At 47.2% G+C, this 57,671-nt stretch carries 56 protein-coding genes (2 of these 56 only partly in view); 53 read left to right on the top strand and 3 right to left on the bottom strand.

The window, feature by feature from the left end:
- From carB to EEX84_RS04310, 7 genes are all read left to right on the top strand, one after another.
- Positions 1-3,133 carry the 3' portion of a carbamoyl-phosphate synthase large subunit gene (gene carB / locus EEX84_RS04340; RefSeq protein ID WP_123164359.1) on the top strand. The gene continues 56 nt to the left of window position 1, outside the view, so only the last 3,133 of its 3,189 coding nucleotides appear in the window; its start codon lies off the left edge, out of view; the stop codon is at positions 3,131-3,133.
- Entirely contained in the window at positions 3,130-3,915 is a 786-nt protein-coding gene (locus EEX84_RS04335) for a dihydroorotate dehydrogenase electron transfer subunit (RefSeq protein ID WP_123164358.1), read from the top strand. The genes carB and EEX84_RS04335 overlap by 4 nt, the downstream gene beginning before the upstream one ends.
- Complete coding sequence (locus tag EEX84_RS04330) at positions 3,912-4,835, top strand: dihydroorotate dehydrogenase (protein ID WP_123164357.1); 924 nt, start codon at positions 3,912-3,914, stop codon at positions 4,833-4,835. The genes EEX84_RS04335 and EEX84_RS04330 overlap by 4 nt, the downstream gene beginning before the upstream one ends.
- A complete protein-coding gene (gene pyrF, locus EEX84_RS04325; protein WP_123164356.1) occupies positions 4,820-5,512 on the top strand; it encodes an orotidine-5'-phosphate decarboxylase in 693 nt (230 codons plus the stop codon). The genes EEX84_RS04330 and pyrF overlap by 16 nt, the downstream gene beginning before the upstream one ends.
- The gene (gene pyrE / locus EEX84_RS04320; RefSeq protein WP_123164355.1) at positions 5,509-6,138 is read left to right on the top strand and encodes an orotate phosphoribosyltransferase; all 630 of its coding nucleotides are present in this window, start codon (positions 5,509-5,511) and stop codon (positions 6,136-6,138) included. Before pyrF ends, pyrE begins: the two co-directional genes overlap by 4 nt.
- A 267-nt stretch (positions 6,139-6,405) precedes the next feature.
- The gene (locus EEX84_RS04315) at positions 6,406-7,743 is read left to right on the top strand and encodes a D-serine ammonia-lyase (RefSeq protein ID WP_123164354.1); all 1,338 of its coding nucleotides are present in this window, start codon (positions 6,406-6,408) and stop codon (positions 7,741-7,743) included.
- Between the two features lie 30 nt (positions 7,744-7,773).
- On the top strand, positions 7,774-8,052 hold the full coding sequence (locus EEX84_RS04310) for a hypothetical protein (protein ID WP_240033915.1): 279 nt from the start codon (positions 7,774-7,776) through the stop codon (positions 8,050-8,052).
- 72 nt (positions 8,053-8,124) lie between these two features.
- On the opposite strand, the gene EEX84_RS04305 is transcribed toward EEX84_RS04310, so the two are convergent.
- Positions 8,125-8,802 (bottom strand): amino acid ABC transporter permease, encoded by a 678-nt coding sequence (locus EEX84_RS04305; protein WP_123164352.1) that lies wholly within the window; start codon positions 8,800-8,802, stop codon positions 8,125-8,127.
- Positions 8,803-9,187: 385 nt separating this feature from the next.
- Entirely contained in the window at positions 9,188-10,852 is a 1,665-nt protein-coding gene (locus tag EEX84_RS04300; RefSeq protein WP_123164473.1) for an Rqc2 family fibronectin-binding protein, read from the bottom strand.
- A gap of 269 nt (positions 10,853-11,121) precedes the next feature.
- Between EEX84_RS04300 and gmk the strand changes: the two genes are divergently transcribed.
- The 12 genes from gmk to EEX84_RS04240 all read left to right on the top strand — a co-directional run bounded on the left by gmk (position 11,122) and on the right by EEX84_RS04240 (position 23,407).
- Positions 11,122-11,742 (top strand): guanylate kinase, encoded by a 621-nt coding sequence (gmk, locus tag EEX84_RS04295; protein WP_123164351.1) that lies wholly within the window; start codon positions 11,122-11,124, stop codon positions 11,740-11,742.
- Positions 11,742-11,966 carry a DNA-directed RNA polymerase subunit omega gene (gene rpoZ, locus EEX84_RS04290; RefSeq protein ID WP_123164350.1) on the top strand — a complete coding sequence of 75 codons (225 nt, stop codon included), beginning with the start codon at positions 11,742-11,744 and terminating at the stop codon, positions 11,964-11,966. The genes gmk and rpoZ overlap by 1 nt, the downstream gene beginning before the upstream one ends.
- 76 nt (positions 11,967-12,042) lie before the next feature.
- Positions 12,043-13,248 carry a bifunctional phosphopantothenoylcysteine decarboxylase/phosphopantothenate--cysteine ligase CoaBC gene (gene coaBC, locus EEX84_RS04285; RefSeq protein WP_123164349.1) on the top strand — a complete coding sequence of 402 codons (1,206 nt, stop codon included), beginning with the start codon at positions 12,043-12,045 and terminating at the stop codon, positions 13,246-13,248.
- The gene (priA, locus tag EEX84_RS04280; protein ID WP_123164348.1) at positions 13,238-15,634 is read left to right on the top strand and encodes a primosomal protein N'; all 2,397 of its coding nucleotides are present in this window, start codon (positions 13,238-13,240) and stop codon (positions 15,632-15,634) included. Before coaBC ends, priA begins: the two co-directional genes overlap by 11 nt.
- Before the next feature lie 20 nt (positions 15,635-15,654).
- On the top strand, positions 15,655-16,161 hold the full coding sequence (def, locus tag EEX84_RS04275; protein ID WP_123164347.1) for a peptide deformylase: 507 nt from the start codon (positions 15,655-15,657) through the stop codon (positions 16,159-16,161).
- Positions 16,158-17,090, top strand: coding sequence for a methionyl-tRNA formyltransferase (gene fmt / locus EEX84_RS04270; RefSeq protein WP_123164346.1), 933 nt, complete (start codon positions 16,158-16,160; stop codon positions 17,088-17,090). The genes def and fmt overlap by 4 nt, the downstream gene beginning before the upstream one ends.
- The gene (gene rsmB / locus EEX84_RS04265; protein WP_123164345.1) at positions 17,087-18,451 is read left to right on the top strand and encodes a 16S rRNA (cytosine(967)-C(5))-methyltransferase RsmB; all 1,365 of its coding nucleotides are present in this window, start codon (positions 17,087-17,089) and stop codon (positions 18,449-18,451) included. Before fmt ends, rsmB begins: the two co-directional genes overlap by 4 nt.
- A 19-nt stretch (positions 18,452-18,470) precedes the next feature.
- Positions 18,471-19,220, top strand: a complete 750-nt coding sequence (locus EEX84_RS04260; protein ID WP_123164344.1) for a Stp1/IreP family PP2C-type Ser/Thr phosphatase — start codon at positions 18,471-18,473, stop codon at positions 19,218-19,220.
- A gap of 2 nt (positions 19,221-19,222) precedes the next feature.
- The gene (pknB, locus tag EEX84_RS04255) at positions 19,223-21,202 is read left to right on the top strand and encodes a Stk1 family PASTA domain-containing Ser/Thr kinase (RefSeq protein WP_123164343.1); all 1,980 of its coding nucleotides are present in this window, start codon (positions 19,223-19,225) and stop codon (positions 21,200-21,202) included.
- Between the two features lie 15 nt (positions 21,203-21,217).
- Positions 21,218-22,114: a ribosome small subunit-dependent GTPase A gene (gene rsgA / locus EEX84_RS04250; protein WP_123164342.1), complete on the top strand. Its 897-nt coding sequence runs from the start codon at positions 21,218-21,220 to the stop codon at positions 22,112-22,114.
- Positions 22,107-22,772: a ribulose-phosphate 3-epimerase gene (gene rpe, locus EEX84_RS04245; RefSeq protein ID WP_123164341.1), complete on the top strand. Its 666-nt coding sequence runs from the start codon at positions 22,107-22,109 to the stop codon at positions 22,770-22,772. Before rsgA ends, rpe begins: the two co-directional genes overlap by 8 nt.
- Positions 22,769-23,407 carry a thiamine diphosphokinase gene (locus EEX84_RS04240; protein WP_123164340.1) on the top strand — a complete coding sequence of 213 codons (639 nt, stop codon included), beginning with the start codon at positions 22,769-22,771 and terminating at the stop codon, positions 23,405-23,407. The genes rpe and EEX84_RS04240 overlap by 4 nt, the downstream gene beginning before the upstream one ends.
- A gap of 56 nt (positions 23,408-23,463) precedes the next feature.
- Here the strand turns inward: EEX84_RS04240 and rpmB are convergent, their stop codons facing one another.
- Positions 23,464-23,652, bottom strand: a complete 189-nt coding sequence (gene rpmB / locus EEX84_RS04235; protein ID WP_123164339.1) for a 50S ribosomal protein L28 — start codon at positions 23,650-23,652, stop codon at positions 23,464-23,466.
- 222 nt (positions 23,653-23,874) lie between these two features.
- On the opposite strand from rpmB, the gene EEX84_RS04230 reads away from it, so the two are divergent.
- From EEX84_RS04230 to rpsB, 34 genes are all read left to right on the top strand, one after another.
- Complete coding sequence (locus tag EEX84_RS04230) at positions 23,875-24,237, top strand: Asp23/Gls24 family envelope stress response protein (protein ID WP_123164338.1); 363 nt, start codon at positions 23,875-23,877, stop codon at positions 24,235-24,237.
- Between the two features lie 18 nt (positions 24,238-24,255).
- Complete coding sequence (locus EEX84_RS04225) at positions 24,256-25,908, top strand: DAK2 domain-containing protein (RefSeq protein ID WP_123164337.1); 1,653 nt, start codon at positions 24,256-24,258, stop codon at positions 25,906-25,908.
- Between the two features lie 205 nt (positions 25,909-26,113).
- Positions 26,114-27,226 (top strand): RNA-guided endonuclease TnpB family protein, encoded by a 1,113-nt coding sequence (locus EEX84_RS04220; RefSeq protein ID WP_123164336.1) that lies wholly within the window; start codon positions 26,114-26,116, stop codon positions 27,224-27,226.
- A gap of 182 nt (positions 27,227-27,408) precedes the next feature.
- Positions 27,409-28,071 (top strand): L-serine ammonia-lyase, iron-sulfur-dependent subunit beta, encoded by a 663-nt coding sequence (sdaAB, locus tag EEX84_RS04215; RefSeq protein ID WP_123164335.1) that lies wholly within the window; start codon positions 27,409-27,411, stop codon positions 28,069-28,071.
- 15 nt (positions 28,072-28,086) lie between these two features.
- Positions 28,087-28,986 carry an L-serine ammonia-lyase, iron-sulfur-dependent, subunit alpha gene (gene sdaAA / locus EEX84_RS04210; protein ID WP_123164334.1) on the top strand — a complete coding sequence of 300 codons (900 nt, stop codon included), beginning with the start codon at positions 28,087-28,089 and terminating at the stop codon, positions 28,984-28,986.
- A complete protein-coding gene (gene recG / locus EEX84_RS04205; RefSeq protein WP_123164333.1) occupies positions 28,976-31,018 on the top strand; it encodes an ATP-dependent DNA helicase RecG in 2,043 nt (680 codons plus the stop codon). Before sdaAA ends, recG begins: the two co-directional genes overlap by 11 nt.
- Positions 31,019-31,106: 88 nt before the next feature.
- Complete coding sequence (gene fapR, locus EEX84_RS04200) at positions 31,107-31,691, top strand: transcription factor FapR (RefSeq protein WP_123164332.1); 585 nt, start codon at positions 31,107-31,109, stop codon at positions 31,689-31,691.
- Positions 31,688-32,680 (top strand): phosphate acyltransferase PlsX, encoded by a 993-nt coding sequence (gene plsX / locus EEX84_RS04195; protein ID WP_123164331.1) that lies wholly within the window; start codon positions 31,688-31,690, stop codon positions 32,678-32,680. Before fapR ends, plsX begins: the two co-directional genes overlap by 4 nt.
- Complete coding sequence (gene fabD / locus EEX84_RS04190; protein ID WP_123164330.1) at positions 32,677-33,612, top strand: ACP S-malonyltransferase; 936 nt, start codon at positions 32,677-32,679, stop codon at positions 33,610-33,612. Before plsX ends, fabD begins: the two co-directional genes overlap by 4 nt.
- Complete coding sequence (gene fabG / locus EEX84_RS04185) at positions 33,609-34,355, top strand: 3-oxoacyl-[acyl-carrier-protein] reductase (RefSeq protein WP_123164329.1); 747 nt, start codon at positions 33,609-33,611, stop codon at positions 34,353-34,355. The genes fabD and fabG overlap by 4 nt, the downstream gene beginning before the upstream one ends.
- 39 nt (positions 34,356-34,394) lie before the next feature.
- Entirely contained in the window at positions 34,395-34,634 is a 240-nt protein-coding gene (locus EEX84_RS04180) for an acyl carrier protein (RefSeq protein WP_123164328.1), read from the top strand.
- A gap of 125 nt (positions 34,635-34,759) precedes the next feature.
- Positions 34,760-35,515: a ribonuclease III gene (rnc, locus tag EEX84_RS04175; RefSeq protein WP_123164327.1), complete on the top strand. Its 756-nt coding sequence runs from the start codon at positions 34,760-34,762 to the stop codon at positions 35,513-35,515.
- 2 nt (positions 35,516-35,517) lie between these two features.
- Positions 35,518-39,066, top strand: a complete 3,549-nt coding sequence (gene smc, locus EEX84_RS04170; RefSeq protein WP_123164326.1) for a chromosome segregation protein SMC — start codon at positions 35,518-35,520, stop codon at positions 39,064-39,066.
- Between the two features lie 15 nt (positions 39,067-39,081).
- A complete protein-coding gene (gene ftsY, locus EEX84_RS04165) occupies positions 39,082-40,098 on the top strand; it encodes a signal recognition particle-docking protein FtsY (RefSeq protein WP_123164325.1) in 1,017 nt (338 codons plus the stop codon).
- 67 nt (positions 40,099-40,165) lie between these two features.
- Complete coding sequence (locus EEX84_RS04160) at positions 40,166-40,489, top strand: putative DNA-binding protein (RefSeq protein WP_123164472.1); 324 nt, start codon at positions 40,166-40,168, stop codon at positions 40,487-40,489.
- A gap of 12 nt (positions 40,490-40,501) precedes the next feature.
- Entirely contained in the window at positions 40,502-41,860 is a 1,359-nt protein-coding gene (ffh, locus tag EEX84_RS04155; RefSeq protein WP_123164324.1) for a signal recognition particle protein, read from the top strand.
- Positions 41,861-41,952: 92 nt separating this feature from the next.
- On the top strand, positions 41,953-42,225 hold the full coding sequence (rpsP, locus tag EEX84_RS04150) for a 30S ribosomal protein S16 (RefSeq protein WP_052651220.1): 273 nt from the start codon (positions 41,953-41,955) through the stop codon (positions 42,223-42,225).
- 12 nt (positions 42,226-42,237) lie between these two features.
- Positions 42,238-42,471 carry a KH domain-containing protein gene (locus tag EEX84_RS04145; RefSeq protein ID WP_123164323.1) on the top strand — a complete coding sequence of 78 codons (234 nt, stop codon included), beginning with the start codon at positions 42,238-42,240 and terminating at the stop codon, positions 42,469-42,471.
- A 151-nt stretch (positions 42,472-42,622) separates the two neighbouring features.
- Positions 42,623-43,141: a ribosome maturation factor RimM gene (gene rimM, locus EEX84_RS04140; RefSeq protein WP_123164322.1), complete on the top strand. Its 519-nt coding sequence runs from the start codon at positions 42,623-42,625 to the stop codon at positions 43,139-43,141.
- Positions 43,138-43,866 (top strand): tRNA (guanosine(37)-N1)-methyltransferase TrmD, encoded by a 729-nt coding sequence (trmD, locus tag EEX84_RS04135; protein WP_123164321.1) that lies wholly within the window; start codon positions 43,138-43,140, stop codon positions 43,864-43,866. The genes rimM and trmD overlap by 4 nt, the downstream gene beginning before the upstream one ends.
- A gap of 132 nt (positions 43,867-43,998) precedes the next feature.
- Positions 43,999-44,343, top strand: a complete 345-nt coding sequence (gene rplS, locus EEX84_RS04130) for a 50S ribosomal protein L19 (protein WP_123164320.1) — start codon at positions 43,999-44,001, stop codon at positions 44,341-44,343.
- A gap of 100 nt (positions 44,344-44,443) precedes the next feature.
- On the top strand, positions 44,444-45,001 hold the full coding sequence (lepB, locus tag EEX84_RS04125; RefSeq protein ID WP_123164319.1) for a signal peptidase I: 558 nt from the start codon (positions 44,444-44,446) through the stop codon (positions 44,999-45,001).
- 11 nt (positions 45,002-45,012) lie between these two features.
- Positions 45,013-45,876: a ribosome biogenesis GTPase YlqF gene (gene ylqF, locus EEX84_RS04120; RefSeq protein WP_123164318.1), complete on the top strand. Its 864-nt coding sequence runs from the start codon at positions 45,013-45,015 to the stop codon at positions 45,874-45,876.
- A gap of 95 nt (positions 45,877-45,971) precedes the next feature.
- Positions 45,972-46,763, top strand: a complete 792-nt coding sequence (locus EEX84_RS04115) for a ribonuclease HII (RefSeq protein WP_123164317.1) — start codon at positions 45,972-45,974, stop codon at positions 46,761-46,763.
- A 116-nt stretch (positions 46,764-46,879) separates the two neighbouring features.
- Positions 46,880-48,040, top strand: a complete 1,161-nt coding sequence (sucC, locus tag EEX84_RS04110) for an ADP-forming succinate--CoA ligase subunit beta (RefSeq protein WP_123164316.1) — start codon at positions 46,880-46,882, stop codon at positions 48,038-48,040.
- 18 nt (positions 48,041-48,058) lie between these two features.
- Complete coding sequence (sucD, locus tag EEX84_RS04105; protein WP_123164315.1) at positions 48,059-48,961, top strand: succinate--CoA ligase subunit alpha; 903 nt, start codon at positions 48,059-48,061, stop codon at positions 48,959-48,961.
- Between the two features lie 67 nt (positions 48,962-49,028).
- Positions 49,029-49,907, top strand: coding sequence for a DNA-processing protein DprA (gene dprA, locus EEX84_RS04100; RefSeq protein WP_123164314.1), 879 nt, complete (start codon positions 49,029-49,031; stop codon positions 49,905-49,907).
- A gap of 130 nt (positions 49,908-50,037) precedes the next feature.
- Positions 50,038-52,107 (top strand): type I DNA topoisomerase, encoded by a 2,070-nt coding sequence (gene topA, locus EEX84_RS04095; RefSeq protein WP_123164313.1) that lies wholly within the window; start codon positions 50,038-50,040, stop codon positions 52,105-52,107.
- 18 nt (positions 52,108-52,125) lie between these two features.
- The gene (gene trmFO / locus EEX84_RS04090) at positions 52,126-53,436 is read left to right on the top strand and encodes an FADH(2)-oxidizing methylenetetrahydrofolate--tRNA-(uracil(54)-C(5))-methyltransferase TrmFO (RefSeq protein ID WP_123164312.1); all 1,311 of its coding nucleotides are present in this window, start codon (positions 52,126-52,128) and stop codon (positions 53,434-53,436) included.
- Positions 53,437-53,518: 82 nt separating this feature from the next.
- Entirely contained in the window at positions 53,519-54,397 is an 879-nt protein-coding gene (gene xerC / locus EEX84_RS04085) for a tyrosine recombinase XerC (RefSeq protein WP_192892918.1), read from the top strand.
- A 15-nt stretch (positions 54,398-54,412) separates the two neighbouring features.
- Positions 54,413-54,961 (top strand): ATP-dependent protease subunit HslV, encoded by a 549-nt coding sequence (gene hslV / locus EEX84_RS04080; protein WP_123164310.1) that lies wholly within the window; start codon positions 54,413-54,415, stop codon positions 54,959-54,961.
- Entirely contained in the window at positions 54,958-56,355 is a 1,398-nt protein-coding gene (gene hslU, locus EEX84_RS04075) for an HslU--HslV peptidase ATPase subunit (protein ID WP_123164309.1), read from the top strand. Before hslV ends, hslU begins: the two co-directional genes overlap by 4 nt.
- Before the next feature lie 85 nt (positions 56,356-56,440).
- Entirely contained in the window at positions 56,441-57,220 is a 780-nt protein-coding gene (gene codY / locus EEX84_RS04070) for a GTP-sensing pleiotropic transcriptional regulator CodY (protein ID WP_123164308.1), read from the top strand.
- Positions 57,221-57,454: 234 nt separating this feature from the next.
- On the top strand, positions 57,455-57,671 hold the start of the coding sequence (gene rpsB / locus EEX84_RS04065; RefSeq protein ID WP_123164307.1) for a 30S ribosomal protein S2. 500 nt of this gene lie beyond the right edge of the window; only the first 217 of its 717 coding nucleotides appear in the window; its start codon is at positions 57,455-57,457; its stop codon lies off the right edge, out of view.

Genomic DNA, 57,671 nt, shown 5'->3' with positions numbered 1-57,671 from the left:
TATTGGACAAGCAGCAGAATTCGACTATGCCGGCACACAAGCTTGTCTGGCTTTAAAAGAAGAAGGGTATCGCGTGGTGTTGATCAATTCGAATCCGGCGACTATTATGACGGATACGGAAATTGCCGACAAAATCTACATCGAACCGATTACGCTGGAATTTGTCAGCAGGATCTTACGAAAAGAACGGCCGGATGCGCTGCTTCCGACGTTAGGCGGTCAAACGGGATTGAACATGGCCATCGAGCTGGACGAATCCGGGATTCTGGATGAACTGGGAATCGAAATTCTCGGGACCAAGCTGGAAGCCATTCACAAAGCGGAAGACCGGGATCTGTTCCGGAATCTGATGAACGAACTGGGAGAGCCTGTCCCGGATTCCGATATTATTCACAATATGGAAGAAGCCAAATCATTTGTGGCGCGAGTCGGCTATCCCGTAATTGTCCGGCCGGCGTTTACGCTCGGAGGAACCGGTGGAGGGATTTGCCATAATGACAAAGAACTTCTGGAAATCGTAACGAGCGGTTTGAAATACAGTCCTGTCACGCAATGCCTGCTGGAGAAATCGATTGCCGGATTCAAGGAAGTTGAATACGAAGTAATGCGCGATGCCAACGATACAGCCATTGTTGTCTGTAATATGGAGAATATCGATCCGGTGGGTATCCATACAGGGGATTCGATTGTTGTAGCACCGAGCCAGACTTTATCGGACCGCGAATACCAAATGCTGCGCAATGTTTCATTGAAAATCATCCGAGCCCTGAAAATCGAAGGCGGCTGCAACGTACAGCTGGCACTTGATCCGCACAGCTTTGACTACTACATCATCGAAGTGAATCCACGTGTCAGCCGCTCATCAGCACTTGCTTCGAAGGCAACAGGTTACCCGATTGCCAAACTGGCTGCGAAGATAGCGGTCGGTTTAACTCTTGATGAAATGATGAATCCGGTCACGGGCCGCACATACTCAGCTTTTGAACCGGCACTCGACTATGTGGTATCAAAAATTCCACGCTGGCCGTTCGATAAGTTCGAAGCCGCAAAACGAAACCTGGGCACGCAAATGAAAGCCACGGGTGAAGTCATGGCGATGGGCCGGACATTTGAAGAATCAATGTTAAAAGCAGTCCGCTCGCTTGAAACCGGCCATTACCATCTCGATTTGAAAAACGCCGATGCCATGAGCGACGAATGGATTGAAAAGCGCATCCGCCGCGCGGGAGATGAACGGTTATTCTTCATCGGGGAAGCGCTGCGCCGTGGTGTAACGATTGAAACCATCCATGACTGGAGCCAAATCGATTTGTTTTTCCTGATGAAGTTCCAGAACATCGTAAGTTATGAAGAAACGTTGCGCCAGAATCCGTTTGATCGAAAAGTGGCGAAAAAAGCGAAGCGTTTGGGATTTGCGGATCGTACCATCGCGAAATTATGGGATGTGGCTGAACAAGAGGTCTATAACTGGCGCAAACAGCAGAACCTGATGCCGGTCTACAAAATGGTCGATACCTGCGCGGCTGAATTCGAATCGGAAACGCCTTATTTCTACGGAACCTACGAAGATGAAAATGAATCGGTCAAAACGGACAAAGAAAGCATCATTGTTCTCGGATCCGGACCGATCCGGATCGGCCAGGGCGTCGAATTTGACTATGCGACCGTCCATTCCGTATGGGCGATCAAAGAAGCCGGCTACGAAGCGATCATCGTCAATAACAACCCGGAAACGGTTTCGACGGATTTCTCAATCTCCGATAAACTGTATTTCGAACCGCTGACGGTCGAAGATGTCATGCATATTGTCGAAGTGGAACAGCCGAAAGGTGTGGTGGTGCAATTCGGCGGCCAGACAGCCATCAACCTGGCGGAAAAGCTGGAACAGAATGGCGTCAGGATTCTAGGAACTTCCCTGGAAGACCTGGACCGTGCGGAAAACCGCAATAAATTCGAAGCGGCACTCCATGAAATCGGTATTCCACAGCCACTGGGCAAAACAGCTGTATCAACTGAAGAAGCAGTGGTCATTGCGACTGACATCGGGTATCCGGTCCTTGTCCGCCCGTCCTACGTCCTCGGAGGCCGTGCCATGGAAATCGTCTACAATGAAACAGACTTGAAGCAGTACATGGAACACGCAGTGGAAGCGAGTCCGGAACACCCTGTCCTCATCGACCGTTATCTGACGGGCATTGAGATTGAAGTGGACGCCATTTCGGATGGTGAGCAAGTACTCATCCCCGGCATCATGGAACATATCGAACGTGCAGGCGTTCACTCAGGGGATTCGATCGCGGTATATCCGACGCAGAATATTTCGGAAGCTTTGCTGGAAATTTTGACGGACTATACAACAAGGCTGGCGAAAGGGTTGAACATTGTCGGATTGCTGAACATCCAATACGTCATTTCCCAAGGTGAAGTGTTCGTTATCGAAGTCAACCCAAGATCAAGCCGGACGGTACCATTCATGAGCAAGATCACCTCAATTCCGATGGCCAACATTGCCACCAAAGCGATTCTTGGGCAAAGCATTATCGAACAGGGTTACACACCGGGGCTTGCGCCAATTTCCAAAGGAGTTTTTGTTAAAGTGCCGGTATTCTCTTTTGCAAAACTGAGAAGAGTTGACATTACACTGGGACCGGAAATGAAATCGACGGGAGAAGTGATGGGCAAGGATTCCACGCTTGAGAAAGCTTTGTATAAAGGACTTGTCGCTGCAGGCATGGAAGTGAAAGACCACGGTTCGGTGCTGATGACGGTAGCGGATAAAGACAAAACAGAAGCAATTGAGTTGGCCAGACGTTTTACAGCAATCGGCTACCACATTTTGGCGACGGAAGGAACTGCCATTGCACTGGGACAAGCAGGAATTCCTGTCACGACCATCGGCAAAATCGGTTCAGACGGCAAAACCTTGATTGATGTCATTCAGAACGGTAATGCACAGCTTGTGATTAATACATTGACCAAAGGCAAGCAGCCGGAACGCGATGGCTTCCGGATTCGCCGCGAATCCGTAGAAAATGGCATCCCTTGTCTGACTTCGCTGGATACAGCAGAAGCGATGCTGCGGGTGATTGAATCAATGACATTTTCTGCAGAAGAAATGGGGGCAGGTGTATGATTACACAACAGCAAAAAATCAGGCAGGAATGCATGGTCATTGTGGAACAAAAAGAGATTGCCGACAGCATCTTTGAACTGACTGTAGAAGGAGCGCTGACTGAAGAAATGTCAGCGCCAGGCCAATTCGTCCACATCCGGGTGGCTGACAGTTATGAACCTCTGCTGCGGCGTCCGCTTTCGGTAGCGTCCATCGATTTTGAGCATTCCCGCTTTACGATGATTTACCGTGCTGAAGGAAGAGGCACCAACCTGCTTGCAGAAAAACGGGCAGGAGATGCACTTGATGTTTTGGGTCCTCTGGGCAATGGCTTTCCTGTAGATAAAGCAAAGTCGAAAGCATTTTTGATCGGTGGAGGGATTGGCGTTCCGCCGTTGTATGAACTGGCGAAAGCATTGAACAAAAAGGGGATTGAAACAGTTCATATATTAGGATTTGAAAATAAAAAAAGTGTCTTTTACGAAGAGCAATTCCGCGAACTGGGCGACACGTATATTGCCACGGTAGACGGTTCCCATGGCACGAAAGGTTTCGTCACGCATGTATTGGACCGTTTGCCGGCAGACTTTGATACGTATTTCAGCTGCGGACCGACGCCGATGCTCGAAGCGGTCCAGGCGGCATATCCGGAAAAACAAGGATTCCTGTCTTATGAGCAGCGGATGGCCTGCGGAATCGGCGCATGCTTTGCATGTGTCTGCCGCACAACAAAAAGTGAAACGGATTACGTCAAAGTTTGTTCTGACGGACCGGTATTCGCAGCGGGAGTGGTGATTTCATGATAGATACGACAGTAAGTTTACCAGGGCTTGAATTGAAAAATCCGATTATCCCATCATCGGGCTGTTTCGGTTTTGGAAAAGAATACGCCAGATTGTATGATTTGTCGCAGCTGGGCGCTATTATGGTTAAATCCACAACGGTGGAGCCGCGTCTTGGCAACCCGACACCGCGTGTAGCGGAAACGGCTTCCGGCATGCTGAATGCCATCGGCCTGCAAAATCCTGGCCTTCAAAAAGTCATGGAGGAAGAACTGCCCTGGCTGGAGCAGTACGATGTGCCGATCATCGCCAATGTGGCAGGAACCACTACAGAAGATTATGTGGAAGTGGCTAAAGCAATATCCCAGGCGCCAAACGTCCATGCACTGGAAATCAATATATCGTGCCCCAACGTCAAGGAAGGAGGCATCACTTTCGGGACCGATCCGGCTATTGCACAACAATTGACTCAAGCGGTCAAAGCCGTCTCCCGGGTTCCGGTTTACATCAAGCTGTCACCGAATGTCACGGATATCGTGTCAATTGCAAAAGCGGTGGAAGCAGGCGGAGCGGATGGCCTTACGATGATCAATACACTTCTCGGAATGCGTCTCGATCCAAAAACAGGGCGTCCTGTTATTGCGAATATGACGGGAGGTTTATCCGGACCTGCGGTCAAGCCGGTGGCGCTTCGCATGGTTTATGAAGTAAGCCAGCAGACAAGTTTGCCGATTATCGGAATGGGCGGGGTTTCGAATGTTGATGACGTTATTGACTTCCTGTCCGCCGGGGCCAGTGCGGTTGCTGTCGGAACAGCCAACTTCGTCAATCCGTTCATCTGTCCGGAAATCGTCAATCAATTGCCTGAAAAATTACAGGAACTTGGTTATGATAAAGTGGAAGAACTAGTCGGGAGGAGCCATCGATTGTGCGTAAGGTAATCATCGCTTTGGATTTTGCATCAAAGCAGGAAGTGGAAAATTTTTTATCAAACTTTTCAGAGCCGCTTTTTGTCAAAGTGGGAATGGAGTTGTATTATCAGGAAGGTCCCGAATTGCTGCGTTATCTCAAGTCATTGGGACATCAGATTTTTCTGGACTTGAAATTGCATGACATCCCGAATACAGTGGAAGCAGCCATGCGCGGCCTGGCAAAACTCGGCGTCGATCTGGTCAATGTCCATGCGGCAGGAGGCTATGCCATGATGGAAGCGGCAAAGCGTGGACTGGCGGGAAGCGATACCAAGCTGATTGCTGTCACCCAATTGACGTCAACGAGTGAAGAACAGATGCATCATGATCAATTGATCGAAGTCAGCCTGGAAGAGTCGGTGCTGCATTATGCAAAGCTTGCCAAACTGGCAGACCTTGATGGTGTGGTTTGTTCGGTCCATGAAGCGAAAGCGATCGGTGAAGTGTGCGGTGAAGACTTTTTACGTGTAACACCGGGCATTCGTCCAGCGGATGTTTCCAGTGATGATCAAATACGCGTAGCAACACCGCGCCAGGCAAGAGAACAGGGTTCGACACATATCGTCGTCGGGCGAGCCATTACAAAGTCGGAAAATCCGGTAACAAGCTATCAACAGATTTCACAAGAATGGAGCGGTGAGGCATGAAGCGACAAATTGCCAGACAATTATTGAATATAGGAGCGGTGGAACTGCGGCCCCAAAATCCATTTACATGGGCATCAGGAGTCAAATCACCGATCTATTGTGATAACCGTTTGACGATGTCCTATCCGGCTGTCCGGAAAGAAATCGCCAAAGGACTCGCGGCAATGATCCGGCAGCAGTATCCTGACTGCGAAGTGGTTGCAGGCACGGCGACTGCCGGTATCCCTCATGCGGCATGGGTCAGCGATCTGCTGGAATTGCCGATGATTTATGCACGGTCCAAACCCAAAGACCACGGTCAGGGAAATTTGATCGAAGGAAAAGTGGAAACGGGGAAAAAAGTGGTGGTAGTGGAAGATTTGATCTCCAAAGGCGGCTCGGTATTGAAAGCGGCACGCGCGCTGCAGGATGCAGGCTTTGAAGTGCTCGGCATTGCGGCCATCTTTACGTACGATTTGCCTCAATCGGTGGAAACGATTGAAGGAGCCGGTTTCTCGTTCCATACACTGACGGATTTTCCGGCACTGGTGGAAGAAGCGGCCAGTATGAACGCTATCAGCCAGGATGATTTGCCGATGCTCGCAGACTGGCACCGGAATTTAAAAGCAGGAACACTGACGAGCTGACCTAATGGGTCGGCTTTTTTTAATGAAAGCCTGCTGGAAAGTATTTTTGCTCTGTTGGAAAGTAAAAATAGGTTTTTGGAAAGTATTTGAACGGGGAAAGACAGTATTACAGGAGTAGAAGAAGGTAAATGAAAAAAGTGGAATATATTAAATAAATTATTACAAAATTTACTATAAAAAAGATGAAACAGATTCAAAACTGTTTTTTCCAGACTCTTCATGTATCATGAAAATAAAGAGCAATTTTCAGTAGAAGGGGTGGTATGCATGAGTTTTACCAAGCAGGAAATAGATCACTGGAAGCAACAATATCCCTTGTTAAAAGATATTACCAATTTAAATCCGGTCATATGGCTGAATCCGAAAAAGAAACGCATGGAAGAAATCGATTCATTGCCGATTTCCAAAAAAGATATGGAAGAGGCGGCTCAGCTGTGGGAGCGGTTCGCCCCTTATTTGGCCAAGGAGTTTCCCGATACGACAGAAACAAAAGGAATTGTTGAATCGGACCTTCGGAAAGTACAGTCTGCGAAAGAAGGATTGAACCAGCGATATGGCACTCAAATTGAGGGAAGCTTATACTTGAAATGTGATCACGACTTGCCGATTGCAGGTTCGATCAAAGCTCGTGGCGGGGTATACGAAGTGCTTCAGCATGCGGAGCAGCTGGCGCTTAACGCAGGTATGATTACCAAAGAAGACAATTATGAAAAATTTTCAAGTGATGCTTTCAAAGACTTCTTCCATAACTATTCAATAGGGGTGGGCTCTACAGGGAATTTGGCACTCAGTATCGGAATCATTGGAGCGAAGCTTGGTTTTCACGTATCAGTTTATATGTCAGCAGACGCGAAGCAATGGAAAAAAGACCTCCTTCGCAGCAAAGGGGCGACAGTCCATGAATTTGAAGGAGACTTCAGCGAAGCGATTACGGCAGGACGTGAACAGACAAAGCAGAATCCAGATGCATACTTTGTGGATGACGAAGATTCAAAGCATCTGTTTCTGGGTTACAGCGTAGCAGCTTTCCGTCTTCAGCAGCAGCTAAAGGAACAACAGATCCAAGTGGACGAAGAGCATCCGTTGTTTTTGTATTTACCATGTGGCGTCGGGGGCTCTCCAGGAGGCATTGCTTTCGGCGTGAAAATGTTATTTGGTGACCATGTTCATTGCTTTTTCGTTGAGCCGACCCATTCGCCTTCCGTATTGATCGGCTTGATGACAGGGCTGAAAGAAAAAGTCAGCGTCCAGGATTTCGGCATTGACAATCTGACAGAAGGCGACGGCTTGGCAGTTGGCCGGCCTTCCAGTTTTGCTTCATCCATCAGTGAAAAATTGATCAGCGGCATTTATACATTGGAAGATCCGGATTTGTTCAAATTACTGACGCTTCTGGCAGACACTGAAAAAGTGTTTGTGGAACCTTCTGCCACTGCCGGCCTGCTGGGCCCAGGCAACGTAATGAAATCCACATATTTGGAAGAAAATAATTTACAGGAAGAACAGGCGACCCATATCGTTTGGACAACAGGTGGAGCACTTGTTCCTCAGGAAGAAATGAAGGATTTTTACAATAAAGGCAAAAAGCTATGGAGCGAAGGATAAGCCCATACGGAAAGGGTGAAGCCATTGGACATGACATGGATAATGATTTTTGTAGGAGCCGCATTGGTGCTTGTTTATCTGATATACGGCTCAGTGAACGAACGCCTGAAAGCAATGGAAACACGAATGAATATCATGCAGGAAACAATCAGCCAATTGACAGCTGAAGGGCAAGTGACAGAGCCTGCAATCAATGAAGAATTGCGCCGATTGGTCAAAGACGGTAAGACAGTGGAAGCTGTCAAAAAAGCGAGAAAAGCATTCGGGCTGTCACTGCTCGAGGCAAAACGGTATGTTGATGATTTGTAGGTTTGCTGTCGATGAATTTTCTATTGGAAAACCAGAAAAGCATCCGGAAATTTCTTTTCCGGATGCTTTTTCTCATAGATAATCCGCATAGCGTTTCTCCAGGTAATTCTGCAGCACGGTCATGACAGAACAGATCGCCCAGTAAATGAGTGCCACGAGGATGAGCAAAGTCAACAAATCATATTCACGCGCCCCGACTACACGCGCTTTCTGGAAGATTTCCGGCACGGTGATCATGGCAGCAAGTGACGATGCTTTGATCAGATCCAAATAGACGTTCGAAAGCGGAGGAACGGCAATCCGCACCGACTGCGGCAAAATAATGCGGCGCATCGTTTGCCAATAGGTCATGCCGAGCGCCGTTGACGATTCCCATTGTCCTTTATCGACCGAAGCCAAAGACGAACGGAACACTTCTGCAATATAAGCGGCGCAATTGATGGTGAAGCCGATCAGTGCCGCCTGGACCGCAGAAAACTCAACGCCGACAATGGGCAGGGCAAAATACAACAGGAACAAAATGACCAGAATCGGTACTCCGCGCATGAACGAAATATACAGACGTGCAGGCCATTCCAATAGTTTGAACTTCGAAGTGCGTGCCAGAGATAAAAAGAACCCGATGACAAGACCCAGCCCCATGCTGACGAGGGAAATCAGCAGCGTATACCAGATGCCGCTCAGGACGTAGGGAAGTGATTCGACGGCCAGTACTGGATCGAAAAGAAGCCCCCATTCAATATCATTCATCTATAAATCCTCCTGTGATTCAAATAACTGAAATGTATTTTGCGGTAAGTCCTTAAACAAGATAGCATGCACAGTGAACGAGAGCAATGTCTCGCACTGAATCAGTTTGATGGATAAAAAATAAATATTATTATTATGTCTACTGTAAATAGAGATATAGAAATCAGGTCCCATAAGGGGATTATAACTCTTTGGCATCGAATTACGACTTTTCTGCTGTGAACTGCGACTTTAACTTATATATAAGGAATAAAACCTTAAATGGGTAAAGAAAAAATCTGCCGGCAAGCGCCCTTGCTTTTCGGCAGATTTTTTAATTTCATTAAAGACCAGTTGGCTCAACGAATAGTGGCAGGGGAGAAACTCTCATTCCATAAAGCTTTCATTATTTCTTTAATTGAATGACCAGGTCTTCGTCAGGCGTGACGAACACCGTTTTCTGTTCAAAATAAATGACAAATCCAGGTTTTGAGCCATTCGGTTTTTTCACCTGGCGGACTTCCGTATAGTCGACCGGAACCGAAGAAGATTCGCGGGCTTTGCTGAAATAAGCGGCGATGGTGGCTGCTTCGGCAATCGTGGTTTCATCAGGGTCATTGGAATGGATGATGACATGAGAGCCAGGAATGTCTTTCGTATGCAGCCACGTATCTGATTTGGAAGCGACTTTGAATGTCACGTAATCATTTTGCTTGTTGTTTTTGCCGACGGAAATCGGAATGCCGGTACTTGATACATAAGACTCGACGGTCGGTTTTACCGGTTTTTTCTTTTTCTTCGATTTCTGGGCTTTCATGTATCCCTGTTCCGCCAGTTCCTCCCGGATCTCCTCAATGTCAGAAAGTCCCGCTTGCTGCACTTGCTGCATCAGTGTTTCAAAATATGTGATGTCTTCTTCGGTCTTTTCAATTTGTTCCTGTGTTTTGACGACGGCGACTTTCGCTTTCTGATAACGGGAATAGTATTTCTGTGAATTCTCGATCGGCGTTTTTCTTGGATCCAGTGTGATTTTCACTTTCTCACCATTATAATAATTGTCCACTTCGATTTCGTTCAAGCCTTTATTGATGCGATGGAGGTTTGCCATGATCAGCTCACCGTTCAGCTGCAGCTGGTCCCGCTTTTCAGCCTGATTCTGCTCTTTTTTCAATTTTTTCAGTTTCAGTTTCAATTTGGAAATTTCATTTTGCAGCCAACGTTCCAGATCTCCGGCCTGCTGCTTGACCCGGTCACGTTCTGCTTTGGCGTAATACATGCGGTCGAGCAGCTCCCCAAGCGACGGGAATGTCATTTCGCTGCCGCCGATATGCGTGAGAGATGCAGCAGAAAAATAGGATTTTCCATTCTGTTCGACGTAATAGCCGCGAGGCGAATCTGTCAAAAAGTCATCCAAAAAATTTCTGACCGTTTCTTTTGGAGTGTCTGTGTTATCCAGCCGGTACCGAAGCTCGCGGGCGTTCAGCGGAGAAAACCCCGAAATAGTGCTGACCATCTCTTTGTCATCGAGTTCAGTTAATTGTTCGGGTGCTTCGAAAGGATCTTTCTTTTCCTGGGACGGCGGGAATACATAAGGCTGACCCGGCAATACGGTGCGGAATGAATTGACACTCGGCGGCAAATGTTTCAGGCTGTCAAGAATCATCGAACGTTCCGCATCGACCAGGATGAGGTTCGAGTGGCGTCCCATAATCTCCACATACAACTCCCGCTCGATGTCATCACCGATTTCATTCTTTGCCTTTACTTTGAGAATGATCAGCCGGTCCATGTCGTGTTGGATGACATCCGTAATGACGCCTCCTTCAATGTGTTTCCGCAGCAGCATGCAGAACATTGGCGGCTCCGACGGATTGGTGTTGGCCGTTGCCGTCAAGTGAATCCGTGAATAGGACGGGTGTATGGAAATCAATAATTTATGGTTCTTCCCTTGTGCGCGAATATGTAACAGCAGTTCCAGCTGGTTTGGCTGATGAACTTTGGAAATTCTTCCTGACACGAGCTGTCTGAGCTCTGTTGTCATCGCTTTTGTAAATAATCCATCAAATGCCATGAAAATTCCTTCTTTCAAATCGTTTTGTTCCATCTTATCATTTCCAGGGTGTATTATGATATAATAAGGCAGTTAGTTCGAAACCGAAGAATAAAACTCATCTGCAAAAAACAGCTGGACAGACGCTGTGTTTCGCAGAATGAATTGTTTCAATCGCTATGTCTGATTGTGTAGCTGCCTGCTGGACAATGCATTTGTGCAAAGTAACGGCGGCTGATCAGAAACCCGGCGCGGTAAAGAATAGGATGACGAAATGAATGAGGGATAAAATGAGAAAACAACGTGGACTGCTGATTGTTTTATCCGGGCCTTCAGGTGTTGGCAAAGGCACGGTAAGAAAAGAGCTGTTCTCACAGCCGGACACAAATTATGAGTATTCGATTTCCATGACGACGAGAGCCCCACGTGAAGGCGAAGTCGATGAAGTCGATTATTTCTTCAAGACCAGAAGTGAGTTCGAGTCGTTGATCGAGCAAGGACAGCTTCTGGAATACGCGGAGTACGTCGGGAATTACTACGGTACGCCGTTGGAGTATGTCAATAAAATGCGGGATGCAGGACGTGATGTGTTTTTGGAGATTGAAGTCCAGGGCGCTTCGCAAGTGCGGGAAAAAGTGCCCGATGGCCTGTTCATCTTTTTGGCGCCGCCAAGCTTATCGGAATTGGAAGATCGGCTGGTCGGGCGTGGGACAGAAACAGACGAAGTGATTGCTTCCCGTATTCACGCTGCCCGCCAAGAGCTGGAAATGATGAATCTGTATGATTATGTCGTGGAAAATGACAAAGTGGAACTTGCGTGTGACCGGATCAATGCCATCATCATTGCGGAACATTGCAAGCGTGAGCGAGTAGAAAAAAGATATTTTGACATGCTAAAGGAGAATGCCTGATGTTATACCCATCCGTTGATAAATTGAAAAGCCAGATCGATTCCAAATATTCGTTGGTTGCCCTCGCTTCAAAGCGCGCCCGTCAGCTGCACGAACACGGGGATGAAAAACTGGACCGTTATGTCTCCCGAAAAGCTGTAGGAAAAGCGCTGGAAGAAGTAGCTGCCGGAGTACTGAGAAAAGAAGAGCAGGATGAATTTGCAGTTTACGAAGATGAAATTTAACCATTAATCGCAACAGACACGACTCCCAGGGCAATTTTGTTCTTTGGGAGTTTGTTGTTTAGAAAGGGTGTTGGAGTTGTTGTCGAATCGTAAGATTTTATTATGTGTGAGTGGTGGCATTGCTGTATACAAGGCGGTCGCGCTTGTCAGCAAGCTGTCTCAGGCAGGCGCTTCCGTCAAAGTGATCATGACAGAATCCGCCCGCCAGTTTGTGCAGCCGCTGTCTTTTCAGGTAATGTCCCGAAACGATGTATTCTATGATACTTTCGACGAAAAGGACTCCTCCGTCATTGCACATATCGATTTGGCGGACTGGGCAGACTTGGTGATTGTCGCTCCGGCGACTGCCAATGTCATCGGGAAATTGGCAAACGGCATAGGGGATGACATGGTGACCACGACTTTGCTGGCCACGACTGCCCCGGTCTGGATAGCGCCGGCGATGAATGTCCATATGTATGACCATCCGGCTGTCAAACGGAATATCAGCCGGCTGCATGAAGACGGTGTCCGATTTATCGAACCGTCCGAAGGTTTTTTGGCATGCGGTTATGTAGGAAAAGGACGGCTGGAAGAGCCCGAGAAAGTGGCTGCGCTTGTAGCGGATTTTTTTCAGCAATCGCATAAATTGAAAGGCAAAAAGGTCGTAGTGACGGCTGGACCGACACGGGAACGGATTGACCCTGTGCGGTTTTTAACGAATTTCTCCAGCGGTAAGATGGGCTACGCGATGGCCCAGGCTGCTGCGGAACAGGGAGCGGAAACCATTCTGATCAGTGGTCCGGTCTCGTTGCCGGCACCTGAGGGAGTGACACGCATCATGGTGGAAAGTGCGGAGGATATGTTGAATGCAGTAATGGCACAGTATGACGACGCAGATTATGTCATTAAGACGGCAGCTGTTGCCGATTATCGGCCACAGACGATTCACAGCCAGAAGATGAAAAAGCAGGAAGGTGCATCAACCATCGAACTGGAACGGACAGTTGATATTCTGCAGCATCTGGGAAATGAAAAAAAAGGCCAGGTACTGATCGGTTTTGCAGCGGAAACAAATAATGTCGCTCAATATGCCAAGGACAAATTGGCGCGAAAAAACGCGGATTATATCATAGCAAATGATGTGACGGAATCAGAGGCGGGGTTCAACTCCGACAACAACCGCGTAACCATCTTTGGCAAAAATGGCTTGGAGCAAACATTCGAGCTGTTGCCGAAGCAGGAACTGGCACGCAGGTTGCTGCAGGTCATCATCGAACAGGAAGAGAACCATGATCGCTGAAGTAATCGTTGACGTTGCTGCACATCCGATCGACCGGCCTTTTGACTATGCTATACCAAACAAGCTCGAGCCGTTGACAGAACCCGGCATGCGTGTGAAGGTTCCTTTTGGCAACCGGAAAGTACTGGGGTTTATTACAAACATTAAACAGACGACAGAACTCGATTCTGCAAAAATAAAACCGATTCATGAATTGATGGATGTAGTGCCGGTCCTGACGCCGGAACTGCTGGAATTGGCGAAGTGGATGAAAGAGAAAACGGTATGCTTTGAAATCGATGCCTTGCAGGTGATGATTCCTGCCGCTTTGCGTGCCAAGTATGAAAAGCGCTTTGTGTTAAAAGCTTCTTTAGAGGAAATTGCGCCGCAGCTGCGGCCCTTTTTTGCGAAACGGCCTTTTGTGCGCGCTTCAGAAGCGGAAGAATTTTTCAGCCAGCTGAAAAAAGAAATGGACAAAGGAACCATTATGGCGGATACGGATATTTCCCAGCAGACAGCTGTCAAAAAAGTGAGAATGATTCATATTGCCGATTCACTGGAACAGTTGGAAGCCATTGAGATCCGTGCCAACGCCAAGCAACAACTGAAGTTAATGGAGTACATGAAAGCGAATGTCGGACGTGCCATCGAATCTGCACAACTGCAGAAAGAAGCCGGAACGACATTGCCGACCATCTACAGCCTGGTCGACAAAGGGGCCGCTTCCATCAGTAATATGGAAGCGTACCGTGATCCGCAGCTGCTTGCGCAAATTGAAAAGAAGGAATCACTGTCGCTGACACCGGCTCAGCAACAAGCGTTTGATGCGATCAGGCGTTCATTGGACACGTCCAGAACTTTCCTGCTGCACGGCATTACCGGAAGCGGAAAGACGGAAATTTATCTTCAATCCATCGATCAGGTATTGAAAGCCGGTAAAGAAGCGATTATGCTTGTGCCGGAAATCTCCCTGACTCCCCAAATGACGGTGCGTTTCAAAGAACGGTTCGGTGATATGGTGGCCGTTTTGCACAGTGGCTTATCGGCCGGTGAGAAATACGACGAATGGCGCAAAATCCAGCGGGGGGAAGTGAAAGTGGTGGTCGGAGCGCGATCGGCCATTTTTGCACCGTTCCAGAACCTCGGCTTGATCATTTTGGATGAAGAGCACGAATCCAGTTACAAACAGGATGATTCTCCGCGTTATCATGCACGGGATGTCGCCATTTGGCGCAGCGAATTCCATCAATGCCCGGTCATACTTGGAAGCGCCACCCCATCGCTTGAATCCTATGCCCGTGCCCAAAAAGGCGTCTATGAATTGCTGGTGCTTGAAAAACGCGCACAAAACCAGCCGTTGCCCAATGTTGAGATTATCGATATGCGGGAAGAGCTGAAAAAAGGCAATCGTTCGATGTTTTCAGTTCCTTTGGCGGATGCAATCCGTGAACGCCTTGAGAAAAAAGAGCAAGTGGTGCTGTTTTTGAACAAGCGCGGCTACTCTTCTTTTGTGTTATGCCGTGATTGCGGAACTGTGATGCAATGCCCGAATTGCGACATTTCACTGACTTACCACCGCTCAACCGAAATGATGAAATGCCATTATTGCGGCTATGACGAAAAAGTGCCGACAACTTGTCCGGAATGTGAAAGTCAACATATCCGCTTTTTTGGGACCGGTACGCAAAAGGTGGAAGAAGAACTGGCCAAAGTTGTCCCGGAAGCCCGTGTGTTGCGTATGGATGTCGATACGACAAGGAATAAAGGGGCACATGAAAAAATTCTTGCGGCATTTGGCGAAGGAAAAGCGGATATATTGCTGGGGACACAAATGATTGCCAAAGGTTTGGATTTTCCGAATATCACGCTGGTGGGCGTACTGTCGGCTGATACGACCTTGCATTTGCCGGATTTCCGCGCTGCGGAAAAAACCTATCAGTTATTGACGCAGGTCAGTGGCCGGGCAGGGAGAGACAAACTTCCAGGCACGGTTTATATTCAGTCCTATACGCCGGAGCATTACGCCATCACGTTGGCAAAGGACCAGTTGTTTGAACCATTTTACGATCAGGAGATGGCGATGCGCAGAGCCAGTGGGTATCCGCCGTATTTTTACGTTGTCAATATTCAGTTCACCCACGAAGACCTGATGACTGTTTCAGAATACGCGGAACAGACGGTCCGTTATTTAAATTCGCAGTTGTCACCGAGTACAATTATCATCGGGCCATCAGCCTCGCTGATCGCCCGTGTCAACAATAGATATCGCTATCAATGTTTGATAAAATACAAAAAAGAACCGAAATTATCAGAAGTCCTGCAGCAGCTCATTAAAATATACCGTACAGAGTGGCTGAGAAAAGGGGCGACATTGTCGATTGACATGAACCCCACTTCTGTGATGTAAAAAAGAAATGAGGAATTAGAATGGCAATCCGTACGATTGTAAAACACCCCGATGAACTATTGGAAAAATCATGTGCAAAAGTCACTGTCTTTGATAAAGAGCTGGCAGTATTACTGGATGATATGTATGAAACGATGATTGAAGCTGACGGCGTCGGAATTGCGGCGCCTCAAGTGGGCGTCTCGGCCCGTGTCGCAATCGTCGATTTTGGTGAAGGCCAGGATCCAATTGAAATGATCAATCCGGAACTGGTGCTGTTCGAAGGTGCCGATACCGATATTGAAGGATGCTTGAGTTTCCCCGGTATTTTCGGGGAAGTCGAACGACCTGATCATGTGAAGATCAAAGCACAGGAGCGTGACGGTTCATGGTACGAGTTGGAGGCGGAAGGCTACGAAGCACGAGCTATCCTCCACGAAATGGATCATTTGGATGGAGTGTTGTTTACGAGCAAGATTACCAAGTACATTTCGCAGGAAGAACTGGATGAAATTTTGAAAGCGCAGGAAGAGGAGGAACCGGTTTGACCAAAATTGTCTTTATGGGAACTCCTTCGTTTTCTGCGCCCATTCTGCGGATGCTGGTCGAAGAAGGCTATGATGTCATTTCAGTGGTGACACAACCGGATCGTCCGGTGGGCAGAAAGAAAGTCCTGACGCCCACTCCGGTGAAAGAAGAGGCACTGCGTCTGGGGCTTCCAATACTCCAGCCTGAGAAATTGAAAAATCCGGAAGCGATGGAGCAGGTTCTAAAGCTGAATCCCGATTTGATCATCACAGCTGCTTTCGGTCAGATCCTGCCTTCGGAAATTCTGGAAGCACCACGGCTGGGTGCCATCAACGTTCATGCATCACTGCTGCCGAAATACCGGGGCGGAGCGCCCATCCACCAGGCCATCATGGACGGCCGGCAGGAAACCGGCGTGACGATCATGTATATGGTGGACCGTTTGGACGCAGGAGACATCATTTCACAAAAAGCGGTACCGATCGGAAAAAGCGACCATACCGGAATCATGTTCGATAAACTCAGCGAAGCTGGCACTGAATTATTGAAAGAGACTTTGCCTGCTATTATTGAAGGAACGAATAAACGGATTCCGCAAAACGAGGACGAAGTGACGTTTGCACGCAACATCACCCGAGAGCAGGAGCGCATCAATTGGTCAAAGCCAGCCATCGACCTATACAACCAAATCAGAGGATTGCATCCTTGGCCTGTTGCCTATACGACGTTCAATGATGCCAATATGAAAATTTGGTGGGCAGAAGAAAGTACCGGAGGAAAAAGCGGGGAACCCGGAGAAGTCATCGGTTTGGCAGACGATGCAGTCATCGTCCAGACGGGCGACGGAGCACTGGCCATCAAGGAATTGCAGCCCGCTGGAAAAAAACGCATGACAGCGAAAGAATATTTGCGCGGACCTAAAATACAGGTAGGAGATCGGTTTCTATGAAAAACAAAAAATTGCCGGGCAACGTAAGAGATGCGGCGCTGTCCATTCTCTGGGCAGTGGAAAACAAACAGGCATACAGCAACCTGCTTTTGCACAAAACCCTCGAAGGCCACGGGATTTCGGCTAAAAACCGCGGGTTGCTGACCGAAATCACCTACGGAACCCTGCAGCATCAAATGACGCTTGATTACTATCTGGAGCCGTATCTGAAAGGCAAAGTCGAACCGTGGGTGAAAGTGCTTCTGCGCTTATCACTTTACCAGATGCTGTATTTGGACAGGGTTCCGGAACGGGCTGCAATCAATGAAGCAGTAGAAATTGCAAAAAAACGCGGTCACAGCGGAGTGGCTTCTGTTGTCAACGGTGTGCTGCGTTCCATTCAGCGGGGCGGCGTCCGTTCGTTCAATGAAATCAGCGACCCGGTTGAAAAAATTGCCATTGAAACAAGTCATCCGGCCTGGCTCATCAAACGCTGGTCCGAACAGTATGGAATGGAAAAAACCCGCGAGATGGCATTGGAAAACAACAAAATCCCTCCGCAGACGGTCCGTGTAAACACGGTCCGTGCAACTCCGGCAGAAGTGCTGGAAATGTTGGAATCGGAAGGTCTGGAAGCTGTCCAAAGTGAGCTCGTACCGGAGTGTCTGGTGGTCACCAAAGGCCAACCCGCACGCTCTGCCGCATTCGAAAAAGGCTTTATCACCATCCAGGATGAAAGCTCAATGCTTCCTGTTTATGCCATGCAGCTGACACCGGGGATGGAAGTTCTGGACCTGTGTGCGGCTCCGGGAGGGAAATCCACACACATTGCTGAAAAAATGGAAGATCAAGGTGCTCTTTATTCCCTGGATCTGCATCAGCACAAAGTCAAGCTGATTGACGAAACGGCCACCCGGCTGGGCCACTCCATAATTGAAACGGCAGTCGGAGACGGCAGGCAAGGAGTGGAGCGTTTCGGTGCAGAACGGTTTGACCGGGTATTGGTGGATGCCCCCTGCAGCGGGCTGGGCGTCATCAAACGGAAGCCGGATATAAAGTATACAAAAAAAGAAGAGGACTTCGACCGTTTGCAGGATATTCAGTTTGATTTGCTGACGCAGGCGGCGCAGCTTTTAAAGCCGGAAGGAATTCTGGTGTACAGCACCTGTACGGTGGATTCCCAGGAAAACCGGGGTACTGCTGAGCGGTTTCTGAAAGCCCATCCGAATATGGAAAAAATCAGTGTTTCTTTGCCGGAGGCGCTAAAGATGAAAAACACTGGATTTGTTCAGATTTTTCCACAGGATTTTGGAGGGGATGGCTTTTTCATCGCCGCTTTCCGTAAGCGACCGGGTTCTGCACAAGATTTGACCAATTCCTGAAAGAAGCGAGGAGATATAGTTGTTCCAATATGTAGCAGAAAGTGATACAGGATTGAAGCGGGAAGTGAACGAAGACCGCGTCGCTGTGCTGAAACGCCCGGAAGGCTTGCTGCTGGCCGTAGTGGCTGACGGCATGGGCGGCCATAATGCCGGAGATGTGGCCAGCGCGATGACGGTGGAGGCGTTGGGCGAAAAGTTCCTCGCAGAGAAGGCGGATGCTTTTTTAACTGAAGAAAGCAGAAAAGGCTGGCTATCCAGAAGCATTCAACATGTCAATCGGGCGGTTTTTGACCACGCCGGAACGCATCCGCAATGCAAAGGGATGGGCACGACACTGATAGCGGCCATCATTGACCATGACCAATGCACTTTGTGCCATATCGGAGACAGTCGGGCCTATCAGATAGAAGATGAAGTGGTTCAGCTGACACGGGATCACTCCTATGTGAATGTCCTTGTCGATAGCGGAGAAATAAGCGAAGAAGAAGCGGAAGATCATCCGAAGAAAAACTGGATTGTCAAAGCACTTGGGACGGAAGAAGGCATTGAAGCGGATTTCCTGCAGATCTCCCTGGCCGCGTCTTCCTATCTGCTGTTATGTACCGATGGATTGAGCAATAAAGTCACAAAAGAAGCCATTTTTGAAATTGTCCAATCCTCCATCCCGCTTGCCGAAAAAGGCGAAGAGCTGGTGAAACTTGCCAACCAGCTTGGAGGGGAAGATAATATCTCATTGATCCTTTTATCCTCTAAGCTTGAGGAGGTGTAGCCATGATGATCGGCAGAAGTATCAATGGGCGCTATAAACTGCTGAAACTGATCGGCGGAGGCGGCATGTCGAATGTGTACTTGGCGCATGACATGATTTTGGACCGTGATGTCGCCATAAAAATTCTGCGCTATGATTTCTCGAATGAAGAGGAACTGCGCCGGCGTTTTCAGCGCGAAGCACTTTCGGCAACCAGTTTGGCCCATCCCAATATCGTTAATATTTTTGATGTTGGAGAAGAGGGCTCTTTGCATTACCTGGTGATGGAGTATATTTCGGGAAAAACACTGAAAGAGTACATAATCGAGCATTCGCCGGTTGCTCCGGAACGTGCGGTCGAAATCATGAAGCAAATCACTTCTGCATTGGGACATGCCCATCAGAACCAGATTGTCCATCGTGATATCAAACCGCAAAACATTCTGATGGACGAAGAAGGCAATGTGAAAATCACTGATTTCGGCATTGCCATGGCGTTGAGCGCAACTTCTTATACACAAACCAACTCTGTGCTTGGGACTGTCCATTACTTGTCTCCTGAACAAGCGCGTGGAGGCACTGCAAACAAAAAATCCGATATCTATTCTCTGGGGATTGTCATGTTTGAATTGTTGACAGGCCGTTTGCCATTTTCGGGAGAATCGGCTGTTTCCATTGCGTTAAAGCATTTGCAGACGGCGACTCCATCGCTGCGTGAAATTGTTCCGACCTTACCGCAGAGTCTGGAAAATGTAGTGCTGAAAGCCACAGCCAAAAACGAGCAGTACCGCTATCAGTCCGCCAATGAAATGGAAGAGGATTTATCGACGGCTTTATTGCCGGAACGGTTGGATGAACCGAAGTTTGAAGTGCCGGTCGACCAGGACGCAACAAGAGCCATGCCCATCATCAAAGACGAATCAGCTTATGACAGCGTGGAAGAAACCAAATTGCTCAATTCGTCAAAGAAAGCCAAGGAGAATCAGCCGGTTTCTTCGTCGGACAGTAAAAAGAAAAAGAGGAAGTGGCCGTGGATTGCCGGGATTGTCGGCTTTTTGTTCCTTGCCGGCATCGTACTGGCTTTGGCTTTTCCCGGCTGGTTTGAGCCGAGACAAATAGCGGTGCCGGATGTGGCGGGAATGGAACGCAACGAAGCGGTGGAAGAACTGCAGGCTGCCGGATTTGAACTGGGAGAAGAAAGTGAACAGTTCTCGGAGGAAGTGGAAGCCGGAAAAGTCATTCGGACGATTCCCGAAGCTGGGAAAATGAGGAACCGGGAAGCCGAGATCCAATTATTTCTCAGCTCAGGAAAAGAAACCACGGAGTTTGCTGATTATGTCGGAAGCAACATCGACCAAGCAATGGGTTTGCTGGAGTCTCAGAACTTCCAATCAATCCGGCAGGTTGAGGAGTTTTCGGATGAACCTGCCGGAACTATTATTGAGCAGGAGCCGAATGGCGGCACTGAAGTGGTCATAAGCGAGACGGAGGTCGAATTCACTGTCAGCAAAGGAAAGGACATGCGGGAAGTGGCAGACCTTTCCGGCTATAGCGAAGAAGACTTGAATAACTATGCGCGCTCTTCCGGCTTCCATATCCGGATTGTCGGGGAGGAAGCATCCGAAGACGTAGAGGCGGGCAATGTATTATCTCAAAGTCCTGAAGCTGGGGAAGAACTGGAACCCGGGAGTTCCATTGAAGTGATCGTATCTTCCGGCCCGGCGGAATTGCCGCTCAAGACGTATATTCATACAGTTGAGATTCCATATGAACAAGCGGATACAGGCGGAGAAACTGACCAGCCAGCCGAGCAAAGAATCCGGATTTACATTCAGGACCAGACACGGACAATGGCTGAGCCGGTCGAAGAATTTACCATCACAGAGACGGAAACCCGCAGAATCCAATTGCAGATTGCAGAAGGGCAAAGTGCGGTTTACCGGATTGTCCGGGATTCGACAATTATTGAAGAGGAAACGATCGAGTATAATAGTGTTGATTAAAGAAGGAGTGAAAGCATGCCGAAAGGTCAAATCAGAAAAGCTTTAAGCGGGTTCTATTACGTATTGGATCAGGACGGGGAACGCTATATCCAATGCAGGGGGCGAGGTGTTTTCCGCAACCGGAAAATTACACCGCTTGTCGGTGACTTTGTCGATTATGCAGCTGACAATGATTTGGAAGGTACCATTACGCATATTCATGAACGCAAAAACGAGTTGGTTCGGCCACCTATCTCCAATATTGACCAAGCCATTCTGGTGTTTTCAGCAAAACAGCCTGACTTTCACCCGCTGTTGCTCGATCGCTTTCTGACAGCCATTGAATCATTTTCGATCAAACCGGTTATTTGCCTGACAAAGATGGATCTGGTGAATGAAGAGGAACAAGAAAAATTGCAGCGTTACATCGAAGATTATGAAACCATCGGATATGAAGTGATTCCTGCTTTCAAAGGAGATCCCGCATTGGCAGAGCGGCTGCTCCCGGTCCTGGAAGGAAAGACGAGTGTGCTGGCCGGCCAGTCCGGTGTCGGGAAATCGACTTTGCTGAACACCATTCTTCCTTCTTTGGACCTGAAGACAGACGCCATCTCACAGGCCTTGAACCGGGGGAAACACACGACACGTCACGTGGAACTGATGGAAGTGAACAACGGACTGCTCGCGGACACGCCGGGGTTCAGCTCTTTTGATTTTGAAACCATTGAAAAAGAGGAGCTGTCGGCATGCTTCCCTGAAATGGCGGAACGATCCGGAGACTGCAAGTTTCGGGAATGCCTCCATTTGAATGAACCGAAATGCGCCATCAAAGCAGCAGTCGAAGCTGGAGAAATTGCCGATTACCGGTACAAGCATTACCTGAAATTCCTGGAAGAGATTATGAACCGAAAGCCGAGGTATTCAAATGATTAAAATAGCACCCTCTATATTAGCAGCTGATTTTGCAAAGTTGGGACAGGAAGTTGAAGAAGTGGAAAAAGCGGGGGCGGATTGGATTCATGTGGATGTCATGGACGGCCATTTCGTGCCGAACATCACCATGGGACCGATTGTGGTGGATGCCCTGAGACCGTTGAACAAGCTGCCGCTGGATGTCCATTTGATGATTGAAAATCCGGACCGTTATATAGAAGATTTCGCCAAAGCGGGAGCAGATTACATCACGGTGCATGTGGAAGCTTGTCCACATTTGCATCGAACCATCCAATTGATCCGTTCGTTTGGGGTCAAACCGGGCGTTGTATTAAACCCGCATACCCCCGTGGAGACCATTCAGCATATTCTGGAAGACATCGATTTGGTGTTATTCATGACGGTCAATCCGGGGTTTGGCGGACAGAAGTTCATCCACTCAGTTATTCCGAAAGTGCAGCAGCTGAGCGATCTGCTCAAAGAGAGAAACTTGTCAGTGGAAATTGAAATTGACGGCGGCATCAACGAAGAAACGATCGTGCCTTGTGCAAAAGCGGGAGCGACAGTTTTTGTTGCCGGTTCCGCTATTTACAATAAGCCGGACCGTGCGCAGGCGCTTCAGAACATCAAGAAGGCTGGAGAAGAGGCGATTTCGTGATCATCGTCATTACTGCCGGGGGACCGGTTCAGGAATTGCCGGATTTGGCGCTGTGGCAGGAGGCCGATTTCATCGGAGTTGACGCCGGGACCCTGGTTTTGCTGGAAAAAGGAATCACGCCTGTAGCAGCAGTGGGGGACTTTGATTCGGTATCATCCGATGAATTGAAAAAAATTTCCTCGCTGTTTCCCGGACTGCAGCTCGCTCCGGCTGAAAAAGACGAAACGGACACAGAACTGGCGCTCAAAAAAGCGATGACATTTCAGCCGGAAATCGTCATTGTCACAGGTGTCACGGGTGGAAGACTGGATCATTATATGAGTGCATTGCATGCTATTTATTCGTTTCAAATGAAGTTTCCTGCAACGAAATTTTTGCTGGTCAACCGGCAAAATCGCATCCGCTTTCTGAGTCCGGGAAAACATGTGATCAAGCGTGGTGAAGATTTTCGTTTCGTATCATTTTATCCGTTTGCAGAAGCCATCAGAGGATTGTCGCTTTCAAACTTCAAATACGAAGTGCTAAACGAATCCATCCCTTTTGGCTCAACCCGATTTATCAGCAACGAACTTTTTTCGGAAGGAATCGTTTCGATTGAAGAAGGAAGCTGCATCATGATTGAAAGCAGGGATTAAAGTGCATGAAAAAAGCCAGGCTGACAGAAGTCAGCCTGGCTTTTTATCATGAGCGATTAAACGCGCTCAACTTTTCCTGATTTCAACGCTCTAGCAGAAACCCATACACGTTTCGGTTTGCCGTCTACAAGGATACGAACTTTTTGAAGGTTTGCTCCCCATGTACGTTTATTCGAATTCATCGCGTGCGAACGGCTATTTCCAGAACGAGCTTTACGTCCACTAACTGCACATACTTTAGGCATGTAAGTCCCTCCTCACAAGTGAAGCTGAAAATTATAATAGAATTTCAGTTCGTTTTTCGTTTCACATACTATAACAATTTACCACAGCCTTGAACTGTTTGCAACTGATTTTGAGAGGCTTTCAAGAAAAAAACCTTTACACCTTGAAAAGCCGGCTTTTCTTATATAGTCGTTTCATGTAGAATATAAAGTAGTGAAATAGGACTCAAGGAGGAATTTTCAATGTCGATTGAATTGAAAAATGAGTATGGTCAAATCGATATTTCCAATGATGTGATCGCGCAGATCGCTGGAGGCGCAGCGATTGAATGCTATGGAATTGTAGGGATGGCGACAAAACATCAAATCCGTGACGGATTAACTGATATACTGCGTAAGGAGAATTTCGCTAAAGGCGTAATTGTCCGGCAGGAAGGCGCAGATCTGGTCATTGATATGTATGTCATCATCAGCTATGGAACGAAAATTTCCGAAGTGGCTTACCAGGTCCAGTCAAAAGTGAAATATACTATTGCGAAAACGCTTGGCATGTCTGTTAAAGCGGTAAATATTTTTGTGCAGGGAGTTCGTGTTACGAACCCGTAAGAGGAGGAAAATTCGGCTATGAAGTCATTGAACGGAATTCAATTTGCAGAAATGGTACAGATGGGATCTCATCATTTGTATCAGAATGCAGATTATGTGGATGCATTAAATGTATTTCCGGTGCCTGACGGCGATACGGGAACCAATATGAACTTATCGATGTCATCCGGAGCAAAGGAAACGGAAGCGAACGCTCAGGAACATATCGGAAAAACCGCTGAATCGTTATCGAAAGGCCTATTGATGGGGGCACGCGGAAATTCCGGTGTTATTCTTTCGCAATTATTCAGAGGTTTCGGTAAGTACATTGTCAACGAACCGGAATTGAACGCTGCCAAATTTGCAGGAGCGCTTCAACATGGCGTGGAAACAGCTTATAAAGCGGTGATGAAGCCGGTGGAAGGCACGATTTTGACGGTAGCCAAAGATGCGGCAGCAAAAGCGATGGAACTATCCAAAACAGAAGACGATCTCATCGTCTTATTTGAATCAGTTGTAGAGGAAGCGAAAGCTTCGTTGGAACGCACGCCCGATTTGCTGCCTGTCTTAAAGGAAGTGGGCGTTGTGGACAGTGGCGGCCAAGGGCTTGTCTATGTCTATGAAGGATTTTTGGCCAGTTTAAAAGGGGAGCAGCTTCCTGAAAAACACAGCCACGCTTCCATGAACGAATTGGTCAGTGCAGAGCATCACAAAAATGTGGCCGGTTTTATGGACACTGCGGACATAGAGTTTGGTTACTGCACTGAATTCATGGTGAAGTTCGAGGATGGCAAAAAAGAGTTCAACGAAGCCGCTTTTCGTTCGGATTTAAGTGAATACGGCGATTCGCTGCTGGTCATTGCAGATGACGAAATTGCAAAAATCCATATCCATTCCGAAGAGCCGGGAAAAGTGCTTACATACGGCCAGGATTATGGCAGCCTGATCAGCATGAAGATAGAGAATATGCGTCAGCAGCATACAGAACTGCAGGATAAAGAAGCCAAACGTAATGCGGCACAAACTGAAGCGAAACATCCATACGCTGTAGTGACGGTGGCGATGGGTGAAGGCATTGGCGAAATTCTTCGGAGTATCGGTGCTTCCTACGTCATCGAAGGCGGGCAGACGATGAATCCTTCAACGGAAGATATCGTCAAAGCGATTCAATCCATCGAAGCGGAACGTGTACTGATTCTGCCGAACAATAAAAACATTGTTATGGCCGCAGAACAGGCAGCGGAAATTTTGGATATCGAAGCTGCTGTGGTACCGACAAAAGATGTTCCTCAGGGAATGGCGGCATTGCTCGCTTTTAATCCGGAAGCTTCTGTAGAAGAAAACCGGCAAGCGATGAGCGGTGCATCTGAACACGTAAAATCCGGTTCGGTCACCCATGCCGTTCGGGACACGTCGATTGATGGCGTCGAAATCAAAAAAGATGACTTCATGGGAATTTCCCAAGGGAAAATTGTCGTAGCAGATTCCAATTTGGAGCAAGTTGCCAAAGAGCTGGTCAAGAATTTGCTGGATGACGATTCGGAAATTGTGACGATCCTTTATGGGGAAGACGCGACGGAAGATGAGGCTGAAAAATTGGCCGACTTCATCGGAGAATTGAACGACGAAGTGGAAGTCGAAATCCACAACGGAAAACAACCTCTTTACCCTTATATTTTATCAGTGGAATAATTTCCTCAAGCGCATACTTCTGTATGCGCTTTTAACATTCCTCGAAAGAAGTCTCCCTCTTCAAACGTGTGAAGGGTGAAGCCCAGCGGTAAGGGGGAGATGAATGTCGGTTGGCGTCAGCCAAAATGGTCTTTCTGTCTCTAACGGGATATAATCAAAGGAAAACAAATTATTGAAAATTTTTTGTTCGGAAAGGAGGCAGGAGATGGCGAACAAAGCGTATAAATTCCGTCTGTACCCAACCCCCGAGCAGAAGATCCTGTTCACCAAAACCTTCGGCTGTGTCCGTTTTGTTTACAACAAGATGCTCGCTGAACGGAAAGCGACGTATGAACAATTCAAAGACGACAAAGAAGGGCTGAAAAAGCAAAAGCTGCCGACTCCCGCCAACTACAAAACCGAGTTCGAATGGCTCAAGGAAGTGGACAGCCTGGCCCTTGCCAACGCCCAGCTGAATTTGCAGAAAGCCTACACGAACTTCTTTTCAGGTCGGGCAAAATTCCCGAAATTCAAAAGTCGCAAGTCGGCACAAACCTACACAACCAACGTGGTCAACGGAAATATCCAGTTAGTGGACGGTTCCATTAAATTGCCGAAACTCAAACTCGTCAAGCTGAAACAGCACCGGGAAATTCCACCGCATCATGTCATCAAGTCGTGTACCGTTTCCCAAACCGCAACGGGTAAGTACTTTGTGTCGATCCTTACCGAATACGAACACCAGCCGAAACCACGGGACATCAAGCAGGTAGCCGGTTTGGATTTTGCCATGGACGGCTTGTTTGTCGAAAGCGAACAGGGTAAGAAAGCCAATTACCCTCGTTTTTATCGGCAATCAGAAGCCAAACTGGCGAAAGAACAGCGGATTCTGTCACGCAAAACAAAGAATTCCGCTCGCTGGAACAAGCAGCGCATCAAAGTGGCCAAGCTGCATGAACAAGTAGCAAACCAGCGGAAGGATTTCCTGCACAAAGAAGCAAGACGCTTGGCGACTCACTATGATTGCCTCGTCATCGAAGACCTCAACATGAAGGGAATGTCTCAAGCCTTCCGTTTCGGAAAAAGCGTTGCCGATAATGGATGGGGCATGTTCACGGCATTTCTCCAATACAAATTAGCGGATCAAGGAAAACGGCTCATCAAGATCAACAAGTGGTTTCCTTCTTCCAAAACGTGTGCGTGTTGCGGGCAGGTAAAAGACGTTCTGCCTCTTTCCGAACGACTATTTTCCTGTGATTGCGGATTCATCTCCGACAGGGATTGGAACGCCGCCATCAACATCAAAAACGAAGGAATACTGATGTTGGGCTTGACCTGAAAACCAAAACTCTTGGAACAAGAGGGTTAGCTCGGTCTATGTTCGCTGGCTGGTAAAAGTAGCGATAAGTCGAGAAGCCCCCACTTCAAGCAACTCGTAAGAGTGTTAAGTGGGGGGTAGTTCACTCCTGCAAATTCATGTAAACTAAGGCTATAAAGCATAGAGAGGAAGGGGTTTGAGCAATGAAGTTCAAATCTGTTTTTGATATTATCGGCCCGGTTATGATCGGGCCTTCTTCTTCGCATACGGCAGGAGCTGCCCGTATCGGGAGAGTGGCAAGAGATTTATTCGGAAGACAGCCGAAATGGGCGAAAATCCATCTGTACGGCTCATTTGCCGAGACCTATAAAGGGCATAGCACAGATGTGGCCATTATTGGAGGGCTTCTCGATTACGATACATTTGATGAACGCATCAAAACGTCTTTTGAAGAAGCGGAAAAAGTGGGTCTGGACTTTGAGTTTATTCCGGAAACGGGGCATGTAGACCACCCTAATACGGCTAGAATCGTCCTGGGGGATGAACGTTCTGATATGTCGCTCATGGGAATTTCCATCGGTGGCGGAAAGATTGAAATCACAGAACTCAACGGTTTTCCGTTGCGTTTATCCGGTAACCACCCGGCGATCCTGGTGGTCCATGATGACCGTTCAGGATGTATTGCAAACGTTGCCAATTGTTTATATAAATACGACATCAATATCGGTCATATGGAAGTTTCCCGAAAAGAAAAAGGGCGTATGGCGCTGATGGTGATAGAAGTGGATCAAAATGTTGATAAAGAAGTAATGGATGAACTTTCCGAGCTTCCAAATATTACACAAGTGACGAGGATTGCTGATTAACAGGAGGTTTTACTGATGGAAGTGTTATTTCGCAATGTCCGGGAATTGGTGGAACGGGCTGAAAAAGAAGAAAAATTGATTTCAGAGATTATGATTGAACAGGAAATAATGATAACCAATCGCTCCCGCGAAGAAGTGATGCAGCAGATGGACCGCAATTTAACCGTCATGGAAGAAGCGGTGGAAAAAGGATTGCGGGGAGTACATTCGATTTCCGGCCTGACCGGCGGAGATGCCGTGCTGCTGCAGGCCTATATAGAAAAAGGCAATTCATTGTCCGGCCAGCTGTTGCTCGATGCAGTCAGTAAAGCAGTCGCTACAAACGAAGTGAACGCGGCCATGGGCACTATTTGTGCGACCCCGACAGCCGGCTCTGCAGGAGTGGTTCCAGGAACTTTGTTCGCTGTGAAAAATCAATTGAATCCGAGCCGGGAGCAAATGATCCGTTTCTTGTTCACTTCCGGGGCATTCGGTTTTGTAGTGGCAAACAATGCTTCGATTTCCGGTGCTGCAGGAGGCTGCCAGGCAGAAGTCGGTTCCGCGGCAGCAATGGCTGCAGCGGCCATCGTGGAAATGGCGGGCGGAACGGCGCAGCAAAGCTCTGAAGCTTTCGCTATTACGATGAAAAACATGCTTGGTCTTGTCTGCGATCCAGTGGCGGGGTTAGTGGAAGTACCTTGTGTAAAAAGAAATGCCATGGGAGCAGCCAATGCGGTGGTGGCAGCCGATATGGCATTGGCGGGTGTCACCAGCCGGATTCCTTGTGATGAAGTGATTGGCGCGATGTTTGAAATCGGCCAGACCATGCCGACCGCTCTCAAGGAAACCGCCAAGGGTGGGCTTGCTGCGACGCCTACCGGTAAATGGCTTGAAAAGAAAATATTCGGCGGGGCAGTTGTGGGCAGTGGACAGTAAAGAATCGGTCGCCACATTAAAAGGGGTCGGCAAGCAAGCCACCGAAACACTGCAGGAAATGAAGATTGAAACCCTTCATGATCTTATCATGACATTTCCGTACCGCCATGAGGATTTTCAGTTGAAGGATTTGGCTGACACGCCTCATAATGAGCGGGTTACTGTGGAGGGAAGGGTCGAAAGTGAACCTTCCGTCCTTTTTTTAGGGAAGAAGAAATCCAGAACGCAAGTGCGTGTGCTGGTAGGCCGTCATCTGATTAAAGCGGTGTTCTTTAACCAGCATTACATCAAGGCGAAGTTACAGATCGGTGCCATTATCACCTTGACAGGAAAATGGGACCGGGGCCGCCAAATCATCACCGTGCAAAGCCATTCCCTTGGGTCACGGCCAGATGGCGCCGACTTTGAACCTGTTTACAGTTTAAAAGGCTCAATGAATCAAAAGAATTTCCGGAAGCTGATGCGGCAAGCGCTCGATTTGTGCAAAGAAGAGCTGGAAGATTGCCTGCCGTTGTCATTGCGCGATGCGTATCAGCTTGTGTCCGTGCAGGAAGCGTTGGAATGGGTGCATTTTCCTCCCGACGGAGAAGCGTTGAAGAAAGCACGCCGCCGTTTTGTCTATGAGGAATTGCTGTTGTTTCAGTTGAAAATGCAGGCCCTGCGGAAAAAGAATCGTGAGGAAGAAGGCGGTTCGCAGATTGATTATGACCTCCACAAGTTAAAGCAGTTTATTGCTGCTTTGCCATTTGATCTGACAGCAGCCCAAAAGCGTGTGGTCAATGAAATATGCAAAGACATGAAAGAACCTTATCGGATGAACCGTCTGTTGCAGGGGGATGTGGGTTCCGGCAAGACTGTGGTAGCGGCCATTTCCCTTTATGCGGCAGTGACGGCAGGTCTGCAGGGGGCGCTCATGGCGCCAACGGAAATTCTGGCGGAACAGCATGCCAATACGCTGGCTCAATGGTTTGAGCCGTTCGGATTGAACATTGCTCTCTTAACAGGTTCGGTCAAAGGGAAGAAACGCCAGTTGATTCTGGAACAACTGGCTGCAGGGGAAATCGATATCCTGATCGGAACCCATGCGTTGATTCAGCCTGATGTGCAGTTCCAACAGCTGGGGTTGGTCATTACAGACGAGCAGCACCGCTTTGGGGTCGACCAGCGCAGAATCCTGAAAGACAAAGGCTATAATCCGGATGTCCTGTTCATGACTGCCACGCCGATTCCCAGAACGTTAGCCATTTCAGCATTCGGGGAAATGGATGTTTCCGCTATTGATGAAATGCCTTCCGGCAGAAAGGAAATTGAAACTTTCTGGATGAAAAAAGAAATGTTCGGAAAAGTAATCGGACGGATGGAAAAGGAATTGGCGGCAGGACGACAAGCTTATGTCATTTGTCCGTTGATTGAGGAATCGGACAAGTTGGAATATCAGAATGCGGTAGATCTGTTTCAGCAATTATCAAGTTATTTCCAAGGTAAATACAGTGTCGGGCTGATGCATGGCCGGCTGCATCCTGACGAAAAAGAAGAAACAATGCGCGCTTTTACAGAAGGGAACATTTCCGTGCTGGTTTCCACGACGGTGGTGGAAGTCGGCGTGAACGTGCCAAATGCTTCGTTTATGCTGATTTATGATGCTGAGCGCTTCGGGTTGTCACAGCTTCATCAATTGCGTGGACGTGTCGGCCGGGGAAGCGAACAATCGTACTGCGTGCTGCTGGCTGACCCGAAGACGGAAGTCGGAAAAGAACGGATGGCTTCAATGACGGAAACAAATGACGGCTTCGTGCTCGCTGAAAAAGATTTGCAGCTGAGAGGTCCCGGAGACTTTTTCGGACGCAAACAAAGCGGTGTGCCTGAATTCAAGATGGCTGATTTGGTCCACGATTACCGGGCTTTGGAAACGGCTCGGAAAGATGCAGAAAAGCTGGTGAACAGTGAGGAGTTCTGGCGCAGTGAAGAAACCGCCTGTCTTCGTGGGCATTTGGAGGAGTCCGGAGCTCTTTCGATCGGCAGGCTGGATTAGAATGCAAGGTGCAACTTATCCTTGCATTCTTTTTTTGTTATTTATATACTCATATTAGTACCAAGTGCTAATAGCGGGCGGTGACACAGTGAGAAAACCGAAAAAAGAACGGCAACTGGCCTTGCGTGAATGGATAAAGGAAAATCCGTTTGTAACGGATGAAGAGTTATCGGCCAGGTTTGATGTAAGTGTCCAGACAATCCGCCTTGACCGCATGGAATTATCGATTCCCGAATTGCGTGAGCGGATTAAACATGTTGCTGAAAAAACGTTCGAAGACGAAGTGAAATCACTTCCGATTGACGAAGTGATCGGTGAAATCATCGATATCGAACTGGACGAAAAGGCAATTTCCATATTTGATGTGAAACCGGAACATGTTTTCCAGCGCAACCAAATAGCAAGAGGCCATCATTTATTCGCACAGGCCAACTCTCTGGCTGTAGCTGTCATGAACGAAGAATTGGCGCTGACAGTGAAATCTGAACTGCAGTTTCTTCGTCCGGTGACAGCAGGTCAGCGTGTAGTGGCAAAAGCGCAGGTGGTGGAACGCAATCAGGAGAAGAACCGAGCGTATGTAAAAGTGGTTTCTTCTGTGGACCAAGCAACTGTTTTTATCGGTACGTTTGAAATGTATCGGATGACAGAGCAAAGTGAAGGTGGCAACCAATGATAATAGCAGTAGATGGCATGGGCGGCGATCACGCTCCCAAAGAAATTATTGAAGGCGTGTTGAAAGCCTTGGATGAATACACTGATTTAACGGTTCAGTTATATGGGCATACAGAAAAAATGCAGCCTTACTTAAAAGAGCATGAACGCCTCCAAGTGATTCATTGTGAAGAAGTGATCGAAGCGGAAGACGATCCGGTCCGTTCGGTCAGAAGGAAAAAAGACGCTTCGATGGTCCGGATGGCGCAGGCCGTCAAGGATGGTCAGGCAGACGCCTGCGTATCAGCAGGGAATACCGGGGCATTGATGTCTGCGGGGTTGTTTGTGGTCGGCCGAATTGAAGGTGTCGATCGTCCTGCATTGGCACCGACTTTGCCGACAATCGACGGCAAAGGATTCGTGATGCTCGATATGGGGGCCAATGCAGAAGCACGGCCTGAGCATTTGGTGCAATATGCAGTGATGGGCAGCATTTATGCCGAAAAAGTAAGAGGCATCCAAAACCCGACTGTAGGGTTGCTTAATATTGGAACCGAAGAAAAAAAAGGGAACGACCTGACAAAAGGCGCTTTTCCGTTGTTGAAGCAGGCGCCGATCAATTTTATCGGCAATGTGGAGTCCCGCGATCTGCTGAATGGTGCAGCTGATGTAGTGGTGACAGACGGCTTTACGGGCAATATAGTGCTGAAGACAATTGAAGGCACGGCGATGAACGTCTTTTCGATGATCAAAGATGTTTTCATGTCATCGGCCAAAACGAAAATCGCGGCTTTTCTTGTGAAAGACAATATAAGTGGTTTGAAAGGAATGCTCGATTACAGCGAATACGGTGGAGCAGGATTGTTCGGCTTGAAAGCCCCTGTGATCAAAGCGCACGGATCTTCGAACGCCAACGCTTTGTTCAATGCTATACGGCAGACCCGGACGATGGTTGAATTCGATGTGACTGGCACCATTTACAATACACTGAAAAAGGAGAGCGCAGAATGACAAAGATTGCATTTATTTATCCAGGGCAAGGTTCCCAGACTGTCGGTATGGGAGAGAGTTTCCTGGCCGATCCGACAAGCCGTCAGTATTTCGAGAAAGCAGACGAGGCACTTGGGGTGCGTTTGTCTGAACTGATGCTTGAAGGGCCACAGGAAAACCTGACACTCACTTATCACGCACAGCCGGCACTGCTGACGGTCAGCAGTATGATTACCGAGCGCTTGAACCGCGAAGGGATTTATCCGGATTTTACAGCTGGGCACAGCCTTGGGGAATACAGCGCACTCGTTGCTTCTGAGGTCATGAATTTCGAAGATGCCGTCAGAATTGTACATAAACGTGGGTTATTCATGAACGAAGCTGTTCCTGCAGGAGAGGGTGGCATGGCAGCTATTCTCGGCATGTCGAGTCAATCATTGGAAGAAGTGACGAACGAAGTGACGGACCGTTACGGAGTAGTGCAGCTGGCAAACCTGAATTCACCTGGCCAAATTGTGATATCCGGCACTAAACAAGGTGTCGAACAAGCATGTGCTTTGGCAAAAGAGCGTGGAGCGAAACGGGCTATTCCTTTGGATGTCAGTGGACCATTCCATTCCGAACTGATGCGTCCCGCCTCCCAGGACTTGTCAAAAGTGCTGAGTGAAGCTTTCTTGAAAGACGCGAAAGTTCCTGTGATTTCAAACGTCAAAGCAAAAGGCGAAACAAAAGCTGCTCAAATCCAGGAGCTGCTTGTCCGCCAATTGTATTCACCCGTTCTATGGGAGCAATCGGTGAAGGAAATGATCGATTCAGGTGTGACGGTTTTTGTGGAAGTCGGTCCGGGCAAAGTACTCAGTGGACTGGTGAAGAAAATCGATCGTTCAGTCAAATGCCTGCCGGTATTTGACGTGGAATCAATGGAAAAAGCGGTAAAGGAGCTGTCTGAATGAGCAAGCTAGCAGGAAAAACGGCAATCGTGACGGGCGCTTCGCGTGGAATTGGCGCGGAAATCGCACGCAGTTTCGCAGCTGAAGGAGCCAACGTAGTGGTCAACTACAGCGGAAGCAAAGAAAAAGCGGAAGCTGTAGCCGAAGAAATCCGGAAAAGCGGTGGAGAAGCCATCGTGGTAAAAGCGGATGTGGCAGACGCCGACCAAGTAAAGGCGATGATCGATGAAACAGTGAAAACCTTCGGAGCGGTCGATGTGCTGGTCAACAATGCCGGGATTACACGTGACAACTTGATGATGCGCATGAAAGACGATGAATGGGATGACGTCATCAATATCAACTTAAAAGGTGTCTTTGTTTGTACGAAAGCTGTGACACGTCAAATGATGAAACAACGCTCCGGCCGCATTGTCAACATCGCTTCAATTGTCGGTGTCATGGGCAATGCAGGGCAGGCCAATTACGTGGCGGCCAAAGCAGGCGTGATCGGCTTGACGAAAACCACGGCTCGTGAGCTGGCGAGCAGAGGGATTACCGCTAATGCCATAGCGCCGGGATTCATCATGACAGACATGACGGACAGATTGTCGGATGATATCCAGCAGACTATGCTTGGCCAAATTCCGCTTGGCCGTTTCGGAAAACCGGAGGAAGTGGCGAAAGCTGCATTATTCCTTGCCTCCGACGAAGCATCTTATATGACGGGTCAAACGCTGCATCTTGATGGCGGAATGGTCATGTGAGAAAAAGTTTTGTATACTGATTGAGGGGAGGTGACGACATTGTCAACAGTATTGGAACGGGTAACAAAAGTAATCGTAGATCGTCTAGGCGTGGAAGAGAACGAAGTGAAACCTGAAGCTTCTTTCACAGGCGACTTAGGAGCCGACTCTTTGGACGTAGTTGAATTGGTTATGGAACTTGAAGATGAATTCGATATGGAAATTTCTGATGAAGACGCCGAGAGCATGTCAACAGTAGGCGACGCGGTAGCGTATATTGAAAAGAACCAGAATTCATAAGTGAACAACCTATTGGCGCACAATCGCTTTTCCACCATGCGGTTGTGCGTCAATTGTTATTTTGCACAATAGCAGAAAAACAGGTAAAATCGGTAATGAAGAAAGTCGAAGGAAGGCAGATAAAAATGGCTACGAGAAAAAAGACGAACCAGCAAAAGCCAGGGGTCCTGAAAGAAAGTGTCCGTAAAGCTTTTGACCAGCTTCAGCAAGAAATGAATGTAACTTTTAACCAAGCTCCGTTGCTTTATCAGGCTTTTACCCATTCATCTTATGTGAATGAGCATCGAAAAAGATTTTATACAGATAACGAGCGCCTTGAATTTTTAGGGGACGCAGTGTTGGAATTGTCTGTTTCCCATTATCTGTTCATGAAGTACCCGGAAATGAGTGAAGGGGAATTGACCAAACTGCGTGCGGCGATTGTGTGCGAACCTTCGCTTGTTCAATTTGCCAACGAATTGAATTTCGGTTCGTATATTCTTTTGGGGAAAGGCGAGGAATTGACAGGCGGCAGAACGCGTCCCGCATTATTGGCCGATGTCTTTGAATCGTTTATCGGCGCTTTGTATTTGGATCAAGGCCTTGAATCGGTCGTTAAATTTTTGGAAGTTGTGTTATTTCCAAAAGTGGATATCGGTGCTTTTTCGCATGTGATGGATTATAAAAGTCAGTTGCAGGAGCTGGTGCAGCAAAAAAATAACGGTGCTTTGACTTATGAGATCATCGATGAAAAAGGCCCGGCTCACAGCAGGACCTTTGTAACACGTGTTTCGCTTGCTGATGAAGAACTGGGGATTGGCAATGGCCGTTCCAAAAAAGAAGCGGAACAACAGGCGGCGCAATTGGCCATCCGTAAATTGCAGCAGGCAATGGAGGATTAGGAATGTATTTGAAAAGAGTGGAAGTGATGGGATTCAAGTCTTTTGCCGATCGAATCGGCATTGACTTTGTCCCTGGCGTAACAGCTGTTGTCGGCCCGAATGGAAGCGGCAAAAGCAATGTGACCGATGCGATCCGTTGGGTACTCGGAGAACAATCAGCGAAATCGCTGCGCGGTGCGAAAATGGAGGATGTCATTTTTGCCGGCAGTGAATCCAGAAAACCATTGAGTTTTGCAGAAGTGACATTGATACTGGATAATACCGATGGACGAGTCCCTCTCGATTACAGCGAAATCAGCGTAACGAGGAGGGTTTTTCGAAGTGGGGAAAGCGCCTATCTGCTGAACAAGCAAAACTGCCGATTAAAAGACATTACGGATTTATTTATGGATTCGGGACTTGGGAAAGAAGCGTTCTCCATTATCTCACAGGGACGTGTGGATGAAATTCTAAATAGCAAAGCGGAAGAAAGGCGTTCAATTTTCGAAGAAGCCGCCGGTGTTTTGAAGTACAAGCAACGGAAGAAAAAAGCGGAGTTTAAATTGAGCGAAACCGAAGACAATCTGAACCGCGTGCTCGATATCCTGCATGAACTGGATGGACGGATGGAGCCGCTGCAAATCCAGGCGTCGAAAGCGCGCGATTATTTGGATATGACAGAGCAGCTGAAAGATGCCGACATCGCTCTGCTGGCGCATGATGTATCACAACTTGAGCTGGAACTCGGCCGTTTGTCCGAAGATGCCAAAGAACACACAGCAAAAGAACAGGAACTAGCAGAAGCGATTGCTGAAAAAGAACAGGAAATGGCGGCTATCCGGAAGTCGTTGGGTCAGTTGGACAAAGCCATTGACCGCAGTCAGAACGAATTGGTGGAAGCAAGTGCCGAAAGTGAGAAATGGGAAGGCAGAAAGCTCTTGATGTCGGAGAAAAAACATAATGCCGATCGTCAAACGCAGCAGCTGCAGGAAAGTGTGGATGCTGAACAAGCGGAGAATGCACTGTTGCAGAAAAAACATACGGAACAGACCGCTCTGCTTGAAAAGCAGAAAAGAGAACAGCAATCGATTATAAGCCGGATCAAGCAACTGGAAAGCCAATTGCGACTGTCCCCAGCTGATATCGACGATGAAATCGAAGGACAAAAATCGGTTTACATCGATTTGATGAATGAACAAGCAAGTGTCAAAAATGAATTGAAGAATATAGAATTTCAGGAACGGCAATTATCAGAATCGACTGGCCGGATTGCCAGTCAACAATCCGACTTTGACCGGGAACTGATTAAGCTGGAAAAAGAGCGGCAGTCAGCGCAAAAGGATTTGGATGAAGTCCAACAGATGCTGGCAGCAAAGCGGCAGCATTATCGTCAGATGGAAGAAGAGTACGGTCAATTCAAAGAGGGATTTGATAAAAAGCAGGACATGTTGATCCAGGCTTATCAGTCACAAAAGCAATTGACCGCACGCATCGAAACTCTGCAGGAGCTGGAAGCGGATTTTTCCGGCTTTTTTCAGGGAGTACGTGAAGTCCTTAAGGCTCGTGAGAAAGGACACCTCAATGGTATTGTGGGGGCCGTAGCAGAAATTGCCCAAGTGGACCAGCCGTATGCGAAAGCGATTGAAACCGCGTTGGGAGCCTCCAGCCAGCATATTATTACGGAAACCGAAGCTCATGCCCGTGAAGCGATTGAGTTTCTGCGGAAAAAGAAAGCGGGGCGTTCAACTTTCCTGCCGATGAATGTCATGAAGCCAAGGAAGATTCCGGCTCAGACGATCGAGACTATCCAACAGCACCCTTCCTATATCAAAATGGCTTTCGAACTCGTCTCTTATGATTCTTCTTACAGCATGATCATCGAAAACCTGCTGGGCAATGTCATTATCGCAAAAGACCTGAAAGGGGCTACCGCCATTTCGAAGGCGACAATGAGCCGGTACCGGGTGGTAACATTGGAAGGTGATGTGGTCAATGCCGGTGGTTCCATGACCGGCGGTGCCAATAAAAACCAGGCCACTTTCTTTACGAGAAAAGCAGAACTCGAACAGCTGATCACCCAGTCCAAAGAATTGGATGAGACAATCCTGCAGGCCGAGAAAAAAGTCAGCAGGGAAAAAAAGGAATTGGAAGAGGCGGCAGCAAGCCTGCAGCAGCTTCGCGCGGAAGGTGAGCAGTTCCGGAATTTGGAATCCGAACGCTCGATTGTGCTGCGGGAAATTGAAGCCGTTCTGAAAACGACACGAGAACGCTATCACTTGTTCATGGCCGAACAAAAAAACAAAGATTTGGATTTGACTTCTGTCACGGAGCGGAAACAAAGCGCATCGGAAAGACTGAGGCAGATTGAACAGGAATTAACCGGCATTTCACAGAAAATAGATGAACTGACCGGTTACAAGCAGCAGAACGAATCGGCCCGTGATGCCATTCTGTCAAAATTGGCTGAACAGAAATCTGCTTCTGCTGTTATGAAAGAGCGGGTCACACAGCTGGTTCAAAGCGAAGCGGAATTGCTGGAAAGAAAGCTGAAAAGCGACAGGAAGCTGGAAGAAAGCCGGCAAGCCCTTGCGTGGATCCAGTCGGAGGAAGCGGCAAACGGGTATTCTGATGAAGAAATCGTTCAGGAAATCTCAAAATGGACAGCAAAAAAGACCAAAGTGCAACAGCAGATCCAACAAGCCAAAAACGAACGGACGACACAGCAAAAAGAGTTTGATGAGCTGGAAAAAGAAACAAAAGAACAACAGCGGTTACACAAAGGATTTGTGGAAGCCATCCGTATCTGTGAAGTAAAATCGACGCGTATCGACGTTCAGATACAAAGTCTGGTCGGTCAGTTGGAAAGTGCCTATCATTTAACGTTCGACGAAGCGAAACGGTATTCGTTGACAGACGAAGAAAGCGTTGTCCGGAAAAAAGTGAAGTTGCTGAAGCAATCGATCGAAGAGTTGGGCCCTGTCAATCTCAATGCCATTGAAGAATTCGAGCAAGTGGCTGAACGCCATCAGTTCCTGACAGACCAGCGCACTGATTTGAATGAAGCAAAGGACACACTGCGGATGGTGATCCGCGAAATGGACGAAGAAATGACACACCGTTTCGAAGATACTTATCATGCAATCCGCGATCAGTTCCAGCGGGTATTCAAAGAATTGTTTGGTGGTGGATCGGCCGATCTTATTTTAACAAATCCGCAGGATATGCTGCTGACAGGAGTGGAAATTATTGCTCAGCCACCCGGCAAGAAACTCCAGAATCTGAGTTTGTTGTCAGGAGGGGAAAGGGCATTGACTGCCATCGCCCTGTTATTCGCTATTTTAAAGGTCCGACCGGTTCCGTTCTGCATTTTGGACGAAGTGGAAGCGGCGCTTGATGAGTCGAACGTCGTGCGTTACAGTCAGTACTTGAAGAAATTCAGCGAAGATACCCAGTTCATCGTCATTACGCACCGCAAAGGGACGATGGAAGGGGCCGATGTGCTGTATGGCATCACCATGCAGGAATCCGGAATCTCCAAACTGGTATCTGTTAAACTGCAGGAAGAAGTCTAAAAAAGGAGTGGTTAAATGAGTTTCTTTAAAAAGTTGAAAGATAAATTCTCAGGAAATAACGAAGCTGTGGAATCAACAGAAAAATACAAAGAAGGCCTGACGAAAACACGTACGGGTTTTACTTCGAAGATCAATGACCTGGTGGCGCGTTACCGCAAAGTGGATGAAGATTTTTTCGAAGATCTGGAAGAAATCCTGCTGCAGGCCGATGTCGGCTTTGAAACAGTCATGGAATTAATGGATCAACTGCGTTTTGAAGTGCAGCGTCAAAATGTCCGGGACACATCAAATGTCCAATCCGTGATTTCTGAAAAACTGGTGGAAATTTATCAGGCAGGTGAAGAAGAGACAAATGAACTGAATTTCTCGGATGACCTGACCGTAATTTTGATGGTCGGTGTCAATGGAGTCGGGAAAACAACGACCATCGGTAAGTTGGCTCATCGCTTTAAGCAGGAAGGCAAAACCGTTATGCTGGCGGCTGGAGATACGTTCCGGGCAGGTGCCATCGAACAATTGGATGTGTGGGGGCAGCGTGTCGGGGTTGATGTCATCAAGCAAAGCGAAGGCTCCGACCCGGCGGCAGTCATGTATGATGCTGTCCGTTCAGCGAAGTCCCGCGGTGTCGACGTATTGATCTGCGATACAGCAGGGCGCCTGCAGAACAAAGTCAATCTGATGAATGAATTGCAGAAAGTCCACCGTGTCATCTCGCGTGAAATCCCAGGAGCTCCCCATGAAGTCCTGCTGGCACTGGATGCGACGACCGGACAAAATGCGCTAATCCAGGCACAGACTTTCAAAGAAGTGACAGAAGTCACCGGTATCGTGCTGACAAAGTTGGACGGCACGGCAAAAGGCGGCATCGTCCTGGCGATTCGGAGCAAACTGAAGATTCCTGTCAAATTTGTCGGGCTTGGGGAACAGCTGGATGACCTGCAGCCGTTTGACCCGCAGAAATATGTCTATGGATTGTTCGCAGAAGGATTGGACAAAGAAGAACAACTTGAAAACGAAGAAGCAGACAAGTAAAATTACTTGACGGCTTAATTCATTTTCCTGTATGGTGAGGGTTATAAAGAGAGGTGAGCAGCTGATGATGGGATTGGAAAAAACGACGCGCATGAATTATTTATTCGACTTCTATCAAGAATTGCTGACGCCTAAACAACGTAATTATATGATGCTGTACTATTTAGATGACCATTCTCTCGGAGAAATTGCAGAAGCATATGATATTACACGCCAGGCAGTGTACGATAATATCCGGCGGACAGAAGCGATGCTGGAAGAATATGAAGAGAAATTACAGCTTTTCGAGAAATTTCAGAAGCGGCAGCAATTGGTGGCCGAGTTTGAAAAACACCCTTACACGGAAGAACGGGTAAGGGAATTTCTGAATCAGCTGAAAGAATGGGATTAGGAGGCGGAAAAGATGGCATTTGAAGGATTAGCCGAACGCCTGCAGGGCACCGTCCAAAAGATTAAAGGCAAAGGAAAAGTGTCTGAAGCAGACGTAAAAGAAATGATGCGCGAAGTCCGTTTCGCTTTGATCGAAGCGGACGTCAACTTAAAAGTAGTTAAGGGATTTGTAAAAAAGGTCAGTGAACGCGCAGTTGGGCAGGATGTTATGCAAAGCCTGACACCCGGCCAACAAGTCGTAAAAATCGTAAAAGATGAACTGACGAACTTAATGGGCGGGGAACAGAGTAAAATCGAATTCTCGACCAAGCAGCCGACTGTCATCATGATGGTCGGGCTTCAGGGTGCCGGTAAAACGACGACTACCGGGAAACTGGCGGGTGTACTGCGCAAAAAGCATAACCGCAAACCACTGCTGGTGGCAGCCGATGTTTATCGTCCAGCCGCTGTTCAGCAATTGGAAACCATCGGCAAGCAATTGTCACTTCCGGTTTTTTCGAAAGGCACTGAGCTCTCCCCGGTGGAGATTGCACGTCAAGCGATTGAGCATGCCAAAGAAGAACATTTGGATACTGTCATCATCGATACCGCGGGGCGCCTGCATGTGGATGAAGAGCTGATGCAGGAACTGAAAGATATCCGGGCGTTAAAAGAGCCGGATGAAATATTCCTGGTCGTCGATGCGATGACCGGTCAGGATGCAGTCAATGTTGCCCAGAATTTCAATGACAGCCTCGGCATCTCAGGTGTCATTCTGACGAAATTGGACGGAGATACACGGGGCGGTGCCGCTTTATCAATCCGGTCCGTAACGGAAAAGCCGATTAAATTCGTCGGTATGGGCGAAAAAATGGATGCCCTCGAAGCGTTTCATCCAGAGCGGATGGCTTCACGGATCCTTGGCATGGGGGATATGCTGTCACTCATCGAAAAAGCCCAGACCAACGTAGACGAAGAACGGGCAAAAGAGCTGGAAGAAAAGTTCCGCACTTCTTCTTTTACCTTTGATGACTTTTTGGAGCAGCTTGGTCAGGTGAAGCAGATGGGACCTCTCGATGAAATTTTGAAAATGTTGCCCGGTGCCAACAAAATCAAAGGGCTGGAGAACGCCCAAGTGGACGAAAGTCAGATGGACCGTGTTGAAGCGATCATTTATTCGATGACTCCGCAGGAAAAGACGACTCCGGAAATCATCAATGCCAACCGCAAAAAGCGCATTGCCAGAGGTTCAGGAACCACCATTCAGGATGTGAACCGCCTGTTGAAACAATTTGAAGACATGAAGAAAATGATGAAGCAAATGTCCGGCATGAACACGAAAAAAGGAAAAAAGAAGATGAATCTGCAAGGCCTGGATTCTCTTTTTAAGTAAATTTTCTACTGTTAAGAAAAAATACTTTACAAACTATTTAAAGCTTGATAATATAATATCTTGTGTGAAACTATTCGGAGGTGTTTTATAAAATGGCAGTAAAAATTCGTTTAAAACGTATGGGAGCTAAAAAATCTCCTTTCTATCGTATTGTAGTAGCTGACTCACGTGCTCCACGTGACGGCCGTCAAATTCAAACAGTAGGCACGTACAACCCGCTTACAGTTCCAGCTGAAGTGAAAATCGACGAAGAACTAGCGTTGAAATGGCTTCACGATGGTGCGAAACCATCTGATACTGTACGCAACTTGTTTTCTCAAAACGGCATTATGGAAAAATTCCATAATGAAAAACTAAGCAAGTAAGGGAGTTTTTCTATGAAGCAGCTGATTGAAAACATTGTGAAACCGTTGGTTGACCATCCGGACGATGTCCGAATTGAAACAGACGAAAACGCAAACCGTATCGTCTATAAGCTTTCCGTGCATTCAGAAGATACAGGGAAAGTGATCGGTAAGCAAGGACGCGTGGCGAAAGCGATTCGTTCGATTGTGTATTCAGCAGCAGGCAGTTATCATAAGAAAAAGACTTACGTGGATATTGTGGATTAAGAGAAAGGAAGGAGCCCCGGTTCCTTCCTTTTTTCTTCGGACCGGGAGATTCGAAGCAGCCTGCTTTTGTGCTGCTTCCTCTTCCTGCCTGATGTCATTATCCAGAAAGCAAAAAATCATACAGTATTTCTTATGGAAAGGATGGTTGCTCGTGGAATGGTTTAATGTAGGGAAAATCGTTAATACGCATGGCATCCGCGGAGAAGTCCGTGTCATGTCACGGACAGATTTTCCGGATGAACGTTTTGCCGTCGGGATGAAACTGGGACTGTTCAAACCGGATGCAAAAAAGCCGATTATGGTAACAATCGCCAGCCATCGGCAGCATAAAAACTTTGAATTGGTATCTTTTGAAGGATACCCGAATATCAATGATGTGCAGGAATTCAAAGAGTCCTATCTGAAAATTGCGGAGCATAACCTTACGGAACTTGAAGACCATGCTTATTACCACCATGAAATCCTGGGCTGCTCGGTTTATACAACGGAAGGCCGTGAAATCGGCAAAGTCAGTGAAATACTGGAAACCGGAGCAAATGACGTGTGGGAAGTGACTCCTTCGGAAGGGAAAAAGCATTACATCCCATATATCGAAGATGTGGTAAAAGAAGTGGATGTTGATGAAAAGAAAATCGTCATCGAAGCTATGGAAGGCCTGTTGTCGGAATGAATATAAATGTGCTGTCTTTATTTCCGGCCATGTTTGAAGGGGTCTTCAATCAATCGATTCTCAAAAAAGCGCAGGAAAAAAATGCGGTCTCGTTGAATGTCACGGATTTTCGCGAATTTGCGGATAACAAACGGCAAGTGGATGATTATCCTTTTGGCGGAGGGGCAGGAATGGTACTGAAGCCTGAACCGATTTTCAACGCGGTGGAAACATTGGCGACAGAGAAAAAGCCGCGCGTCATCTTGATGTGCCCACAAGGCGAACGCTTTACACAGCAGAAAGCTGAAGAGTTGGCAAAAGAACAAGAGCTGGTGTTTATCTGCGGGCATTATGAAGGATATGACGAGCGGATTCGGGAGTATTTGGTGACGGATGAAATTTCGATCGGTGATTTTGTTCTTACAGGTGGCGAACTGGCAGCGATGACTGTTATTGACAGTGTCGTCAGGCTGCTTCCGGGTGTCCTTGGAAATGCTGATTCACCGGTGCGTGATTCCTTCTCAACAGGCCTCCTTGAACACCCTCAATACACCCGTCCTGCAAAGTTCAGAGGTTGGGAAGTGCCCGCTGTATTGACATCAGGGAACCATGCCAAAGTTGATCAATGGCGTGAAGAGCAGACGCTGAGACGGACACTCGAAAGGCGACCGGATCTGCTTGAAAAAATCGAGTTGACAGATAAACAGAAAAAAATACTTTCTAATTTGGAACAACAAAAAAGATAACGGAATTGCTCTTGCACGCATCATCGATTAGTGATACTATGGACAATGTACTTTTATGTGAAGTACACGATCACGGTGTTCCGCTGCAACAGAAGATGACTGCAAGAGCATCTGTAGAAGGAGAGAAAAAACATGCAAAACATTATTGCAGAAATCACTAAAGAACAACTTCGTACGGATCTTCCAGATTTCCGTCCCGGAGATACTGTGCGCGTCCACGTGAAAGTTGTCGAGGGTACCCGCGAACGTATCCAGGTATACGAAGGAGTAGTAATCAGCCGTCGCGGAGGCGGAATCAGTGAATCATTCACAGTCCGCAAAATCTCTTACGGTGTTGGCGTTGAACGGACATTCCCTGTTCATACACCAAAAATTGCTCAGCTTGAAGTTACCCGTCGCGGTAAAGTTCGTCGTGCGAAATTGTACTACTTGCGCAACCTTCGCGGTAAAGCAGCTCGCATCAAAGAAATTCGATAAGATGGCATCACAGAAAGAGGGCGCATGCGCCCTCTTTCTTTTTTGCTAAAATATCGGATTCCTTGTACAATTAGGACAGAACGTTCAGGGAGGAACGCCCATGGAAACTGAAGGTAAGAAAAAAAATGAGATGTGGGAATGGTCGAAGGCTTTATTGATCGCATTTGGTCTTGCTGCCATTATCCGCTTTTTCTTTTTTACTCCAATCGTGGTGGACGGAGAGTCGATGATGCCGACATTGGAACATGGAGATCGGATGATTGTCAACAAAATCGGCTATACGGTCGGAGAGCCCGACCGATATGATATCGTTGTGTTTCATGCACCGGAGCAAAAAGATTATATAAAACGGATTATCGGCTTGCCGGGTGATCATGTCGCTTATGAAGAAGACCAATTGTACATCAATGGAGAAGCGGTGGAAGAGCCTTATTTGGCCTCTTACAAAGAAGGGATTTCCGGTACGCTGACTGAGGATTTCACTTTGGAGGAGTTAACCGGCCAAAGTACGGTACCTGATGGCTATGTGTTTGTCATGGGGGATAACCGCAGGGCAAGCAAAGACAGCCGCCACATCGGCGTTGTACCGATAGAGGAAATCGTCGGCAGTACAAATTTCGTTTTCTGGCCTTTTCCGGAAGCGGGCCTCGTGAAGTAAGGAGTGTTATTATGACGATACAATGGTTTCCCGGGCATATGGCCAAAGCGCGCAGGGAAGTAACAGAAAAACTGAAATTGGTGGATATTATATTCGAACTGGTGGATGCCAGATTGCCGTTGTCTTCGCGCAATCCGATGATTGACCAGGTGATCCAGCAAAAACCCCGCCTGATTATTTTAAACAAAATGGACATGGCGGATGAAGCGGAAACGAAGAAATGGATCCACTATTTCGAAAAGCAGGGAAACCGTGCAGTGGCGATCAATTCACTTGAAGGCAAAGGGCTGCAGCTGGTGACGAAGGCATCAAAAGAAATATTGTCTGAGAAATGGGACCGGATGATTGCCAAAGGCATTAAGCCACGTGCCATCCGGGCTATGATCGTCGGTATACCGAATGTCGGGAAGTCGACGTTGATTAACCGCCTTTCCAAGAAAAGCTTGGCCAAAACGGGGAATATGCCCGGCGTTACAAAAGCCCAGCAATGGATTAAAGTTGGAAAAGAAATTGAATTGCTTGATACACCTGGAATTTTGTGGCCGAAATTTGAAGACCCTGAAACAGGGTTGAAATTGGCTGTAACAGGTGCCATAAAAGATTCAGTCATTCAGATGCAGGAATTGGCGGTTTACGCATTGAAATTTTTGGAATCCCGCTATCCCGATCGTTTAAAAGAACGTTATGGCTTAGATGAAATAGACGAAGATATTGTCAACAGCTTTGATCATATCGGAAAAAAGAGACGATGTATCACAGCGGGCGGCGAAATCGATTACGATATGACAGCAGAAGTTATCGTCCGCGATATCCGCAATCAGCATTTCGGTCGAGTCACTTTTGATTATCGGGACGAGATGATTGAAGACGAATGACTTCTCTGCCTTATTTATTGGAGTACTGGAGGCTGGCCCGAACACGGGTTCAGCCTCTTTGTTGTTTTACTATAACGAGGAAATGGAATGATGATATGGAGTCTGTATCACAACTGAAAGAAAAATTGAAGCTGGCCGAAACATGGGAACCCTGGATGGCGGATCTGGAGAAGGATCCTAGGAAAAGCGTTCAGACGTTAGTGGCGGCATGGCATAGAAGAAAAAAACTGAGGGAAAGCTTAGTACATAATCATCAATTGAAGGAACGGTTTGATGGATCATTTAAAGAAAACACCGCAAACAAAGTAGCCGGGATTGACGAAGCGGGCCGTGGGCCGATCGCAGGTCCTGTAGTGACTGCCGCTGTTATTCTGCCGGAAGACTGTACGGAACTCCTCGGCCTTGATGATTCCAAAAAAATAACGAAATCAAAACGGGAGCGATTTGCTGAAATCATAAAAAAACTTGCCGTGAGTTATGCTGTGCATATCCAGTCTTCCGAAGAAATCGACCGGCACAATATCTATCAAGCAACAAAGCTCTCCATGGCAAAAGCAGCCGCGGCACTCAGCGTTCAGCCTGATGTTGTGTTGGCTGATGCGATGCAACTGGATCTGGCGGTTCCGTGTCACTCCGTCATCAAAGGGGACGCAAAAAGCCTGTGCATTGCAGCAGCTTCTATTTTAGCCAAGACTGAGCGCGATAACATCATGGAGCGATACGCAGAGGAATACCCGCTGTATGGATTTGAGAAACACGCTGGATATGGCACAAAAGAACATGTTGCGGCACTTGAGCTTCATGGGCCCTGCCTGATTCATCGGAAGACTTTTGAGCCGGTGAAGACGATCCTGGCGAAACAGTGCTCAGTAAATGAAAGTCAATGATGGTTGCCGTGAAGTTTCTGGACTAGCTCCGACAACTGTGGACATTTTGTGGCAACTTTATTACAATGGTAGAGGTACTAAAATTACGAGATAGACGGTTGATTGGAGGACAAAAGATGAATATCCATGAATATCAGGGAAAACAAGTCCTGAGACAATATGGCGTAGCAGTTCCTGAAGGCCATGTAGCTTTTTCTCCGGAAGAAGCGGTCAAAGCAGCAAAAGAACTTGGTACGGATGTTGTCGTGGTGAAAGCACAAATCCATGCAGGCGGACGCGGTAAAGCGGGTGGTGTCAAGCTGGCGAAAAACCTGGACGAAGTACGCGCTTACGCAAAAGAATTGCTTGGCAAAGTGCTTGTCACTCACCAAACAGGCCCAGAAGGCAAAGAAGTGAAACGTCTGTATATTGAAGCAGGCAGCAACATCGAAAAAGAATACTACCTTGGATTGGTTCTTGACCGGGAAACTTCACTCGTCAATTTGATGGGATCAGAAGAAGGCGGGATGGACATTGAAGAAGTGGCAGCCAATACGCCAGACCGTATTTTCTATGAAGAAATCGATCCGGTTGTCGGCTTGACTGGCTTCCAGGCACGCCGTATGGCATTCAATATGAATATCCCGGCAAAACTTGTCAACAAAGCAGCTAAGCTGATGCTTGGCCTTTACCAGGCTTATCTGGAAAAAGATGCTTCGATTGTTGAGATTAATCCGTTGGTAGTGACAGGTGACGGCCAGGTAGTCGCATTGGACGCAAAGTTCAATTTTGACGCCAACGCTTTATACCGTCATCAGGATATCATGGAAATGCGTGATTACGACGAAGAAGATCCAAAAGAAATCGAAGCTTCCAAGTATGACTTGAGCTACATTTCTTTGGATGGAAACATCGGCTGTATGGTAAATGGTGCCGGCCTTGCGATGGCGACAATGGATACCATCAATTACTACGGCGGAACACCCGCTAACTTCCTTGACGTTGGGGGCGGTGCCACTGCTGAAAAAGTAACGGAAGCCTTTAAAATCATTCTTTCTGACCAGAATGTCAAAGGGATTTTCGTAAACATTTTCGGCGGTATCATGAAATGTGACGTCATTGCAGAAGGTGTCATCCAAGCGGCAAAAGAAGTCAGCTTGAATGTGCCATTGGTTGTACGTCTTGAAGGAACAAACGTTGAATTGGGTAAAAAACTGCTGAACGAATCAGATCTTGATATTGTAGCTGCCGGAACAATGGCAGATGGCGCTAAAAAGATTGTAGAACTTGTAGGCTAAAGAAGGGCAGGGACAAAAATGAGTGTATACATTAACAAAGACACAAAAGTGCTTGTACAGGGAATTACAGGGTCAACTGCCCTTTTCCATACCAAGCAAATGCTTGAATACGGAACAAAAATCGTAGCAGGTGTAACGCCCGGAAAAGGCGGGACTGAAGTTGAAGGAGTACCTGTTTTCAATACAGTGGAAGACGCTGTAAAAGCTACAGGTGCGAATGTATCTGTAATTTATGTGCCGGCTCCTTTTGCTGCAGATGCAATCCTTGAAGCCACTGAAGCTGGGTTGGACATGGCAATCTGCATCACTGAGCACATTCCGGTACTGGATATGGTTAAAGTGAAACGTTATATGGAAGGCAAGAAAACCCGTCTGGTCGGGCCGAACTGCCCGGGCGTTATCACACCGGAAGAATGCAAAATCGGCATCATGCCTGGATACATCCATAAAAAAGGGCATGTTGGCGTAGTGTCACGTTCTGGTACATTGACGTATGAAGCGACGCACCAACTGTCTGAAGAAGGCATTGGCCAGTCAACTGCTGTTGGTATCGGGGGAGACCCGGTCAACGGCACAAACTTCATCGATGTATTAGCAGAGTTCAACGAAGATGACGATACATTGGCTGTTGTCATGATCGGTGAGATCGGCGGGACAGCGGAAGAAGAAGCTGCAGAATGGATCAAAGCGAATATGACAAAACCGGTTGTCGGCTTTATCGGCGGGCAAACTGCACCTCCAGGAAAACGCATGGGCCATGCCGGCGCCATTATTTCCGGTGGTAAAGGAACTGCTGCAGACAAGATCAAAGCGATGAACGAAGCCGGTATTGAAGTGGCAGATACGCCATCTGTCATCGGTGAGACATTGATCAAAGTCATCAAAGAAAAAGGTTTGTATGAGCAATGTAAAACACATTAATTGAAAAACAAGGTGCATCATAATCGATGCACCTTATTTTTCTTTACCTAATTATTGGAGGGATGAAATGGAAAGTGATTTTCAGCACAGGCTGTTGGCCTTGCATTATGTGTATCCAAAACCGTTAAGCCGATTAAACCGGATTTTAGAAAAGGACCCGGAACTGCAATTTTTTTACCGCATGCCCATCTACGAATTAGCCGAAGCACTGAATATCCCCTCTGCTCAAGCCGGCCGCATTAAATCAGCGTATATCCATTCCCTGCAAATCCCTTTCAGGCAGATTTACGAAAAACACTCCATCTTCCCCATCTCTTTTAAACATTCCATTTATCCATCAAGTTTGCACGATTTGATTGATCCTCCGGTGGTGTTATATGCCAAAGGACATATCGATTTGCTGGCCCATCCTTCTAAAATCGCCATTATTGGTTCGAGAGAGGCCTCCGTTTACTCGGAACTGGCCTTGTCCAAAATCATTCCTCCCTTAATTGATCAAAATACGGTTATTGTCAGTGGACTGGCAAAAGGGGCAGACGCCATGGCGCATTCCAAAACCATAAAAATGGGCGGCCGGACGATCGCGGTTGTAGGCAGCGGTTTTTTACATCCCTACCCGAAAGAAAACGCAGTTCTGCAATATATAATAGAAGAAAATCATTTGCTTGTCAGCGAATACCCACCGTATATGCCGCCGAAAAAGTGGAATTTTCCAATGCGGAACCGAATTATCAGTGGTTTATCCAAAGGTATAGTGGTCACAGAAGCGAAAGTGAAAAGCGGAACGTTAAGTACGATTGAACATGCACTGGACCACGGAAAAGATATTTTCGCGGTCCCTGGAAATATCGATTCAGCACTGTCGGAAGGACCGCACAAACTCATTAAAGAAGGGGCTAAGCCGGTCTGGAACGGCTGGCAAATACTCGAAGAATACGAGCGATAAGGGGCGTAAAAAAAGTGCATGAGACAAAAAACCTTGCATTCCTATAAAAACTGTTATACATTTTGCACAGGTAATTCTTATTAACCAACATATGTTACGTTTTAAGAAACCTCTACAAGGAGGAGTATGAATGGCGGATTTTTTAGTGATTGTCGAATCGCCTGCAAAAGCGAAGACAATTGAGCGGTATTTGGGGAAAAAGTATAAAGTTCGTGCTTCTCTCGGACATTTACGTGATCTGCCCCGGAGCCAAATGGGAATAGACTTTGAAAATAATTATGAACCCCGTTATATTACCATTCGAGGCAAAGGCCCGATTTTGCAGGAATTGAAAAAAGAAGCAAAAAAAGCGAAAAAAGTCTTTCTGGCAGCTGACCCCGACAGAGAAGGGGAGGCGATTGCCTGGCACCTGGCCAATGCTCTCGGCATTGATGAAGATACTGAAAGCCGGGTGGTATTCAATGAAATTACAAAAGATGCCATCAAGGATTCTTTTAAACATCCTCGAAAGATCGACATGGATTTAGTGGATGCCCAACAGGCCAGACGCGTTTTGGACCGTTTGGTTGGTTATAGCATAAGCCCGCTTCTATGGAAAAAAGTGAAAAAAGGATTATCTGCAGGACGCGTCCAGTCAGTCGCCCTGAGGTTAATCATCGATCGGGAAAATGAAATCAAAAACTTTGAGCCGGATGAATACTGGTCAATCACAGGAGAATTCGAAAAGAACAAAAAGAAATTTGAGGCTCAATTTTACGGAAATGCTTCCGAAAAAATAGAATTAAAAAACGAAGAAGATGTAAAAGCCGTCATGGCCACGATGAAAGGAAATGACTTTTCGGTAAACCGGGTAGTTAAAAAAGAGAGAAAAAGAAACCCCTCTCCATCTTTCACAACTTCATCCCTTCAACAGGAAGCGGCCCGCAAATTGAATTTCCGCGCCAAAAAGACGATGATGCTTGCTCAGCAGTTGTATGAAGGTATTTCTATCGGAAAAGAAGGCATCACCGGTTTGATCACTTACATGCGGACTGATTCAACACGCATTTCAGAAACAGCAAAAAATGATACCATCCAGTTTATCTCTGAAAAATACGGAGAAGAATATGTAACGAGCAAAGCAGCAGGCAAGCAATCCGCCAAATCGCAGGATGCCCATGAAGCGGTTCGGCCGACAAGTGTACTGCGCACACCTGAATCGTTGAAAAGTATTCTGTCACGCGATTTGCATCGTCTGTACAAATTGATATGGGACCGTTTTGTCGCGAGCCAAATGTCTCCTGCTGTCCTGGATACGGTGATGGCTGAACTGCAGAATGGAGAAGCAGTGTTCCGCGCAAATGGATCTCAAGTGAAGTTTCCCGGTTTCATGAAATTGTACATCGAAGGAACAGATGACCAAAAAGAAGAAAAAGATAATATTTTGCCGGAAATGTCCGAAGGCGATGTCGTCAAAGCGCTGGAAATCAATCCGAAGCAGCATTTCACACAACCGCCGCCCCGCTTTACGGAGGCGCGACTTGTACGTACGCTGGAAGAATTGGGAATAGGCCGTCCTTCAACATATGCCCCGACTTTGGATACCATTCAAAGACGTGGTTATGTCACATTGGACGCCAAACGGTTTATTCCGACAGAACTTGGAGAAATAGTCCATCAACTGGTATCGGAATTTTTCCCTGATATACTGAACATCGAATTTACAGCGAAGATGGAGCATGATCTCGACAGTGTAGAAGACGGCGATGTCGAATGGCGCAATATTATCGATACTTTCTTCCGGGAATTCGAGAAAGACCTTAAAGTGGCCGAAATAGAAATGGAAAAAGTCGAGATAAAAGACGAACCTGCCGGTGAAGATTGTGAACAATGCGGTTCACCGATGGTTTTCAAACTGGGCCGTTATGGCAAGTTCATGGCTTGCAGCAATTTCCCGGATTGCCGGAACACGAAAGCGATCGTCAAGCACATCGGTGTGAAGTGCCCGACATGTAAAGAAGGCGAAATCGTGGAACGGAAAAGCAAGAAAAGACGAATATTTTATGGCTGCGAGCGTTATCCGGAATGTGATTTTGTTTCCTGGGATAAACCGATTGAACGGCCATGTCCGAAATGCAATGAGTTGCTGGTTGAAAAGAAAGTGAAAAAAGGAGTTCAAATCAACTGCACAAATTGCGACTATAAAGAAGAAGTTCAATAATTGATAGAGGTGTTTGATATGACGAAATATGTAAACGTAATCGGTGCCGGCCTGGCTGGAAGCGAGGCGGCTTGGCAAATCGCCAAACGGGGAGTCAATGTGCGTCTATATGAAATGCGGCCTGTAAAGCAGACGCCAGCTCATCATACCGATAAATTTGCTGAATTGGTCTGCAGCAATTCTCTTCGCGCGAATGCTCTGACCAATGCTGTCGGCGTGATCAAGGAAGAGATGCGTCATATGGATTCAGTGATCATCGATTCAGCAGACCGCGCTTCAGTTCCGGCAGGCGGCGCCCTTGCGGTGGACCGTCACGAATTTGCGGGTGCTGTTACAGAGAAAGTTCGTAACCACCCGTTGATTGAAGTGTTCAATGAAGAAGTAACGGAGATCCCGGAAGGCATTACAGTTATCGCGACAGGCCCCTTAACTTCTCCAGCGCTTGCTGAAAAAGTGCGCCAATTGACTGGCGAGGATTACCTGTACTTCTATGACGCAGCAGCGCCGATTGTCGAAAAGGACAGCATCGACATGGATAAAGTATATTTAAAATCCCGCTATGACAAAGGCGAAGCCGCTTATCTGAACTGTCCGATGACGGAAGAAGAGTTCAAACGTTTCCACAACGCTCTGGTAGAAGCTGAAGTGGTGCCGTTGAAAGAGTTTGAAAAAGAGATTTACTTTGAAGGCTGCATGCCAATTGAAGTAATGGCTGCCAGAGGAGAAAAGACTTTGACGTTTGGACCGATGAAGCCAGTTGGCCTGGAGGATCCGAAAACAGGAAAGCGTCCATATGCAGTTGTTCAATTGCGGCAGGACGATGCTGCCGGAACACTTTACAACATTGTCGGCTTTCAGACACATTTGAAATGGGGTCCTCAAAAAGAGGTTCTGAAGTTGATTCCGGGCCTTGAAAATGTGGAAATTGTCCGTTATGGCGTTATGCATCGCAATACGTTCATCAATTCGCCAAGAGTTTTGAAGCCGACTTATCAATTGAAAGCAAATCCGGAAATTTTCTTTGCAGGACAGATGACCGGTGTGGAAGGTTACGTGGAATCTGCAGGCAGTGGCTTGTTGGCGGGGCTGAACGCAGCAAAATTGGCGCTTGGCGAAGAGCTCCATGTCTTTCCTGCTGAAACAGCTCTGGGGAGCATGGCCCGGTACATTACCGAAGCCGATGGATCGAATTTCCAGCCGATGAACATCAATTTTGGTTTGTTTCCGGATTTGGGACAACGCATCAAATCGAAACAGGAGCGCGCCGAGAAGCATGCCGAAAGAGCACTTGCATCGATTCGAAATTATATGAATACAGTGACTGTTTAATTGCTTAAAGCCTCTAAATGTTGTTATAATTTAGAGGCTTTTGTAATTGTGGAAAGGTGGGCTTTGCGTGGAGAAAGAAAAAATGCTTACCTCGTTTATGGGTTATATCCAACTCGAAAAGAATTATTCTGAACATACTGTCCACCATTACGAACAGGATTTGGCGGCTTTTTTTCTGTTCCTCAGCGAAGAAGGAGTGCCGAACATCGAAGAAGTGGAATATTTGCATGCCAGAAATTACGTGACAAAACTATATGAGGAAAAACTTTCCAGGGCAACAGTTTCAAGGAAGATTTCTTCCATCCGTTCTTTTTTCCGGTACGCTAACCGGGAATTTGGGTTAAGCGAAGCGGCCTTCCGCTCTTTGTTCCACCCTAAAAAAGAGGAACGGCTCCCACAGTTTTTTTATGAGGAAGAACTTGAACAGTTGTTTGTCTCCGTTCAGGGGGAAGACAAATTATCCATCCGGAACACGGCCCTCCTGGAGTTGCTTTATGCGACTGGAATGCGGGTCAGTGAATGTGTTTCACTTCGGATGCAGGATCTGGACCGGCAAATGCAGATTGTGAAAGTAATGGGAAAAGGACGGAAAGAACGATATATTCCGTATGGAGAATTCGCGTCCGAAGCACTGGAACGTTATATTGAGGAAGCCCGTCCTAAACTGATGAAACAGCGGGAGCATGTGTCATTGTTTGTAAACAGCCGGGGAGAGCCGTTGACTGACAGAGGGGTGCGCCACATCTTGACGGAATGCATGAAAAAAGCCTCCGCCAATTCGGCCATCTACCCCCATATGATCCGTCATACATTCGCTACGCATTTATTGAATAATGGAGCGGATATGCGGACGGTGCAGGAGCTGCTCGGCCATTCGCATTTGAGCTCTACACAAGTCTATACCCATGTAACAAAAGAACATTTAAGAAACACATATCTGAAATCTCACCCAAGAGCATAGAAAGGGGTTTTTACGATGCAGGAATTTCACGCAACCACTATATTCGCTGTTCAACATAACGGAGAATGCGCGATGTCAGGGGATGGCCAAGTCACATTCGGCAACGCAGTCGTGATGAAACATACAGCCAGGAAAGTACGAAAAATATTCAATGGCCAGGTATTGACTGGATTTGCCGGATCGGTGGCGGATGCCTTCACTCTTTTTGAAATGTTTGAGGGGAAATTGACCGAGTACAATGGAAATCTTCAGCGGGCAGCCGTCGAGCTGGCGAAGCAGTGGCGCGGTGACAAAATGCTGCGGCAGCTGGAAGCGATGTTGATCGTGATGAACAAAGACGAATTGCTGCTTGTTTCAGGAACAGGAGAAGTGATTGAGCCGGACGATGGTATACTGGCGATCGGTTCCGGCGGCAATTACGCATTGGCGGCAGGCCGTGCCCTGAAAAAATATGCAGGGGATAAATTGACTGCTTCAGAAATTGCCCAATCGGCTTTGGAAACGGCTGCTGACATCTGTGTCTATACCAATCATCAAATCATATTGGAGGAATTGCCAAAATGAGACCACAATCAGATTTAACGCCAAGACAGATTTCTGATCATTTGGATCGCTATATTATTGGTCAAAAAGAAGCGAAGCGCTCTATTGCCACTGCGTTGCGCAATCGATATCGCCGAAGCAAACTTGATGAAGAGCTGCGGGATGAAGTCATTCCGAAAAATATCTTGATGATCGGGCCGACGGGTGTCGGAAAAACGGAGATTGCCCGGCGCATTGCGAAATTAACGGGGGCTCCTTTTGTCAAAGTCGAAGCCACCAAATTCACGGAAGTCGGTTATGTTGGCCGTGACGTAGAATCGATGGTCCGTGATCTTGTGGAAGCAGCTGTCCGGATCGTCAGAGAAGAAAAATTCCAAGCGGTGGAGATACAGGCCGAAACGCTGGCGAATGAACGTATCGTGAAACTTCTTGTTCCGTCGCTGAAGAAAAAACAAAACAACCAGAATCCGCTGGAAATGTTGTTTGGCCAAAAAATGGAATCTGAAGAAGACGATGCGACTCCTGAAGTGGAAGTTCGTGTGAAAAGACGGGAAATCGCTGCCGATTTAAAGGCAGGCAAATTGGAAGATGAATGGGTAACCGTCGAAGTAGTAGAAAATGCCCCTTCGATGTTTGACGCGCTGCAAGGTTCGGGAATGGAACAAATGGGAGCCAATATGCAGGATGCACTATCTTCTCTTATGCCGAAGAAAAAGAAGAAGAGACGCCTCACAGTCAAGGAAGCACGAAAAATTCTGACTGCCGAGGAAGCAGCAAAGCTGGTGGACGACGAAGAAGTGGCAGCGCAGGCAATTGAGCGTTCCGAGCAGCATGGTATTATTTTTATCGATGAAATGGATAAAGTGGCAAGCAAAAACAGTTCCTCATCGGCGGACGTATCAAGGGAAGGGGTGCAACGTGACATATTGCCGATCGTGGAAGGGTCAACCGTATCGACAAAGTATGGAGCGGTGAAGACGGATTATATGTTATTTGTTGCAGCAGGCGCTTTCCACATGTCCAAGCCTTCTGACTTGATCCCTGAATTGCAGGGGCGTTTTCCGATCCGTGTCGAGTTGCAGAAACTGGAAGTTGAAGATTTTGTTAAAATTTTGACAGAAACCAGGCATTCATTGATTTATCAGTACAAAGCGCTTCTCGAAACAGAAGGAGTTGTGGTAAACTTCACTGATGCGTCAATTGTCAGACTGGCGGAAATCGCTTATGAAGTAAACCAGGAAACTGACAATATCGGAGCTCGTAGGTTGCATACGATTTTAGAGCGATTATTGGAAGACTTATCTTTTGAGGCATCCGAGATTTCTCCTGCACAAATTGACATTACCCCTCAATATGTGAACGAAAAACTCGAAAATGTGGCGAAAAACAAAGATTTGTCACAATTTATTCTCTAGATTGAGTGATATTAGTTCCAAAAAATATTAAAAACCTTTAGAATATTGAATAAATAAGGTAGTAAATTGTAGGAGGTTCATTTATATGAATTTATTAGGAAAAACAAGACGAATCAATTCCATGCTGCAGGCAGCAGCAGGTAAGCCGGTTAATTTTAAAGACATGGCTGCAACATTAAGCGAAGTTATCGAATGCAACGCGTTCGTAGTCAGCCGTAAAGGGAAAGTGCTCGGTTATGCGGTCAATCAGCAAATCGAAAACGAACGCATGAAAGGGATGTTGGAAGAGCGTCAATTCCCAATCGAATATACGCAAAACCTTTCCAATATAAACGAAACTTCAGTAAACCTGGATATCGACAGTGAACATACAATCTTCCCAGTGGAAGAAAAAGAACTGTTCAAAAATGGCTTGACCACCATCGTGCCTATCATCGGTGGCGGGGAGCGCCTGGGCACACTTCTTCTGGGACGAGTCAATGAAGAATTCAACGATGACGATTTAATCCTGGGCGAATACGGTGCAACGGTTGTCGGAATGGAGATCCTCCGTGAAAAAGGCGATCGCATCGAAGAAGAAGCGCGCAGCAAAGCGGTTGTTCAAATGGCGATTTCATCCCTGTCTTACAGTGAGCTGGAAGCGATCGAGCATATCTTTGAAGAGCTGGATGGCAATGAAGGATTACTTGTTGCATCAAAAATCGCTGACCGTGTCGGCATTACGCGTTCTGTTATCGTCAATGCGCTCCGCAAATTGGAAAGTGCAGGCGTAATTGAATCACGTTCGCTTGGGATGAAAGGGACATACATCAAAGTATTGAACACAAAATTCCTTACTGAACTTGAACAGCTGAAAATGAATTAAATAACTTAAAAAAGAAGCCGGGGTTTTTCCGGCTTCTTTTTTTTGCCTATATTCACTTCAATTTAGCTGTATATATTTAAGAGAAACTTCTTGCGGTACCGTCAATGACCGTGGTATAATTTCAAACGGTGTTAAATACACACGCATTTCGATCTGTTTTGCAGGTGCTTGAAAAAAGTAGCGATTCAGAGAAGAAAAATGCGGAGGAAAAAAACCTATTAGGAGGAAACACACATGTCAGTAATTTCTATGAAACAATTGCTTGAAGCTGGTGTACACTTTGGCCACCAGACTCGCCGTTGGAACCCGAAAATGAAAAAATATATTTTCGTTGAGCGTAACGGTATCTACATCATCGATCTTCAAAAAACAGTCCGCAAATTGGAGGAAGCATACAGCTTCATGAGACAAGTGGGCGAAGAAGGCGGTAAGGTATTATTCGTCGGAACGA

It is taken from the genome of Planococcus salinus, assembly GCF_003719725.1.
In the GTDB taxonomy this organism is placed as follows: Bacteria; Bacillota; Bacilli; order Bacillales_A; family Planococcaceae; genus Planococcus; species Planococcus salinus.
This window is presented reverse-complemented; position numbering and strand designations above follow the sequence as displayed.

What these genes read in the sequence shown, in the direction of transcription:
- EEX84_RS04335 (WP_123164358.1), top strand. Translation starts at nt 3,130, where the DNA reads ATGATTACACAACAGCAAAAAATCAGGCAGGAATGCATGGTCATTGTG.
- EEX84_RS04330 (WP_123164357.1), top strand. Translation starts at nt 3,912, where the DNA reads ATGATAGATACGACAGTAAGTTTACCAGGGCTTGAATTGAAAAATCCG.
- pyrE (WP_123164355.1), top strand. Translation starts at nt 5,509, where the DNA reads ATGAAGCGACAAATTGCCAGACAATTATTGAATATAGGAGCGGTGGAA.
- EEX84_RS04315 (WP_123164354.1), top strand. Translation starts at nt 6,406, where the DNA reads ATGAGTTTTACCAAGCAGGAAATAGATCACTGGAAGCAACAATATCCC.
- EEX84_RS04310 (WP_240033915.1), top strand. Translation starts at nt 7,774, where the DNA reads ATGACATGGATAATGATTTTTGTAGGAGCCGCATTGGTGCTTGTTTAT.
- EEX84_RS04305 (WP_123164352.1), bottom strand. Translation starts at nt 8,802, where the DNA reads ATGAATGATATTGAATGGGGGCTTCTTTTCGATCCAGTACTGGCCGTC.
- EEX84_RS04300 (WP_123164473.1), bottom strand. Translation starts at nt 10,852, where the DNA reads ATGGCATTTGATGGATTATTTACAAAAGCGATGACAACAGAGCTCAGA.
- gmk (WP_123164351.1), top strand. Translation starts at nt 11,122, where the DNA reads ATGAGAAAACAACGTGGACTGCTGATTGTTTTATCCGGGCCTTCAGGT.
- rpoZ (WP_123164350.1), top strand. Translation starts at nt 11,742, where the DNA reads ATGTTATACCCATCCGTTGATAAATTGAAAAGCCAGATCGATTCCAAA.
- priA (WP_123164348.1), top strand. Translation starts at nt 13,238, where the DNA reads ATGATCGCTGAAGTAATCGTTGACGTTGCTGCACATCCGATCGACCGG.
- def (WP_123164347.1), top strand. Translation starts at nt 15,655, where the DNA reads ATGGCAATCCGTACGATTGTAAAACACCCCGATGAACTATTGGAAAAA.
- rsmB (WP_123164345.1), top strand. Translation starts at nt 17,087, where the DNA reads ATGAAAAACAAAAAATTGCCGGGCAACGTAAGAGATGCGGCGCTGTCC.
- pknB (WP_123164343.1), top strand. Translation starts at nt 19,223, where the DNA reads ATGATGATCGGCAGAAGTATCAATGGGCGCTATAAACTGCTGAAACTG.
- rsgA (WP_123164342.1), top strand. Translation starts at nt 21,218, where the DNA reads ATGCCGAAAGGTCAAATCAGAAAAGCTTTAAGCGGGTTCTATTACGTA.
- rpe (WP_123164341.1), top strand. Translation starts at nt 22,107, where the DNA reads ATGATTAAAATAGCACCCTCTATATTAGCAGCTGATTTTGCAAAGTTG.
- rpmB (WP_123164339.1), bottom strand. Translation starts at nt 23,652, where the DNA reads ATGCCTAAAGTATGTGCAGTTAGTGGACGTAAAGCTCGTTCTGGAAAT.
- EEX84_RS04230 (WP_123164338.1), top strand. Translation starts at nt 23,875, where the DNA reads ATGTCGATTGAATTGAAAAATGAGTATGGTCAAATCGATATTTCCAAT.
- EEX84_RS04225 (WP_123164337.1), top strand. Translation starts at nt 24,256, where the DNA reads ATGAAGTCATTGAACGGAATTCAATTTGCAGAAATGGTACAGATGGGA.
- EEX84_RS04220 (WP_123164336.1), top strand. Translation starts at nt 26,114, where the DNA reads ATGGCGAACAAAGCGTATAAATTCCGTCTGTACCCAACCCCCGAGCAG.
- sdaAB (WP_123164335.1), top strand. Translation starts at nt 27,409, where the DNA reads ATGAAGTTCAAATCTGTTTTTGATATTATCGGCCCGGTTATGATCGGG.
- sdaAA (WP_123164334.1), top strand. Translation starts at nt 28,087, where the DNA reads ATGGAAGTGTTATTTCGCAATGTCCGGGAATTGGTGGAACGGGCTGAA.
- plsX (WP_123164331.1), top strand. Translation starts at nt 31,688, where the DNA reads ATGATAATAGCAGTAGATGGCATGGGCGGCGATCACGCTCCCAAAGAA.
- fabD (WP_123164330.1), top strand. Translation starts at nt 32,677, where the DNA reads ATGACAAAGATTGCATTTATTTATCCAGGGCAAGGTTCCCAGACTGTC.
- fabG (WP_123164329.1), top strand. Translation starts at nt 33,609, where the DNA reads ATGAGCAAGCTAGCAGGAAAAACGGCAATCGTGACGGGCGCTTCGCGT.
- rnc (WP_123164327.1), top strand. Translation starts at nt 34,760, where the DNA reads ATGGCTACGAGAAAAAAGACGAACCAGCAAAAGCCAGGGGTCCTGAAA.
- smc (WP_123164326.1), top strand. Translation starts at nt 35,518, where the DNA reads ATGTATTTGAAAAGAGTGGAAGTGATGGGATTCAAGTCTTTTGCCGAT.
- ftsY (WP_123164325.1), top strand. Translation starts at nt 39,082, where the DNA reads ATGAGTTTCTTTAAAAAGTTGAAAGATAAATTCTCAGGAAATAACGAA.
- EEX84_RS04160 (WP_123164472.1), top strand. Translation starts at nt 40,166, where the DNA reads ATGGGATTGGAAAAAACGACGCGCATGAATTATTTATTCGACTTCTAT.
- ffh (WP_123164324.1), top strand. Translation starts at nt 40,502, where the DNA reads ATGGCATTTGAAGGATTAGCCGAACGCCTGCAGGGCACCGTCCAAAAG.
- rpsP (WP_052651220.1), top strand. Translation starts at nt 41,953, where the DNA reads ATGGCAGTAAAAATTCGTTTAAAACGTATGGGAGCTAAAAAATCTCCT.
- EEX84_RS04145 (WP_123164323.1), top strand. Translation starts at nt 42,238, where the DNA reads ATGAAGCAGCTGATTGAAAACATTGTGAAACCGTTGGTTGACCATCCG.
- trmD (WP_123164321.1), top strand. Translation starts at nt 43,138, where the DNA reads ATGAATATAAATGTGCTGTCTTTATTTCCGGCCATGTTTGAAGGGGTC.
- rplS (WP_123164320.1), top strand. Translation starts at nt 43,999, where the DNA reads ATGCAAAACATTATTGCAGAAATCACTAAAGAACAACTTCGTACGGAT.
- lepB (WP_123164319.1), top strand. Translation starts at nt 44,444, where the DNA reads ATGGAAACTGAAGGTAAGAAAAAAAATGAGATGTGGGAATGGTCGAAG.
- ylqF (WP_123164318.1), top strand. Translation starts at nt 45,013, where the DNA reads ATGACGATACAATGGTTTCCCGGGCATATGGCCAAAGCGCGCAGGGAA.
- EEX84_RS04115 (WP_123164317.1), top strand. Translation starts at nt 45,972, where the DNA reads ATGGAGTCTGTATCACAACTGAAAGAAAAATTGAAGCTGGCCGAAACA.
- sucC (WP_123164316.1), top strand. Translation starts at nt 46,880, where the DNA reads ATGAATATCCATGAATATCAGGGAAAACAAGTCCTGAGACAATATGGC.
- sucD (WP_123164315.1), top strand. Translation starts at nt 48,059, where the DNA reads ATGAGTGTATACATTAACAAAGACACAAAAGTGCTTGTACAGGGAATT.
- dprA (WP_123164314.1), top strand. Translation starts at nt 49,029, where the DNA reads ATGGAAAGTGATTTTCAGCACAGGCTGTTGGCCTTGCATTATGTGTAT.
- topA (WP_123164313.1), top strand. Translation starts at nt 50,038, where the DNA reads ATGGCGGATTTTTTAGTGATTGTCGAATCGCCTGCAAAAGCGAAGACA.
- trmFO (WP_123164312.1), top strand. Translation starts at nt 52,126, where the DNA reads ATGACGAAATATGTAAACGTAATCGGTGCCGGCCTGGCTGGAAGCGAG.
- xerC (WP_192892918.1), top strand. Translation starts at nt 53,519, where the DNA reads ATGCTTACCTCGTTTATGGGTTATATCCAACTCGAAAAGAATTATTCT.
- hslV (WP_123164310.1), top strand. Translation starts at nt 54,413, where the DNA reads ATGCAGGAATTTCACGCAACCACTATATTCGCTGTTCAACATAACGGA.
- hslU (WP_123164309.1), top strand. Translation starts at nt 54,958, where the DNA reads ATGAGACCACAATCAGATTTAACGCCAAGACAGATTTCTGATCATTTG.
- codY (WP_123164308.1), top strand. Translation starts at nt 56,441, where the DNA reads ATGAATTTATTAGGAAAAACAAGACGAATCAATTCCATGCTGCAGGCA.